The organism is Streptomyces sp. NPDC002773, from assembly GCF_040295605.1.
Taxonomy (GTDB): Bacteria; Actinomycetota; Actinomycetes; order Streptomycetales; family Streptomycetaceae; genus Streptomyces.
In genome coordinates, this window is sequence record NZ_JBEOVO010000020.1 from 1 (window position 1) to 56,867 (window position 56,867).

Consider the following 56,867-nt stretch of genomic DNA (forward strand, 5'->3'; position numbering starts at 1 on the left):
GCGTCCATCGCCTCGCCGTGCCCCGAGGACAACAGGCGCTGCACATGGTTGTTGGCGAGCTGGCCGTCGTCGGCCAGATCGTCCGCGAACTCCCGGAGCGCGTCCGCCATGTCGCGGTACGCGTCCTCGTCCACGTTGGGCCAGTTCACCCCCACCAGGTCCAGCAGAGTGTCCGCCCAATCCGGCACCGTGACAGCCATTCAAGATCCCCCGTAACCCCAGACGTTCGCAGAACGCAAGTGTGAACACCCTGCCATGTCACAGGCGTTCGATCAACGCGCCTATCCCCTCGCCCCTCCCCCGCGCCCCCTCCGCACACCCGTCCCCGCCCCGCGGCGCTCCTGAAACCGCCGGGTGCAGCCACTACCCGACGTGCACGATGTCGTACGGAACGTCCTGCGGCGCCATGAGCCGGAGGGTCCGCTCTGCCTCGGCGGCGAGCGCGGCGCGCTGGCCGTGCGTCACGTGCGCGAAGGGTTCGATGGTGAGGATCGTCCGGTCCTTCGCCTCGTCGAGGTGCCAGATCCCGGCGAGGAAGCCGTCGAGGAGGAAGACGCGGTGGGCCTGGTTGCCGGTCCAGGTACGGCCCCGGAGTTCGGCGGGCACGACGCGGGTGCGGTCGGCGTGGGAGAGGAGCAGGTTGTCGAACTCGGGGAGGAAGCGGGGCGGGGCCGGGGTGTCCTCGTCGGGGCGGGGCGCGTCGGGCAGGTCGAAGAGCTCGGTGCCGCGTTCGTCCTGGAAGACGAGGAGCCGGGGCCGCAACCGCTCGAAGGCGGGGCCGAGCTTGGTGAGGCCGCACCAGGTCTGCATGTCCTTGACGGAGGCGGGCCCGAAGGCGCCGAGGTAGCGGAGCACGGTCTCGTCGAGATCGGCGGCCCCGTCCGCGGTCCGCTCGGCGGACTCGTCGAACCACTGGTCGGTCGTGGTGAGCGCGACCTTGCCGCCGCGCCCCCAGAGGCCGCGCGGGGTGACCTGGACCAGGGGAAGGAGGCAGCGGGCCGCGACCGAGAGCGACTGCGGGTCGGCGTCGGGCCACTGGGGAAGCAGCTCTTCGCGCAGCTCCTTGGGGGTGCGGGGCCGGTCCTCGACGAGCGCGCGGGCGAGGTCGGCGAGCCGGTCGAGGTCGACGCCGTCGAGGCCCCCTCGGGAGACGAAGAGGGCGAGTTCCCGGTCGATGGCCCCGGGCTGCGCGAGCCCGCGCAGGGCGACCGCGTCGCGGGCGGTGTGGGTGTGCACGGTGGAACGCATGGTGACGATACGGGCGACGTCACGGGACTCCATGAGCGCGGACAGCTGCTCGGGCCGGAATCCGTCGAGGCGGGCGGCGAGCGCGTAGTACGGGGGCTTGGTGTTCTGCGCCTGGAGGCCGAGAAGGTGCTGGACGGCCTCCGTGACGCCCAGGGAGGCGGGGCGGAGGAGGAGCTGGCGGTCGAGGGTGGCACGGTTCAGGGCGCGGGCACCGAGCACGGGACGGGTCGTCTTGAGGGCCATGACGGGCACGCTACTCAGAGTCGCGGACAGATACGGTCCGCAAGTCGGCGGACGTGAGGCGGGGCACGGACCTCATCCGCCCCATCCATCCTCATTCACCCGGACCCAACCCCATATATCCTTCCCGAAGACTCAGGAGGTGCACGAGATGTCCGATCGTCGACCCCGCGCGGCATGGCGCCGCCCCCAGGCCGAGTCGCCCACGACCACCGCCCCGGAGGCGCCCGAGGCTCCGGAGGAGCGGCGGAGCGTGGTGCAGGCGAGCCTGTACCGGGACGGTCACCGCGTCTCGTCCCCCGCGACGCTCGCGGAGACCTTCCGGCAGCTGCGCGAGTACCCGGACGGCATGGCGTGGATCGGCCTCCAGCGGCCGACCGAGGATGAACTGCACTCCCTGGCCACCGAGTTCGACCTGCACGAGCTGGCCGTCGAGGACGCGATGGAGGCCCACCAGCGCCCCAAGCTGGAGAGGTACGGCGAGACCCTCTTCGTGGTCCTCCGGGCGGCCCGCTACCTGGACGCCCAGGAGGAGGTGGACTTCGGCGAACTGCACGTCTTCGTGGGCCCGGACTTCCTGATCACGGTCCGCCACGGCGCCGCCCCGGACCTCTCCTCGGTCCGCCGCCGCATGGAGAAGGACCCCGAACTCCTCGCCCTCGGCCCGGAGGCGGTCCTTTACGCGATCCTGGACGCGGTGGTCGACGGCTACGCGCCGGTGGTGGCAGGCGTCCAGAACGACATCGACGAGATCGAGACGGAGGTCTTCGGCGGCGACCCGGCGGTCTCCCGCCGCATCTACGAACTCTCCCGGGAAATGGTCGAGTTCCAACGCGCGACCCGCCCCCTGGTGGGCATGCTCCACGGCCTGATGGCCGGCTTCGCCAAGTACGGCACGGACGAGGAACTCCAGCGCTACCTCCGCGACGTCGCCGACCACGTCACCCACACCAGCGAACGCGTCGACGGCTTCCGCCAGGCCCTCACGGACATCCTCACGGTCAACGCGACCCTGGTCACGCAGCAACAGAACGCGGAAATGAGGGCGTTGGCGGAGGCGGGCTTCGAGCAGAACGAGGAGATCAAGCGGATCTCGTCCTGGGCCGCGATCCTCTTTGCTCCCACACTCGTGGGAACCATCTATGGCATGAACTTCGACTCCATGCCGGAATTGAGCTGGCGCTTCGGATACCCCTTCGCCATCGGCCTGATGGGGGCGGTATGCATCAGTTTGTACGTGGTTTTCAAGCGTCGGGACTGGCTCTAGAGGGCGATCGACCCCACTCGCGCCGCGCGCACGGTTCGCTCCTGCACCCTCTCCACAGATCACTCATTTCGGACTCCGGGGAGCCCTTGGGGAGAAGTGATGCGGGTGATCTCCTCACCCTGGCCCGAAAGGGCCCCTGACCTGGCCTTTCGAGTGTCCACGAGCGCTGGGGAGAACCGGAGCCGACCACCGCACCTCAGATCCGCACCGGCAAGCCCACCCGCCGTCCAGCCGACTGGCCTCGGCACAGCTCACCGACGTCAACCGCATCACAGTAAGTAACCACGACAGCGCCTGCCACACGCCCTCCACCGGGCAAGGACCTCGCCGTATGGCATTTGAAATGCCATACTCCTGTCATGGCTGACGACGACACCGACTTCCCTCCCGGCGACGGTCCCAGCAGCGGCATCTCCGTCTCCCTGACCGCCGGCACCCTGCAAGCGATCCGCGAGCGGGTCGGCAAGCGTGGCGTGTCCGCGTACCTGGAGAAGGCCGCGCAACGGCAGATCGAGCGTGACAACCTGGACGAGCTGATCGCCGCCTTCGACGACGCGAACGGCCCCGCCGATCCCGAGGCTGTGGCTGCCAAGCGCGCCAAGCTCACCGGCACCCCCTCCTCCGGAGCCGGGGCAGCCGCGTGAGTGGCGCGCTCATCCTGGACAGCGAGGGCCTGGCCAAGGCCGTGCAACGCGACCGCGAGGTCCACGAATGGCTCACCGCCGCCCGCGACGCCGACCTTCCCGTGATCACCTCGGCCGCAGTGCTGGTCGAGGTGATCCACCCCCGGATCAACGACGCCGCCCTGAGGTGGACGCTGTCCCGGCTGCGAGTCGAACCGGTCACCCAGACCCTCGCCCAGTCCGCCGCCGCCCTGCTGCGCACAGCCGGACTACACGGCCACAAGTACGCCATCGACGCGATGCTCTGCGCCACGGCCCTGGCCCAGCCGGGCCGCGTCACGATCCTGACGTCCGACGTCGAGGACATCACCCTGCTCACCGCCAACCACCCTCGCGTCACCGTCGAACGAGTCTGATCCACACCACCGTATCCGGCCGGGAATCCCACCACTTCCTGGCCAGCGCGACCTCGTGGCCGCCGCGCCTGAGAGTCGCCGCGTGCTGGCCCGCTCGGGCGCGCATCTGCCTCTCCAGCACATCCGTCATGGACTGCGGCGGGTCGACGGCCTTGATATCCGCCCGATGGACCCTCAGCCCACTTACCGGTGGCCTCGTCCAGCACGCTTCGGATAGGGAGGGCAACGGTCAGGTACGCGCTTCAGACCTGGGGCCTGGTGTCGAGCCCCAGGCGTCGTGCGTCCCGCTCCGGGCGGATGGCCGCCAGGGCGAAGGCGCCGGCCGTGAGCATGACCGCGCCGGCGACTAGGAAGGCGGTGGTGTAGCCGACGGCCGGGGTGTCGGCCGCGTCGATGAGATGGCCGGTCAGGAACGGCGCCACGAGGCCCGGCAGGGTGCCGAGACCGGCGACGATGCCGAAGACGGCGCCGCGCTGGGCAGGAGGGACGACCTCCGCGGTCGTCATGTAGTGGAGGGGAATGGCGATCGCGGTGCCGCCGAAGGCCAGCGCGATCAGCACGAGCCGCGGACCGGACGCGTCGACGAACGGGAAGGCCGCCATCGCGCACCCCGCCACGCTCACGGCGATGCTCTGCGCCGCCCCGCTGGACCAACGACTGCTCACGCCACGGGACTTCAGCGCGTCCACGAACGGGGAGACCGCCAGCAGCAGCACCAGACCGAAGCCGGACATGACGCTGATGGCGGTCGCGGAGGCCGCCGCCGACATGTCCATCTGCGTCCTGAGGTAGGCGGGCAGCCAGGCATGGCTGAGGGACAGCGCCCACGCCGCTCCGAAGGCGCTGGCGATGCTGCCGAGTACGGTGCCGGTCAGCAGGATCCTGCGGTACGGCAGCCGGAGCCCGCTGGATCCAACGGCCGTGTGCTTGTGGTCGTACGGGCCGTCGTGGCCCACGCGCCACCACAGCAGCGCCCAGCAGGCGCTGACGACCGCGAGGACGGCGTAGGCCGAGCGCCAGCCGAAGTCGTCGATCAGCCAGGTGACCAGGGGTGCCGCGATGAGCGTGCCCAGGGCCGCGCCGCCGATCTGGAGGGCCGAGGGCAGGGCGCGGCGCTCCGGCGGGAACCACTTGTACAGGGCGTGCATGGACATCGAGGCCGCCGGTCCCTCGGCAGCGCCGAGCAGGATGCGGCCGGCCATCAGGGTCGGGACCGTGGCCACCACCAGGACCGGGAGCTGGGCCACGGCCCACACCACAGTCATGGCGAACAGCAGAACCCGGCTGGAGATGCGGGTGGAGAGAAATCCGACGAGGAGTCCGGAGACGCTGAAGAGGAAGTAGAAGGAGCTGGAGATCAGACCGTAGGTGCTGTTGCTGAGGTCGAGTTCCTCCATGATCGGAACGGCGGCGAGGCCGAGGACCGACTTGTCGGCGAAGTTGATGACCATGAAGGCCACGATCATCGCCATGATCAGCCAGGCTCTGCGACGGTCGGGGGCCGGGGCAGCGATGTGCCGGGGCGGCGTGGCGGTACGGGGTGTCATGGGGCGACTCCTGCGGATGCGGGTGGAGCAGGGGGCCGTACGGGCGGGCGGTCGTCCCCCGTGGCCGCGGGCCCCTCTCGTCGAAGCGGGGCCCGCGGCACCGCCCTGGGCACCAAGGGGTCGGTCAGATCAGGCCCTTGGCGATGGCGTTCTTGTGGATCTCGGTGGTTCCGGTGACGATCCGGAACATCCGGAGGCTGCGGAAGATCTGCTCGACCTCGTGGCCGCGGGTCAGCCCGGCCTTGCCGTGGATCTGGACCGCCTGGTCCGCGACGCGGAAGGACGCCTCGGAGGTGAAGAGCTTGCACATGTTGGCCTCGACGGAGACGTTGTCTCCCCGGTCGGCCTTCGCGGCGGTGGCCATCACCATCGCGCGGGCGGCGTAGATCTCGGTGGCCATCTCGGCGATCTTGTGGTGGATGGCCTGATGGGCGAGGAGCGGCTGGCCGAAGACCACGCGGGTCATCGCGTACTCCACCGACAGGTCCCAGGCGCGGCGGGCGGCGCCGATGAGGGACGGGCAGTGCAGCAGGCGGTTGAGGGTGATGCGGCCGATGCCGATGCGCAGGCCCTGGCCAACCTCACCGAGGAGGTTCGCGGCCGGGATCCGGCAGTCCTCGAAGACGAGGTCGCCCTCCATCTGCTGTCCGGACATGGGGACTTCGCCATCGAGGACGCGGCAGCCGGTGGTGTCCAGGTCGACGAGGAACGCGCTGTACGCCTCTTCGGTGCCGGCCATGCGGGCGACGACGATCGCGAAGTCCGCGAAGGGGGCGGCGGAGCTGAACACCTTCTTGCCGTTGAGCACATAGGTGTCCCCGTCCGGGGTGGCCGTGGTCGTCATCCGGCGTACGTCGGAGCCCGCGTCCTCCTCCGTGATGGAGAAGCAGCACGCCCGCTCCCCCCGGACGACGGGCATCAGGTAGCGCTCCCGCTGTTCCTCGGTGGCGTACTTCACGATCGCGCCGACACGCAGGGGGCCGCCCATGTCGCCGAGGACGGAGTGGGAGAGAGCGGCACCGGAGGCGGTGAGCTCCTCCTTGAGGGCGCACAGTTCGTAGAAGCTCAGGCCTTGGCCGCCGAGCTCGGGGGGAAGGCTGATGCCGTAGAAGCCGAGTTCCGCGCTGCGCTTCCAGACGTGTTCGAGTGTGGTGCGGTCGAGCTTGGTCTCGGCGGTGATGCCGTGCTCGCGCTCGTACGGGATGAGCTCGCCGGCCAGGTAGGCGCGCAGACGGACGACGAGGTCCTGGAGGCGCGGATTGTCGTCGTAGGAGGGTTCGAGGGTGAAGGGCATGCCGGGGGTCCTGTTCAGTTGACGCGGCGCTCGGCGCCCGCCCAGTAGCGGTCGCGGATGGCGCGGCGGTCGATCTTGCCGTTGGGGTTGTGGGGCAGGGCCGCGACGAAGTCGATCGAGCGGGGCTTCTTCATGCGGGCCAGGTGCTCGGCGCAGAAGTCGATGAGGTCGGCCTCCGTGAGGGTGGTTCCGTCGCGTGTCACGACGACCGCCTTGACGGCCTCGCCCCACTGCTCGTCCGGGACGCCGACGACGGCGGCCTCGTAGACGTCGGGGTGCTGGTGCAGGACGGACTCGACCTCGACGGCGTAGATGTTGAACCCCCCGGAGACGATCATGTCCTTCTTGCGGTCGACGATGAAGACGTAGCCGTCCGCGCGGCGGCGGGCGAGGTCGCCGGTGAGGAACCAGCCGTCTCGGAAGGTCTCCGCCGTGAGGTTCGGCTCGTTGTGGTAGCCGGGGACGACATCGGGGCCTCGGACGGCGATCTCTCCGATCTCTCCGTCGGCGACGGGCTTTCCGCTGTCGTCGACGATGGCGACCTCCGCTTCGGCGAGCGGACGGCCGCAGGACAGCAGCAGTTCCTCGTCCTCGCCCTCGATCGCCCGCCGGTGGTCCTCCGTGGAGAGGAAGAGCACGCCGGAGGTGGTCTCGCCGCAGCCGTATCCCTGGGACAGGACAGGGCCGAAGAGGTCCCAGGCGGCCCTGATCCGGGCCGGTGACATCGGCGCGGCGCCGTAGATCAGCTGGCGGAGGGTGGAGAGGTCGTGGTCACGGGCGTTCGGCAGCGCGAGGACGGTGTTGACCATCGTCGGCACGACGAAGGCGTGGGTGGCACGTTCGCGCTGGACGGTGGCGAGGAACTCCTCGGCGTCCCAGCGGGGCAGCACGATCGCACAGCGGCCGGCGAAGAAGATCCCCATCAGCGGCATGCCCGAGGCGTGGGTGACCGGCCCGGCCAGGATCTGCCGGTCGCCGGGGCCCACCCGGGTGTCGGCGCTCATCACCGACTTGCGCATCAGGGCGAGCCGGTTGCCGTAGGTCTGGACCGCCGCCTTGAGTTTGCCGGTGGAGCCCGACGTGAAGTGCAGCACGGCGATGTCGCCCTCGTCGCACTCCGTCTCGACGGGTTCCCGCTCGGTGCCCGCGAGAGTCTCGGCGTAGCCCGGGCCCAGATCGCTCGGGCCGTCGTAGCCGAGGACGGTCTTCACCCCCGTACCGGGCACGACCGAACGGGCGATGTCGAGATGGGCGACGTCCGTCAGCAGCAGCCGCGCGTCGGACTCCGCGAGCAGGTGGGCCACCTCGGCGGTGCCGAGCCTGGCGTTGATCGGCGCCCGGGCCAAGCCGGCCTTGTAGAGAGCGACTTCCGTGACGACCAGTTCCGCGCGGTTGCCGGCGAGGGTCGCAACCCGGTCACCCCGGCTCAGGCCGAGGGCGCGCAGCGCCGTCGCGAGCCGGTCGCTGTGGTCGTCGAGCTCCGCATACGTCAGGCGGGCGGGTCCGCAGACCACGGCCTCGGCATCGGGTTGGTGACCGGCAGTCCGGCGTACGTACCGCCCGAAGTTCATCGCACCTCCAGAGTTTCCGAACAATGTGTCCAGTAGCAAGCTTGGTGTGCGGCAACGTAAAGGCAGCGTTAGGGTCAGGTCAACGGTTCGGACGAGAAGGAAACGAAGTGGACATGAAACCCGCGGGAGACCGCCGCGTCCGCAGGACGCGCGCCGCACTGCGCCAGGCCCTGGTCGAACTGGTCCTGGAGAAGGGGTTCCACGCGATCACGGTCGAGGAGATCACCGAACGCGCCGATATCGGCCGGGCCACCTTCTACGCCCACTACCGCGACAAGGAGGACCTCCTGGTCGGCATCGTCCGCGACCTCGCCGAGGACCGGGACCGCCTCCTGCCGGCGGTCCGACAGGCACACGCCGAGGGATTCACCGGACTGCCGGTGAAGTACATCTTCGAACACGCCGAGCAGGAGAAGCCCCTCTACCGAGTCGTCCTGCGAGGCGAGGGCGACGGACGGGCCCTTCGAGAATTCACGGACCTCATCTGCGCCCACGCCGAGGCCGCCTTCCACACCCGGACCGAGCAGCTCGCGGTGACACCGCGCATCCCCCTCGACGTCGTCGCCCGCGCCTGGACCGGCGAACTCATCGGCCTGCTCACCTGGTGGGTCGAGAACGACACCGGCTACAGCGCCGCCGAGATCACCGCGCATCTGCGCGACCTGTCGGTCTACGGCCGCGTCTGGGCCACCGGCCTCGCCCCGTCCGACGCCCCGGGAGCCCTCGACCTCACCCCCTGAACCCCGCCCGCACCACGCGGCCGCATCACCCCTCGCCTGACATGTCTGGTCGAGTTACCAGACACCATGTACGGTATTGAGCCCGGTAGGTGCACGACCGAAAGAGTGGAGCGTACGCATGGCAGGCATTCCCTCATTGGCCGATCTTGTGTGGGCGCGGGGGTACACCGATCCGACCTGGGCTCGACGGCATACGACCTCGGGTCGGGAACTCGTTCCGAGCCGTCGTGTCTGGCGGGGCTCCGGCGGCGAGTCCACGCTGCCCGCCGCGCCCGCCGGTGCCCTCGACGACCTCGCGTTCACGAGACCACACGGTCAGTCCCTCACCCTCACGGAGCTGCTCGCCCGGGCCGAGACCGACGCCCTGCTGGTCATGCACCGCGGAATCCTCGTGCACGAGGAGTACCTCCACGGGTACGAGCCCCATGTCCCGCACTTCAACGCCTCGGCCGCCAAGTCCTACCTCGGCCTCGTCGCCGCGGTCCTCGCCCACGAAGGGCAGCTCGACCGCGGCGCCCAAGTCGCGAAGTACGTTCCCGAGCTCGCCGGCACCGCCTTCGGAGACGCCCAGGTCGACCACCTCCTCCACATGGGCACGCAGATGAGCTACGCGGGCCGCCCGTACGACAAGGCACTCGAAGCGCAGCGCTACTTCGCCGTCCTCGCCCCCCAACTGCGCCCCTACGGCTACACCGGGCCGGCCACGATCCGCGAACACCTCGCCACCGCCCGGGCGACCGCCGAGCCGGGCAGCGAGTTCCGCTACGAGAACGGCAACGTCGAAGCCCTCGCCGAGGTCCTGCGCCGCGTCACCGGCACCACCACCTCGGCCCTGCTGTCCGAGATGATCTGGTCCCGCATCGGCGCCGAGGAGGACGCGTACTACCTCCTCGACTCAGAGGGCTCCGAGGCCGCCTGCGGCGGCTTCAGCGCCACCGCCCGCGACCTGGCCCGGCTCGGCGAGATGATCCGCTGCGGCGGCGCGATCGGCGACCGCCAGATCCTCCCCGAGGCAGTCACCTCCACCATCGTCTCCGGCGTCCCCGACGGCTACCCCCACCGCGTACGCTTCCCCGCCGCACCTCCCGAGGCGCCCGCGACGCTCTCGTACCACGACCTCTGGTGGATCCCGAACGACCCGTACGGATCCTTCATGGCCAGCGGCATCCACGGCCAGCGCCTCTTCATCTCCCCCACACTCGACCTGGTGATAGTCCACTACGCGTCCCAGATCATCTCCCCGTCCGTCCCCCAGGTCCCCCTGGTCCAGGCGTTCTTGAAGATCGGCACGCACCTCCGCGGCTAGGCGCGTGTCCGGGGCCGCTCTCCCCATGACGTCGCCTCACCAGCACAAGCATCGCCACGAACGGGCTGCGGCGGGGGCTGGGGAGAATCTGGGGAGAATCAAGCCGCTCCGGGGAGCGGCTGGGGAGAATCGACCGCGCAAAACGGCGTCACCGTGAAAGCTCCGGAAACGAGCAAAGTCGCAGGTCAGCCCCCCCTTAGACGTCTATCTACGCAGGTCAGCGCCCCGAGGGCGAGGACTTCAAGAAGATCTCATCCTGGGCGGCCATCCTGTTCGCACCCACGTTGGTGGGAACGATCTACGGCATGAACTTCGATACCCCTGATGGCGGGAATCCGCGCGAGCGTGTACCGGAACGCCTCCCTGGACGGCTGAAACGGGTACCACGCGTGCGGCGGCAGCGGATCGTCCCGCTCCACGCCTGCCGGCAGCCCGCCGACCACCGGCAGCCGGGTCCGGTGCGGCGGGAAGGCCAGCTCGGCCCAGAGCGCGGCATCCACAGGTACCGGCATCGCCCCGGTGCGCGGCTGCCACACGTCTCCGGTCTGCGGATGGACCGGCACCAGCACCAGGTCCGCAGTCGGCTCGCCGAACCCCGGTCCCGCCAGGTCCAGCCGCTTCGCGCCTTCCCCGGCGGGCAGCAGAGCGCCGAGTGCCCGCCCGAGGAGCTCAGCGACCGGCCCGGGTGCCACCTCAACCGGGGCGCCTCCAGCGGCCACCACCACTTGGGCGAGAGCCACGCCCGCCGGGATGTCCCGGTACTCGCTCAGCCGGTGCCACAACGCGCCGGTGGCCAGCAGCTCCGCCCAGCCCATGACAGGCCGCTCCGGCGGTCCGGGCAGCCGCATCACCGCCTGTGGGACGAGCCGGACGACCTGCCAGCACCCGCAGTCGTCCATCCTCGTTCCGACCGGAAGATCGCAGCCCAGGCAGGCAAGGTTCGGCCCGTCCCTCCCGTCGATCCCCATGCAGTAGCCCCCGGCCCGCTCGAGGATCAGCCGCGTGCCGCGCATGTCGCCGGGTGCAAGGAGGACGGTGTCCGACGGTCCGTCAGGCAGCGCGCCAACCCGCGCGAAGCGCCCCCGCTTTGCCGCCTCGCGTGCCCCGACCTCGTCCCACTGCTGCCACGGCGGCCCGTACGGCGCGGGGTCGACGGCATAGGACCCGGCCTCCAGCAGGGGCGGGTGCAGCTTCTCCCAGTGGGTGTCGGCCAGGTGGATCGGCAACGCCACCTCCGACACCGCCGCCGTCAGGACCGCACCGCAGCCCGCACACCCGAACACCGCCAAGCTGTCCCCTCCCACCGTCGAAGCCCTTGCATCCCACCAAGCAGGCGGACCGGGGAGCAAGGGATTTCAGACCACACTGAATGCCTCCACCGATGGGGCAGAGCGGGCCTCGACGTCCCGGTCACATCCTCAGGAAGCTGCCCGCTAAACGTGACAGCGGGTCTGACTCCTGATCAGCGGTCCTCGCTGAAGGACGCAGGGCATGTGCCGCAAGCAAAGGGGAGCCCGTTGCGCCTCCTTCTTGGCGGCCCGGGGTTTCGCACGTGAACGTAGAGGTCCCGCTGTCGGCGTGGTGTCGGCTGCTCGAACCGGAAGCCTGACGCTCCGCGCCCGCAAACTCGGCATCGACCTCGCCCAGCCCCACGCCGTGCTCACCCCGGACACCGACAACGAACCGCGCTCGCACCTGTTCGCGGAAGCCGCACGCAGCGCCCGCTCCCTGGGTGGACTCGCGGGGAGTCCACGACGGCCACATCGTCCTGCTCGTACCGTCATCGGAGCCGGGCTCACTCGCCGCCGAACTAGCGCGGGACCTCGGGAAGACGGCCGGTATGCCCGCGACCGTGGGCTCCGCAGGACCGACGACCGGCCCCGGACAGCTCCCCGGCGCGTACACGGAAGCCGGCCGCTGTTTGAATGAACTGCAGCCGGCTCTGAAACTGCACCGCCTGAGCAACCACAAACCCCAGCCCCCGGGGCCGATTCCGTGAGACACGACGGTGAGGCGGGGGCCCATTCCAGCGAACGTCCACGCATGGGGCTCGGCACCATCGAGGCGATCGGCATTGTGGCGGCCCCAGCCAAGGCGCGGACGCCACGGCCGCCCCTAGCCTCCACACAACCCGCAAGGGCCGTCCTCGCAGAGCCGCAGTTGGAGGTCCCCCCATGCCCTATCCCCACTCCCTGCCCGCAGTCCGCCGCCGACCAGAAGCAGCGTTCGCCGCGGCACTGGCCGTACTCCTGCTCGCCGTACTGTCCGTCGTGTCGTCGTCCAGCCCGGCACGCGCGGCAGGCACTCCCCATGAAGTGACAGGATTCGGATCCAACCCGGGCAACCTCCGCATGTTCCGCTACGTGCCCCCGGGCCTGCCCTCCGGCCGCCCCGTCGTGGTCGCCCTTCACGGCTGCACCCAGAACGCTTCGGGCTACGCGGCCGGCACGGGCTGGCTGCAGCTGGCCGACACGTACAAGTTCTCGGTGGTCCTGCCACAGCAGAACTCGGCGAACAACGCGAACTCCTGCTTCAACTGGTTCGAGCCCGGTGACACCCGGCGGGACGCCGGAGAGGCGCTGTCGATCAAGCAGATGGTCGACCGGGCGAAGAAGGACAACGGCTCGACAGACGCCTACGTCAGCGGCCTCTCGGCGGGCGGGGCCATGGCCGCCGTCATGCTGGCGGCCTACCCCGACGTCTTCTCGGGCGGGGGCATCATCGCCGGCCTGCCCCACGGCTGCGCCAACTCCGTGTCCACCGCCTTCTCCTGCATGAGCCCCGGCGTCAGCAAGAGCCCCAAGGAGTGGGGAGACAAAGTCAGGGCCACGTACTCCTACTCCGGGCAGCGTCCCAAGGTCTCGATCTGGCAAGGCACTACGGATACGACCGTGCGGCCCATGAACGCCACCGAACTCATGGAGCAGTTCACCAACGTGAACGGCACCGATCAGACACCGGACACCACGGACATGGTCGCCGGCTATCCCCACCGGGTCTACGGCGGCACGGTGGAGACCTACGAGATCACCGGGATGGGGCACGGACACCCCGTCGACCCGGGGACCGGGCCGACCCAGTGCGGTACCGCCGGCGCCTACGTCCTGGACGTGAACATCTGCTCCGCGTACCACCTCGTCCGCTTCTGGGACATCGACGGCAGCTCCTCGCCCACCCCGACCCCGACCGGCACGAGCACGCCGACGCCGACGCCGACCAGCACCCTCCCGCCCTACTCCGACACCGCCCACGGCACGGCGACCGACCACTACGTGGCACAGCGCGTCACGGTGGACGAGTACAACAAGCTCGGAGTCGCCCACGGCTACAACACCCCCTTCACCCTCTATCAGTGCGAAGCGGGGTGGACCGACAAGCCGGACTGCTCGCCCATCTGATCCACACCCTCACCCCGGACAGCCCTCCGCCAGGCCCTCCGGTCCGAGCCCGGCGCGAGCGGAGGCCGGTCGGTCAGCTCGTCGCCCGTACCGCGTCCCTGATCAGGTCGGCGACCCGTGTGGGCTCGGACAGGACGACGGCGTGGGAGGCGTCCGGCAGTTCGACGACGACGGCGCCGGCCCGTGCGGCGCCGAAGCGCTGGACCACGGGGCTGATCGTGCGGTCTGCCCCGGCCACCAGAGCCCAGGACGGTTTCGTCCGCCACGCCGCCGCTGACGCGGTCTCGGTGAAGGCGGCCGTGGCGAGCGGGCGTTGGGTCGCCGCCAGGACACCGGCGACGTCCTCGGGAACGTCCGCCGCGAAGACGGAGGGAAAGGCCGTCTCCTCGATGGTGACCTCGACCGCCGAGTCGCCGTCGAGGAGCGGGTACGTCCACTCCTTCAGGTGGCCCGTCAGCGGGGACTCGGGGAAGCCCCCTTGGAGCTGGCCGAGGCTCTCGCCCTCGAAGGGCACGTAGGCGGCCACGTAGACGAGCGCGACGACGTTCTCCGCCGCCCCGGCCACGGTGATCAGCGCACCGCCGTAGGAGTGGCCGACGAGTACGACCGGGCCGTCGACCTGGGCCAGGACGGAGGTGAGATAGGCGGCGTCCGACGTCAGGCCCCGCAGCGGGTTCGACGGAGCGATCAGCGGGATACCGCTGCTCCGCAGTTCCGAGATGACGCCTATCCAGCCCGTCGCGTCGGCGAAGGCACCGTGCACGAGGACAACGGTGGGGTGGGTCATGCGAGTTCTCTTCTCGGTGTCGGGCCACGTGTGGGGCGTCGTCACGACGGTCAGGTCGCGGCCCGGAACTCGGCAAGAGGTCCGTGCGGCCGTTACTCACGGTAGAGCCGTGGAAGCGGCTCCTCTTGTACGTGCGCGCAGCCGCGCTGTCATGACGGCGCACACGCGTCTCGGCGCCTTCACTCGTCCTGGGCGCCGGCGGTCGTCGTCGCGAAGGCCGAGGTCGCCAGCGCCTGCCACTCGCTGGGGCTCATACCGTAGGCCCCGCGGAACGTGCGGCTGAAGTGCGAGGGGCTGCTGAAGCCCCAGCGGTGTGCCACCGCGGCCATGGTGATCCTCCGGTGGGAGCGGCCCAGTTCGAGCCGGCAGAACTCGAGCCTGCGCTGCCGCACCCATTGGCTCACCGTGCTGCCGTCGTTCTGGAAGAGCTTCTGCAGGTACCGGACGGAGATGTGGTGGGCGCGCGCGATCGACTCCGGTGAGAGGTCCGGGTCCATCAGATGCTCTTCGATGTAGCCGTGGATACGGGACAGCATCTCGTTGGCGGCCCCGGACGCCTCGTCGGCCCCGGCCGTCGTGTCCGCTGCGAGGAGCTCCATGACCAGGACGGAGAGGAGGTGTACGGCCGTCCGGGCGCGCCGGTCCCCGATCATGGACCGGCGGAACTCCGCCCTGGCGGCGAGCGCGGTCAGGAAGTCGGACGCCAGCGCCCCGATCCCCTCCCCGCCGCGTACGGGTACGCCGAGCACCTGGTTCAGTTCCGCCTCCGTGACGCCCAGATAGCAGCGGGGCACCCGGAAGAAGATCATCTGGCAGTCCTCGCCGAACTGCAGCCCGTGCCGTCGGGCCGGGTCGCAGAAGACCAGGTCGTTCGGCTCCAACAGGGTCTTGGCACGCTCATGGACGACGGTGACGGGCCCACGGACATGGACGCCGAGGTAGACGTGGGTCCGGTCGTTCGTCTCCGGCATCTCGGAAAGCATCTGGACCAGCCACCCCGAGCGGGAGGAGGGCGAGGCCGGATCGGGCGCTTGCCGGGGGACCCGTTCGGGCGCACGAGACATCAGTGTGAGGGGCATGGGATTCCTTCCTAGCCGTAGGTGCGGGCGGCGGGGGGCAGATTCACGCCCCGTTCGCCGGCTCCTCGGCCAGGAACTTCTCCACGACGGCGTTGAAGGCCGGCGGGTTCTCCAGGAAGGGGAAGTGCGAGCTCGCCACGTCGGAGGCGAAGACGTGCAGGCGTGCGCCGGGAATCCGCTCGGCGACGAAGCGCTGCGAATCGGGATGCACATGGCTTCCCTCGCAGCCGATCACCAGGGTCGGCACATCGATCCGGGGAAGCACGTCCCGCCAGTCCTGAGCGCAGTGGTCGAACAGCAGCGGTACGCCCGCGTAGGCGGGTGTCGACCGGATCTCCTCGCCGACGAAGGCCAGCACCTCGGGGTCGGGCTCGCCGGAGAACATGCCGCGCACGAAGTCGGCGCGGACCGTGTCGCCCTCCGGCCCCGCGAGGGCCGCCCCCAGGTACAGCAGCCCCGACACATCGAAGATGGCGCCGGAGTCCCGCTGTTCCCGCTCGGTCATCCAGGGCACGGCGGCGACCGCCGCGGGCTGGTCGACGGCGACGAAGCGCCGGATCCGTCCGGTCCCGTACTGGTCGATGAAGCTCCACCACACCGAGACACCCATGGACCAGCCCAGTGCGTCGAAACGGTCGAGACCGAGATGGTCGACGAGTTCGAGGACATCGCGGGAGAGCCGGGCGATGCGGTAGCCGTGACGCGGCTTGCCGGACTTCCCATGGCCGCGGAGGTCGACGGTGACGACGCGACGGCCGGGCGCCAACCCCCCGATCTGGTGGCGGAACATCGCCTGCGTCTGCCCCCAGCCGTGCAGCATCACCAGCGGGACGCCCGCGCCGCCGGTGTCCTGGTACGCGAGCCGTACGCCGTCCGTCGTGATCAGTTCCTTCATGACCTCTCCCCTGGTCAGAGGCGGTACTTCGGTCCCGCCCGTCCCGAACATCATCGAATGCGGCCCGCCGCCCGCACCACCGCGAGCTGTAGGAATCGGGCCGTGAATCCTCCTCGCTTTGTCGAAGCGGGTCCGTGGTCAGACGGCCCCGCCGCCGCCCGGCGCGAGGAGTTCCTCGATCCTGAGGCCGAGGTGCAGAGTGAGCCGGTGGGCGCCGTCGTCGAGGTCCAGTCCGGTGATCTCCTGGATCTGGCGCAGGCGGTAGTAGAGCGAGGTGCGGTGGATTCCCAGCGTGTCCGCGGTCCGGGGAATCGATCCCGCGTGTTCGAGGAAGCAGCGCAGGGTGTCCCGCAGGCGGTCGCCGCCATGGGTGCCGCTCAGGGTACGGAGCGGCTTCGGGACCAAGGACGCGTTCAGGGCGTGCTCGGGGAGCTGGAGCAGCACCGCGAGCTCCCCGAGCAGGTCCCAGTCACCGGCGCCCTTCAGGGTGGGCACCCGGCGTGCCGCGCGTGCCGCCACGAGCGCCTGCTCGTACGACGTCCATGTGTCGTCCAGGCTGGGGTGCCGGCCCCCGACGCCGATCACGGGGTCCGCCGACGGGCCCAGGAAGGTGCGGAGTTCGTCCAGGATACGAGCGGACTGTGCGGTGACCTCGTCCTGGCCGGGTGGGCGGTCGCGCAGCTGGAGCAGTGTCGCCCGCTCCTTGCCGATCGCGATGATGCCCTGAGCCGTACGCGTCTGCCGGAACCCCTCGAGCGCTCCCCACAGGGCCGCCTCGGACTGCCGCACGAGCTCGGTCGCGCAGCTCAGCTGGACGATGGTGACCAGGACGTGCTCGGCTGCTCCGAGCAGTCCGAGTTCCTTGCCTCGCCGCCGTGCGGTGGTACGGGCGGCGACGTCGGTGCCGACGAGTTCGAGGACGAGGTCCCGCTCGTCGGTCTTCCGGGTGTCGGTGGCGATGTGCTCGCCGTGCATCTGGGCGGCCATGGCGTCCGCGGCCCGGGCGATGGCACGCGTCTCGTGCTCTGCGAGCGTCTTGTCGGGCACGACCACCAGGAGCAGTCCGAGGAGATGCCCGCGCTCACGCAGGGGCACGACGTAACGGGGCAGCAGTCCGAGATCGTCACGGCCGTCGATGAATCCGGCTCGGGACCACTGGGTCACGCCCTGGGCGAGGACGTACCGGATGGTCGCGTTGTCGGCGCGGCCCTGCAACAGGGTGCCGATGCGGACCGGGTCCTCGTCGCCGAAGTGGCGGCTCGTGCAGACCATGCGGACCAGCGGGTCGTCGACGGCGACGGACCGGCCGAGCCGCTCGGCGAGCTCGTCGACGAGCGCCTGGAGCTCGGGGCTGCCGGGGCGGGCTCGCTGGAGCCTTACGGTCATGCGCTGTTCCTCTCTCGATCAATGGTTCCCCGCGGACTTCTCCATTCCGCGGCTCTTGATCATTCTGAGGAAGCGACGACGCCGGCACATCACATGAATCGTCCATTGTCACGACGCCCACAGGGGATACGAAGCGACTACTCTCCGCTGTCACGACGCTTCACCAGCCGGGTCAGCTCCACGCGCGAGGAGATGTCCAGCTTGGTGTAGGCCCGTCGCAGGTGCGAACTCACCGTGTGCGGCGAGAGGGAGAGGTGCTCGGCCACCTGTTGGTTGGTCAGCCCACGGGCCACGAGCCGTACCACCCTTGTCTCCGCGGCCGTCAGCTCAGGCCACGCACCGGAGAGCCCGGCCGTCGAGGGCCGGCGGCGGACCCCGGCGGCCCGCAGGCGCCGGCGGACGCGAGCGACGTCCCGCTCGGCGCCCGCTCGCGCGTAGAGCGCGAGGGCCGTGTCGAAGTACGGCACCGCTTCGGACTTGCGGGTGGCCGCGACCTTGCGTCCGGCGTCCTCCAGTGCCGACGCCCGGGCCAACGGCCGAGGGCAGTCCTCGTACAGCCGGACGGCACGTACGAGAGGGGCGAGGTCGTTGTCGAGGAGCCCCCGGGCGTGCGTGGCGGTGGCGGCCAGGAACGTGAGGTCGGGGTTGAGCACGGCCAGTCGCTCGGCCAGGGCCACTGCCTGGGCGGCCCGTTCGTGCGCGCCGGCACGCAGCGCCAGGCGGACGAGTACCGGGGCGTCGGCGGGGTCGACCAAGCCGGCGTAGGCCGGCCGGTCCGCGACGGGCGATGTCATCACCTCGTCGAGTTCGGCCATGGCACGGTCGGGCCGGCCTTCGAAGTCGGCCATCAGTGCCAGCATCCAGGAGCCGAAGTGCCGGACGACGGGTGCGCCGTCGCTCCGCATGCGCCTCGCCTCCACCGCATACGCTCGTGCGGTCTGCTGGTCGTCGGTGTGGAGGGCGACGCGCATCATCACGTACCGGAGCGTGACGTCGGCGAGGTTGCCCGGGCCGAGATCGTCGGTCGTCGCGGCCGCGGCTTCGGCGTCGGCCCGGGCGTCCGTCAGCCGTCCGGCCTCCAGAAGGATGCGGGAGCGGGTCATGAGCCACATACCGGTGGCCGCCGTCCGGCCCTGCTCCCTCGTGATCCGGATGCCCTCCTCCGCGGCGGCGAGCGCCTCCGCGGAGCGCCCGGTGGTGTTCGACAGGAGAGCGTGCCACAAGGCCTCCGGAACCCACAGCGAGGTGCTGACGCCCAGGGCGTCGGCCAGCGCGGCGGACCGCTCGGCCTGCCGGAACGCCTCGGTCAAGTCCATGCGGTGGAAACTCACTGCCGAGCGGACCGTCGTCAACGTGGCCTCGGCGGAGCGGTCCCCCGCTGCCGCTGCGGTCTCCCATGCCTCCACGGCGACCTGCTCGGCCGCCGAGTGCTCGCCCGACATCGACAGACCGACAGCGAGCATGGCGAGCAGCCGCCCCCTCAAGTCCACGGGGATTCCGGGCAGTGCCGCCCCGGCGCGGGCCTGGCGGACCGCCTCGGAGAAGTCGAACGGTACGGCGAGGCGTGCCAGGGCGAGGCGTATGCGTGCCTCGTCCTCTGGTCCGAGAGCGCCGGTCACCAGGGCGGAGGCCCCCAGCTCACCCGCCTGGGCGGCTCGGCCCGTCTGCCAGAGCAGCGGGATCGTCTCGGCGATGACCCGCGGCCGCTCCGGAGCGTCCGCCGTGGTGAGTTCCAGGGCCTTGAGACTGCGTTCCGCGGCGGGGCCGGGAGCGGTGGCCGCAAGTTCCACCGCGGCGGTGCGCAGCCGGTCGGCCTCCGCCGCATCTGCCGGTGCTCTCCCGGCCGACGGCCCGGGACGCTCGACGGGGGAGGCCGCGCTCCCCGGCGGCAGCTCGGCGGCTTGAGCACGCAGGGCCTGACGCAGGGGCAGGGGGAGGCCGGCTTCCACCGCCTCGCGGATCAGGTCGTGGCGGAAGGCGAGGTGATCGCCACTTTCAACGAGCAGATCAGCGTCGAGGGATTCCCGTACCGCTGTGATGAGCGCCGCCGGGGATCGGCCGAGCAGTTCGGCCAGCAGCGCGACGGTGGCCGGGCCGCCCACGGCGGCCGCCGTCTGCACCAGCGCCCGTGCCTCGTCGGACAGCTGGTCGAGGCGGCGCACGACAGAGGGGAGTTCCCGTGGGGCGGGGGGTCCGGCCGACAGCCTGGCCGAGCCGTTCTCGATCGTCACTGCCTCCCGCAGCGAGCCGAGCAGCGCGACCAGCAGCTGCGGGACCCCTTCGGCGCGACGGACGACCCGGAGTACGTCCGGTTCGGGAGCGGCGCCGAGGACGTCCTCGGTGATCCGTGTGGTGGCCCGGTCGTCCAGCGCTCCCAGCGCCAGCTCTCGTGCGCCTGCCTGCCGGATCCTGTCCAGGGTCGTGCGCACTCCCGACGGCACGCTGCCGCCTCGCACGGCGACCAGCCACAGGATGGCGTGCGACGAAAGTCCGGCTGCGAGGGTGTTGAAGGTGAGAAGGGTCAGGTCGTCGCACCACTGGAGGTCGTCGAGGACGACGAGCAGCGGGCCGTTTCGAGCCGTCTCCCGCAGACGGTCCCCCAGTTCCTGGAGCAGCCAGAAGCGCTGGCCGGGTGTCGTGGCGAGGTCCCTGAGGCGGACGGCGCCCGAGAGGGGTTCCTCGCCGGAGAGCAGACCGTCGAGGAGCGGGCCGAGCGGCACGAACTGTTCGTCGGGGTCCGCCGCTCCCTCGAACACCCTCGTCCCGCGCCGCCTCGCGGCTGCCGCGGCCTCCGCGAGGATCCTGGACCTGCCGATGCCGACGGGGCCTTCGACGCGGATGATCCCGCCTTCGCCCCGGTCGAGCGCGTCGAGCCGCGCCTCGATGAACGCCAGTTCGGCGTCCCTGCCGCGGAGGGGCGTCCGTACACCCTCGAGTCCCTCGGGCACGGTCCTTGTCGTCACTCGGTTCACGCTCATACGGCGGAACAGTATGAACCATATGAACCACCCCGCCGTCGCCCGGCCCAGAGGCCCGTCTCAGTCGAAGCGCAGGTCGGCGAGTTGCCGTTCGAGGACGGTGACATCGTCCTCGGGCTGTTCACCGACCGGGCGCGCCGCCATGAGCGCGGCGAGCTCGACGCCCGCCCGGCGGACGCGGCCGGGCAGGCCGTCGGTGTACTCGTCTCCCACCGAGCCCCAGTCCTCGGAGGCCGCGAACACGGCGGTGGGGACGACGACGGCGCGGAGGTGGGCGAAGAGCGGGCGCACGGCGTGCTCAAGGACCAGGGAGTGGCGGGCGGTACCGCCCGTCGCCGCGGTCAGGACCGGCTTCCCGGAGAGGGCGTCCGGATCGATCACGTCGAAGAAGGACTTGAAGAGACCGCTGTAGGAAGCCGCGAACACAGGAGTCACCACGACCAGGCCGTCGGCCGCCGTCACCGCGTCGATCGCGGCGCTCAGTCGCGGCGGCGGAAATCCGGTCACGAGGTGGTTGGCGATGTCGCCGGCCAGTTCCCGCAGCTCCACGACCTCGGTCGACGGCGCCTGCCCCCGGGCGGCGAGTTCGTCGCGGGCCGCCTCGGTCAGCCGGTCCGCGAGCAGGCGGGTGGAGGAGGGGGTGCTCAGCCCCGCGGAGACGACGATCAGCTTCATGCGGCGGACACCTCCCGGCCGGCTCGAAGGGAAGCGTGCGTGGGGGCCTCCGGCACGTCCGCCGGACGCCCCTTGACACATTCCCTCCGCAGCACGGGCACGACCTCTTCGCCGAGGATGTCCAGCTGTTCAAGGACGGTCTTCAGAGGCAAGCCCGCGTGGTCCATCAGGAACAGCTGGCGCTGGTAGTCGCCGACGCTCTCCCGGAACGACAGGGTCCGCTCGATGACTTGCTGGGGAGAGCCCACCGTCAGCGGGGTCTGCTCGGTGAAGTCCTCCAGCGAAGGGCCGTGGCCGTACACGGGAGCGTTGTCGAAGTAGGGACGGAACTCCCGTACGGCGTCCTGGGAGTTCTTGCGCATGAAGACCTGTCCGCCCAGGCCGACGATGGCGTCCTCCGGCCGGCCGTGGCCGTGGTGCGCGAACCGGCGCCGGTAGAGCTGCACCATGCGCCTGGTGTGGTCGGCCGGCCAGAAGATGTTGTTGTGGAAGAAGCCGTCGCCGTAGAAGGCGGCCTGTTCCGCGATCTCGGGGGACCTGATGGATCCGTGCCAGACGAAGGGAGGGACGCCGTCCAGGGGCCGGGGTGTCGACGTGAAGGCCTGGAGCGGCGTACGGAACGTGCCCTCCCAGTCCACGACGTCCTCGCGCCACAGCCGGCGCAGCAGCGTGTAGTTCTCCTTGGCGAGGTTGATGCCCTGGCGGATGTCCTGTCCGAACCACGGGTAGACCGGACCGGTGTTGCCGCGCCCCAGCATGAGGTCGACCCGGCCGTCGGCCAGGTGCTGGAGCATCGCGTAGTCCTCGGCGATCTTCACCGGGTCGTTGGTGGTGATCAGCGTCGTGGACGTGGACAGGATCAGCTTCTCGGTACGGGCGGCGATGTAGCCGAGCATGGTCGTCGGCGACGACGGGACGAACGGCGGGTTGTGGTGCTCGCCCGTCGCGAAGACGTCGAGACCGACTTCCTCGGCCTTGAGGGCGATGGCGACCATCGCCTTGATGCGCTCGTGTTCCGACGGAGTACGGCCGTTGGTGGGGTCGGGGGTCACGTCCCCGACGGTGAAGATGCCGAACTGCATGGGGTGTCTGCTCTCCTGGGCTCGTCCGGTTCCCGCGCCGGGACCGGGGGCCGGGGTGACGCCGGGGCACCGGCGTCACCCAGCGGGTCAACGGTGCGGCGTCACTTCGCCAGGAAGGCGAGGAGGGCGGTGTTGACCTCCTCCGAGTGGGTCCACAGCAGGCCGTGCGGGGCGCCCTCGATCTCGACGTAGTCTGCCGACGGGAGCGCCTTGTGGAACGGGCGCGCGGTGCCCTCGGCCGGCAGGATGCGGTCGGCGGTGCCGTGCAGGATCAGGGTGGGCACGTCGACGGCGGGGATGTCGGCGCGGAAGTCGGTGTACCAGGTCGACGGCGCGGCGGAGGCGGCGAAGGAGCCGCCGCCGGCCGCGGTGTTCCAGCTGTTGCGGACGGCTTCCTCGCTGATGCGGGTGCCCAGGTTCTCGTCGAGGTTGTAGAAGTCGCTGAAGAAGGCCGTGTAATAGGCGTAGCGGTCGGCCTTGACGGCGGCGACGACGCCGTCGAAGAACTCCTTCGGGGCCACGCCGTCCGGGTTGTCGTCGGTCTTGAGCAGGCAGGGCTCCAGGGAGGCCAGGAAGGCGACCTTGGCGACGCGGGCGGAGCCGTACGTGGACACGTAGCGGGCGACCTCGCCCGTACCCATGGAGAACCCTACGAGGACGGCGTCCCGCAGGTCGAGGGTCTCCATCACGGTGTTCAGGTCGGCCGCGAAGGTGTCGTAGTCGTAGCCGGTCGTCGGCTGCGAGGACCGCCCGAACCCGCGGCGGTCGTACGTGATCACACGGTATCCGGCGTCCAGCAGGGCGGCGGTCTGCCGCTCCCAGGAGTGGCCGTCGAGCGGGAAGCCGTGGATGAGGACGACCGGCTGCCCGGCACCCTGGTCCTCGAAGTACAGCTCGATGGGGTTGGTGTTCTCCTGGCCCACGGTGATGTACGGCATGGGGATGTTTCTCGATTCGGGTCGGCTGGTCCGCGCGTCGAAGCGGCGCGGCATGCCCGTCACGCTAGGACCGGTCCCGCACCTCCTGTTGCCGTACCGCGCACCACACCTTGCACGGGGGCGCAGAGGTCACTCAGCCGCCGGTGACTGTTCCGGCGTCGCCCTCCGCGAGCACGATCCGGGCCAGGTGGACCCTTGAGCGCACCGAGAGCTTGCGGAAGATCGACGCCAGATGGGTGTTGACCGTGTGCGGGGAGACGACGAGGGCCTCCGCGGCCGACCGATTGGTGTGGCCCGCGGCGATCAGCCGGGCCACCTTGCGTTCCGAGGCCGTGAGCGCGTCCCAGCCCTGGCCGGGGCGCGGCCGGAGGCCTCCGGTGCGTCGGCCGGAGCGGCTCGTGGCCCGTTCCAGATCGGCCCGCACCTGGTCTGCCTCGGCGTCGGCCCCGGCCTGGGCGTAGATGTCGTGCGCCCTGGTCAGGGCAGGTGTCGCAGCGGGGTCGCCGACCGCGAGAAGAGCGCGCCCGAGGTCGGCGGACGCGGCGGCGAGGAGCAGCGGCCGGGGGCCGGTGAGGAGGACGCGGACCGATCGCTCCAGGAGTCCGTGATCGGCGTGCAGCAGGCCGGCCGCGTGGGCGGCCGTCCCCTGTGCGGTCGGCACGGAAGGGTTGCGGGCGGCGTGCTCTGCCGCCTGGGCCGCGAGGTCCTCGGCCAGGTCCCGGTCCCCGCCGCGCAGGGCGATCCGCACGGCCTGAACGACATGGGGGCGCAGGAGCCGCCATCGGAGGAAGGGATGGTCTCGCTGCACGGATCGGACCAGTTCGGCCGCTGCCGCGTGGTCTCCGTCGGCGTCGGCGACGACGGCCTCGACGTACTGGTGGGTGGCGTGGTTGCCCGTGTTCGGTCGCTCGGCCACGGTCGCCCGCACGACGTCCAGGTGTCCCCGCACGGCTTCGCGGTCGCCGCGCAGCATCGCGAGGAGGCCGCGGTTGACGCGGACGTTGACCAGGTTGCTGGGCACGTGGAGGTCCGCTTCGAGCCGCTCGGCGGTGACGAAGTCGGCGTCCGCGTCGTCGAGCCGGCCGAGCCCCATGTTCAGGGTGCCCTGGGCCCAGATCAGCATGGCGGGGCGCAGGGGAGCGTCGCCCGCCGTCCGGAGCAGTCGCCGGACGGTGTCGAAGTCGTCCATGTGGATCCGGGCGACGGCCTCCTCGGGCAGGAAGGCCGTGTCGAACACGCTGAGCGCCGTGTGGTGTTCGACGGCGGCGGCGCAGTCGCCCGCGTTGAGGGCGATCTCGCCGAGGCCCCACAGCGCGAGGACACGTGCCTCCCGGTCACCGGACCGCTCCGCCTCGGCGAGCGCCCGTTCGCCGGTCTCGCGAGCAGCCCCGAGGTCGCTCCCGCGGGACCGGGCGAGGGCCTGCCGGGCGGTGAGCCGGGCGCGGATCGTCGGGTCGGTGACAGCTGCCAGTGCTGCCGTCGAGCGGCGGGTCAGCTCGTGGACGTCGTCGAGGTGCCACAGCGTGTCGCCGAGTACGGACTGCAGACGGGCGAAGACGTCCAGGGGCGGCTGCCGGGCGAGCAGCGTGTCGCCGATATCCCGCGCCTGGGTGTACCGGCCCGCGCGGGTCAGCGCGACGATGGCCCGTTCTCCCACGTCGAACACCATGGGCGCGTGGGGCGGTACGAGTTCCAGGGCGCGTACGGCCAGGTCGGCGGCGAGGTCGGGCATCACGGCGATCACGTCCGCGGCGGCCGTTCCGAGCAGCCCGATCGCCTCCTGGTCGCCGGGTTCGGCGCTCTTCAGCAGATGCGGGACCGCGTCGGTGGAGCTCCGGCCCGCCGCGACGAGCCGGCTCGCGGCCTCACGGTGGAGCGCTCGGCGTACGGAGGGGGCGAGATCGGCGTACACCGCCTGACGGAGCAGGTCGTGGCGGAACAGGAGGCGTTCGCCGTCGTCGTGGAGCAGGGCGGCGGCGATCGCCTCGTCCACTTCGGCGCTGAGTCCGGAGGCGGGCCGGCCGCACAGGGCGGCGGCGTCCGCGAGCGAGAACGCGCGGCCGAGGACCGAGCCGATCCGGAGGAAGTGGAGAGTGTCCGGCCGGAGATCGGCCAGCCGGTCGCGTACACCGAGGACCAGCCGCTCCGGCGGCTCCGGCGCGTCCGCGCCCGACGCCGCGATGCCCGTGAGCGTCTCGGCCGCGAGGAAGGGGTTGCCTCCCGCCCCGTCGAGAAGTTCCGCGACCCGCGCCGGCACGTTCCCGCCGAGGACGTCCCGTGCCAGCTCGGCCAGGGCCGTGTCGGACAGCGGGCGGAGGGGGAGGGTCGTCGTCCGCGGCCCCTGCCCGTACAGCTCCGGGTCCTCTCTGCCCGTGAGCAGCCAGAGGACCGGGGAGCTGAGCAGCCGTGCCGGCATGACACTCAGGGCGAACCGGCTCAGCGGGTCGGCCCATTGGACGTCGTCGACCGCGATCAGCACGGGCGTGCCCGCCGAGCGTTCCTCGATCAGCTGGGCCAGCCGTTCGACGAGCCAGATGCGCTGGTCGTGGTGGCCCGCGAGGTCTGCGAAGTCCGTGCTGGACAGCAGCGGCGGGTCACCGTGGAGGAGGCCGGAGGCCAGTGAGGCGAGCGGAGCCAGCTCGTGCAGTTCCTCGGCACGTCCATGGCTGACGACGAACCCCTGGGCCCGCGCGAACGAGACGGTCTCCCGCAGCAGCACGGTCTTCCCGATCCCGGGCTCGCCCAGGAGCAGCGCGATCGCGCCTCCCTCGCCGTCGTGCACCGCATCGACCAGGGCGCGCAGCCGCTCCAGCTCGGCTTCGCGGCCCCGCAGCCCGGGCCGGCTCAGGGCCGCGCTCCCGGGCACCGCCATGCCTTCTCCCTCGGGCCGGTCGGGGCTCATCCCTTGACCGATCCGGCGAGCAGTCCCCGTGCGAAGTGCCGCCGGAGGGAGAAGAAGACGAGCAGCGGGACGAACGCCGCCACGAAGGCTCCTGCGGTGAGCCGCTGCCACTCGTTGCCGTACGTCCCGGCCAGGCTCGCCAGTCTGACCGTCATCGGCGCGGTCTCGGCCGTCCCGCCCGACAGGGTCAGTGCCACGAGGAGGTCGTTCCACACCCAGATGAACTGGATGATCGCGAAGGAGACCAGGGCCGGGCGGGCCAGCGGCAGCACGATCCGGAGCAGCAGCGCCCCGTGCGACGCGCCGTCGACGCGGGCGGCCTCGATCAGGTCCCGGGGCAGCCCCGCCAGGAAGTTGTGCAGGAGGAACACCGCGAAGGGCAGCGCGAAGACCGTGTGGGCGAGCCAGACCTGGCCGAACCGCGCGGGACCGGTGAGGTTCCACGCGGGCAGGAACAGCCAGCCCTGGGAGAACAGCTTCAGGAGCGGGACGAGCGCCATCTGGAGCGGCACGACTTGGAGCGCGAAGATGCCGACGACGAGGGCGTCCCGCCCCCTGAAGTCGATCCAGGCCAGGGCGTACGCCGCGAAGAACGCCAGCACGAGCGGGAACAGCACCGAGGGAAGGGTGATGACGACGGAGTTGACGAAGTGCTCCGCGAGCCGCCCCGACCCGTTTCCGCCGCCGGACAGCACCTCGCCGTAGTTGTCGAGCGTGAGATGCGGCGTACCGAACACGGTCCACCAGCCCGTCGTCTTGATCTCCTCCTCGGGGCGGAACGAGGAGAGCAGGAGGCCGAGGGTCGGTGTCGTCCAGAGGACCGCGATCACCACGGCTACCGACGTGAAGGCGCGGGAGGCCAGACGCTCCCGGACGCCGTTCACACCGCCCTCCGCTGTGCTCGGACCTGGTGGGCGACGAAGGGGGTCACGAGGACGAAGAGGAGCACGGCGAGCGCCGCGCCGCGGCCCGTCTCGCCGTAGCGGAAGGCCTGGTCGTACATCTCGTGGGCGAGGACGCCCGTGTCGAACTGTCCGCCGGTCATGGTCTTGACGATGTCGAAGGCCTTGAAGGTGCCGATCGTCTGGGCGAGGACGACGACGAGCAGGGTGGGCCTGATCGACGGCATGGTGATCTGCCAGAAGATCTGCAGGGGGGACGCGCCGTCGAGTCGGGCCGCCTCGGTCAGCTCTCCGGGAACGGCCCTGATCGCGCCGGCCAGCAGGACGGCCGCGAAGCCCGCCTGCGTCCACACCATCACCACGATGAGGAACAGGACGTTCCAGGGAGAGTCCACGAGCCACTGCCTCGGTTCACCGCCGAAGGCGACGACGAGCTGGTTCAGCAGCCCGATCTGCCCGGCCTCCGCGGGGCGGTAGGCGTAGACGAACCTCCAGACGACACCCGCGCCGACGAAGGAGATCGCCATCGGCATCAGGACGAGGGACAGCGCGAACGCTCTGAACCGCGACCGTACGACGGCCGCCGCGTAGAGCAGACCGACGGAGGTCGCAAGGAGCGGCACGAGCACCACCCACGCCAGGGTGTTGCGCAGCGCCACCATCGCCCGGGGGTCGGTGACCATCCACACGTAGTTGTCGAAGCCGGCCCACGCGTCTCCCCCGCTGTCGGTGAACGACAGGGCCAGGGTGCGCAGACCGGGCAGGAGGAGACCGACCGTGAGCAGCAGCAGCGCGGGGGCCAGCAGGAGCAGGGCCGCGGCCCTTCTCCGAACCGGCCCTCGGTGCAGCGCAAGCAGGATCAGGGAGACCACCGCCGCGAAGGCGGCGACGCCCTGGAGCAGGTACAGCAGCTTGGGCTGCTGGGCGACGGCGTCGAACGACATCAGTGGCTCGGCCAGGACCGTTCGACGGAGTCGGCGACCTGACGGGTGCTCGCGCCGCCGATCCAGTCGACGGCTCCCTTCCAGAACGTCCCGGCGCCGACCGACGCGGGCATCAGGTCCGAACCGTCGAACCTGAACTGCGTCCTGGGATCCTGGAGCAGCTGGATCGAGAGCCTGTCGACCGGGGTGGCGGCATTCGCCGGATCCACGCCCTTGTTCGCCGAGACGAACGGGCCCTTCTTCATACGCGCGTTCGCGAAGCCCGCAGAGGCCAGATACTCCTGGAAGGCCCGCACTTCGGGACGGTCGGCGAACGCCGCGGTGAACACTCCACCGCCCAGTACGGGGCGGTTGGCCGGTTCGGCCCCCGGCAGGAGGAAGGCGTGGACGTCCTTGTCCGGTCCGATCTCGGTGCCCTTCGGCCACATGTCGGCATAGAACGAGGCCTGGCGGTGCATCGCACAGTCGCCGGAGAGAATCGGTGTGCCGGCCTCCTGGAAGGAGATCGACGCCATCGAACGGGCCGGGCCGAAACCGCCGTTGGCGTACCGGTCGTTCTTGAGGACGGACCCCACGGTGTCCATGGCCTTGATCACCCGCGGGTCGTTGAACGGGATCGTGTGTGCGACCCACTGGTCGTAGACGCCCGTGCCCTGCTGACGCAGCAGGACGTCCTCGATCCAGTCCGTCACAGGCCAGCCGGTCGCCTCGGCGGACTCGATGCCCGCGCACCACGGCTTGACGCCCGACGCCGCGACCTTCTCCGTCACGGCCATCAGCTCGGACCACGTACGGGGAATGCTCAGTCCCCTCTCGCGGAAGAACTTCGGCGAGTACCAGACGAACGACTTCACGTTCGCGACCAGCGGCGTGCCGTAGAGGGTGCCGTTCACGGTCGCGTAGCTGTTCCAGTCCGCCGACCAGCCCTGCTTCGCGAGGGCCACGACCCCGGCGCTCGCGGGCTTGAGCTCGCCCGCCCGCGCAAAGCGTTCCAGGAGCCCGGGCTGCGGGAAGAACGCCACGTCAGGCACACTCCCGCCGTCGACCCGGAGCTGGATCCGGGCCTCGAACTCCCCGTCCCCCTCGTAGTGGACGTCGATTCCCGTGCAGTCCGCGAAGTCCGCCCAGGTCTCTTCGAACAGGTCGGCCTCCCGGTCCCGGTTCTCCGCGTAGACGGTGACCTTGGTACCAGGGTGCTTGCCGTACCTGGCGTACGGCCCGCAGTCCGCAGCGGTGTGCGACTGCGGACCACCGTCCTGCGGAACACCGCAGGCGGTGGCAAGGGCGGCGAGGGTGATGACGGCGAGCGCGAGCCTCGCGCCGAACCTCATGGGCGTATCTCCTCCGATCGCCCGCCGAAGTGTTCTCGGGGGCGGTCAGAAGCTATCAGCGCCCGAATAAAATCGACTAATCGTTCGATCTCGAACGATCGGGTCAGTAGGTGGTGGACCGGGCCGCGTCCTGGATCAGCTCCACCACGGCCTTGGGCCGGGCGAGCATGACCAGGTGGGAGGAGTCGACCTCGACGGTGGTCATGCCTGCGCGCTCGTAGCCGTAGCGCTCCACATCGGGGTTGATCGTGCGGTCGGAGGAGGCGACCAGGCCCCACGAGGGCTTGGTCTTCCAGGCCGCGACAGGCGCCGCCTCCGAGAAGGCCCGTGCGGCCAGGGGGCGCTGGGAGACGGCGAGCACCGCGGCGAGGTCGGGGTCGACGTCCGCCGCGAAGAGGGCGGGGAACTTCTCGATCTCCACCGAGACGTCGGTGCCGGTCTCGGTGGAGCCGGCCACGGGGAAGGGTGTGTAGACGAGCGCGTCGGCGAGGCCGGAGTCGGGGAAGCGGCCCTGCAGCTCGCCGAGGCTCTCGCCCTCTTCCAAGGCGTATCCGGCCAGGTAGACCAGCGCGCGGACGTTGTCCTCCGTGCCGGCGAGGGTGATGACGGCGCCGCCGTAGGAGTGTCCGACCAGGATCACGGGGCCTTCGACGGCGCGGATCACCGAGGCGATGTAGGCGGCGTCGTCGACGAGGCCGCGATTGGGCACCGCCGGGGCCACCACTTCCATGCCGGCGGCGGTCAGTTCGGGGATGACGCGGGCGAAGCTGGAGGCGTCGGCGAAGGCGCCGTGGACCAGGACGACGGTGGGGCGGGCGTGTCGGGACATGGGGGAACTCCTCGGTACGTGACGGGGATGGGACTGGGCTGGGACTGGGGCTGGGGCTGGGGCTGGGGCTGGGGCTGGGGGAGATGGATGCGCGGTGCTTCACAGGCCGAAGCGGGCACGCCTCGCCTCGGGCACCAGATCGGTGTACTCGGGGTGCTTGCCGATCCAGCCCCGGATGAAGGGGCAGTACGGCAGGACGCGCAGCGCACGGGCCCGGGCGTCGTCGAGCGCTCCCCTGGCGAGGAGACCGCCCAAGCCCTGGCCGGCGAACCGGCTGTCGATCTCGGTGTGGAGGAAGGCGATCTCGCCCTCCGAGAGGTGGTACTCGGCGAAGCCCGCGGTCTCGGTGCCGTCGTCGCCGGCGAGGATCTCGTACCGGGACCTCTGGGGCCGGTCCGTCACCTGCGGTTCCATGGGTGCTCCTGTGCGGTCGTGGTGGGACGGGGTGGGTGGGCGCGGTCAGAGCGTGCGGCGCACGCCCGCCTGGCGTTCCAGGTTGCGGAGCTGGACGGCCAGGTCGCCTTCCACGGCGAGGTGCGCGGGGCCGCTGCGGCCGATGGGCAGGACCTGCTCGCTGCGCATGTCCTCGAGCATCAGCGCGAAGGCCGTGTACATCGCGACGAGCGCCACCAGGAGGCCGAGCGCCCCGGACGTGCGGGTGAGCCATTCGGCGCCGGTGATGCCCCCGAGACCGGTGGCCGCCCAACGAGGCAGGGAGACCGCGAGGACGAGCCACAGCGCGCGCTTGGGCCGGGTCACGGCGGTCATCAGGGCCCCGAAGCAGAGGAGCGCCAGATTGAAGACGCCGAGGACCTGAAGGCCGTCGGCCGCGCCGCTGAGCATGATGAGCGAGTAGGGCAGCCAGCTGCCGGCGAAGACCGCCATCAGCGTCGCCGCGATCACGTCGCGGGCGCCGAAGGCCAGGAAACTCACCAGGAGTTGGAGGATGAAGGCCGGCAGCACGGTGTAGGCGACGGCGGCACGGGCCGCCTCGTCGAGGAGCCCGAGCTGGAGGCAGCCCGTCATCACGGAGGCGATGGCTATCGTGAAGAAGCCGAGCGGCATGGGTGAGGCGATGGGGCGCAGGTTGATCCGCGTCATCGACCGGAGGTCCGGTTCGAAACGGCGTCCCGGGAGCGCGTCCGGCGAGGTCGCCGGAGTGTCGCCGCTGCCGGCGGCGGGGGAGGCTGCGGACATCGGGTGAATCTCTCTTTCAGTGCTCGAAGCAGGGATCGACGAAGGACGGCGTCGTGTCGGGGACGGAGCCGCGGGCGACGCGCCAGCGGCGGTGCTGCTCGGACTCGGCGACGGCCTCGGCCACGGCCGATGCCTGGCGGGCGCCGCTCTGGTAGCCGCCGAAGTGGGCCACGGGGCTCCACTCCGGGGTGACCGGCGGGGCGGCCTCGTCGAGACCCTCGTACTCGACGGAGGCGTAGACGATGCGGCCGCCGACGACGGTGAGGACGGACTCGATGTCGGGAATGACGTCCTCGGGCACGGTCAGGAAGTCGTCGGAGAGGATCGCGAGGTCGCCGTAGCAGCCCGCTCGAAGGGTTCCCTTGACGTCCTGCTCGCCGGTGAGCCGTGCTCCGCCCCGGGTGTAGAGGCCGAGGGCGGTCTCCCGGTCGATCAGGTTCCCGGCCGGGTAGAGGGCCGTGCCGCCGACGGTGCGCCCGGTGACCAGCCAGTGGAGAGCGACCCAGGGGTTGTACGAGGAGACGCGGGTGGCGTCGGTTCCGGCGGCGACGGTCAGGCCCCGGTCGAGCATGGCCCGGACCGGCGGGGTGTGGGCGGCGGCCTCGGCGCCGTAGCGGTCGAGGAAGGCGGTGCCCTGGAAGGACATCCGGTTCTGCACGGACAGTGCGCCGCCGAGGGCCGCGATCCGTTCCAGGCTCCCGGCCGAGACGGTCTCGGCGTGATCGAAGAGCCAGCGGTTGCCGCCGGGGAAGAGCCCTTCCGCCGCGAGCTTCTCGAAGACGGCCAGGTCACGGCGGATCGTCTCGTCGTAGGTCGCGTGGAGCCTGAAGCCCCAGCCGTTCTCGAGGAGAAGACGGACGGCGCTCTCGAATTCGGTCTCGTAGCCGGCGGCGAGTTCGGGCCGGGGTTCGGAGAAGTTCTCGAAGTCGGCGGCGGCCCAGGTCAGGTTCTCGCCCGCGCCGTTGAGCCGGAGCCACTCGTCCCCGTCCCCGGGCTTGACCATCTCGGTCCACCGCTTCAGGTCGGCGAGCTCCTGACCGGCCGTCTGCGGGAACAGGTGATACGCGATCCGGAGGGTCAGCTCCCCCGACCTGGCGAGGTCGACGACCGTGGCGTAGTTGTCGGGGAAGTTCTGGAACCCGCCGGCGGCGTCGACCGCGGACGTCAGTCCGAAGCGGTTCAGCTCGCGCAGGAAGTGGCGCGTCGACGTCCGCTTGTCGGCCTCGTCCAAGGCCGGCGCCTTGGCCAGGGTCGAGTACAGGATGAGGGCGCTCGGGGCGGCGAGGAGGACACCATTGGGTTCTCCGTCCCGACCGCGTACGATCTGCCCGCCGCGCGGGTCGGGGGTTTCCCGGGTGAATCCGGCGGCCTTGACGGCGGCCCGGTTCATCAGCGCCGACTGGTACAGGTGAAGGACGAACACCGGGGTGTCGGGCGCGGCGGCGTTCAGCTCGGCGACGGTCGGCATCCTGCGTTCGGCGAACTGTTCGGCGGTCCAGCCGCCCACGACGCGGATCCACTGCCCCTTGGGGGTGCGACCGGCCTGCTCGCGCAGCATGGCCAGGGCGTGGCGCAGACTGCGCACCCCGTCCCAGCGCAGCTCCAGTACGTAGTTCAGGCCGCCCCGGATGACATGGAGGTGCGAGTCGTTGAGGCCGGGTATCACCCTGCGGCCGAGGGCGTCGACGACCTTGGTCCCCTGCCCGACGAGGTGGGCGAGGTCGTGGTCGTCGCCGAGGGCCGCGACCCGACCGTCGCGGATCGCGACGGCGCGGGCCTCGGGCCGGTCGGGGTCACCGGTGAAGACCTTGGCGTTACGGACGAGGAGGTCGGCGTGCTCGTGCTCCCGACGCGGGGCGGGGACGAGACCCGCCACCGGCATGCTCGTCGCCGGCCCGGTCATGCGAGAGCCTTGCGCAGGGTGTCGGTGGCGAGACCGATGGCGAGTTCCGCGGCCCGCGTCTCGCGCAGTGCGTTCAGCAGGACGAAGTCGTGGATGGCCCCCTGGACGCGAAGGGCGGTGACGGGGACGCCAGCGGCACGGAGCTTCGCCGCGTACGCCTCGCCCTCGTCGCGCAGGACGTCGGCCTCGGCAGTGATGACCAGGGCGGGCGGCAGGCCGGTGAGCTGTTCGGTGGTGGCGCGCAGCGGAGAGGCGGTGATCTGGGCCCGCTCGGCCTCGGCGGTCGTGTACTGGTCCCAGAACCACTTCATGGCGTCGCGGCGCAGGAAGTAGCCCTCGGCGAAGGCGTGGTACGAGTCGGTGTCGAAGCTCGAGTCGGTGACCGGGTAGAAGAGAACCTGCTGGAGGAACATGACGTCGCCGCGCTGCTTGGCCATGAGGGTGAGGGCGGCGCTCATGTTGCCGCCGACCGAGTCGCCCGCGACGGCGATCCGCGTGCCGTCGAGGTCCTTGTGGTGGCCCTCGCGGGCGATCCACTGGGCGACGCTGTAGTTCTGCTCGATGGCGACGGGGTAGCGGGCCTCCGGCGAGAGGTCGTACTCGGGGAAGACGACGGCCGCCCCGGTGCCGACGGCGAGTTCGCGGACGAGCCGGTCGTGGGTTCGGGCGTTGCCGAAGACCCAGCCGGCGCCGTGGATGTAGAGGATGACCGGGAGCGGGCCGGTCGCGCCGCGGGGGCGGACGATCCGGGCGCGGACGTCGCCGGTGGGACCGCCGTGGACGGTGACCCATTCCTCGTCGACGGCGGGCAGGGGGACGCCCTCACCGCTCTGGACGCCGTCCACGGCCTTACGGCCGTCCGTCACGGGGATCTGGTAGAGGTACGGCGGTTGGGCGGTGGCGTCGGCGAAAGCCTGGGCGGCGGGTTCGAGGACCGGACGGTTCTTCATGAGGGGTTCTCCTTCAGGGGGTGTACGGGACGGGGCGGGGCGTCAGCGGGTCGCCCGCGCGGCTGCGAGGATCACGTGGGTGACCACAGCGGGGCGGGAGACGGCCACGGCGTGCGACGCGTCCACTTCGGTGATGTGCGAACCGGCGCGCCGGGCCATCCACCGCTCGGCGGCCGGCGGGATGTTCCTGTCGGAGGTGGCGATCAGCGCCCAGGACGGGATCGTCTTCCAGGCCGCTTCCCCGGCCTTCTCCTCCAGCGCGGCGGTGGCGACCGGGCGCTGGGTCGCGGCCATGACCGCCGCTTCGGCGGCGGGCACGTCGGCGGCGAACTGCCCGTGGAACCTGGCCCGTTCGATGACGAGTTCGGTGCCGGTGCCACCTCCGGGCAGCGGGTACGACCGCGGGTTCACCGTCTCGCCGAGGGTGGAGCCGGGGAACTTGGCGGCGAGCTGGGCCGCGCTCTCGCCCTTGTCCGGGGTGAACGCGGCGATGTAGACGAGAGCCTTCACACGGCTGTCGCCGAGCGCGGCTCCACTGATGACGGCGCCGCCGTAGGAGTGGCCGACCAGGACGACGGGTCCCTCGACGGCGGCCAGCACGCTGCGCAGGTAGGCGGTGTCCGCGGCGAGACCGCGCAGCGGGTTGGCGGGGGCCAGGACGGGGTAGCCGGCGTGCTGCAGCCGTCTGATCGTGCCGTTCCAGCTGGAGGCGTCGGCGAACGCCCCGTGGACCAGGACGATCGTGGGCTTGGGTCCGTGCCGGTCGGCGCCGGCGGCGGCCGGGCCGCTCGCGGGTGCGGCGGGTGCGGCGGGTGCGGCGCCCATCAGGGCGGCCAGCGTGGCAGGCAGGGCGAGGGCGAGGGTGCGTCTCTTGGGGTGCATGGGGGTTTCCTTGTCAGGTGGTGAAGCATTCGGGGGCGGGCGGGGGGCGCGGCGGTCGGGCGGGGCTTCGCCTCAGAGGCGGTACGCCTCAAGGAGGCGCAGCCAGACCTCGCTCACCGTCGGGAAGGCGGGCACGGCGTGCCACAGGCGTTCGAGCGGGATCTCTCCCACGATGGCGACGGTGGCCGTGTGGATGAGTTCGGTAGCCATCGGGCCCGTGAGCGTGCAGCCGACGACGACTCCCCGCGTCTCGTCGACGACGAGCTTGGCGCGACCGCGGTAGTCGTCCGCGTACAGCGCGGCTCCCGCGACGTCGTCGATGCGGTACTCCACCGCCCGTACCGCGAAACCCGCTTCGCGTGCCGCGCGTTCCGTGAGACCGACGCTCGCGACCTCGGGACGGGTGAAGACGGCCTGCGGGACGGCGATGTGGTCGGCCTCCGCGCTCCACGGCTGCCGGCCGCCGGTGACGGCCGGGCGCCCTGCTGCCCGCTCGGCGATCGCCGCCGCGCAGGCACGGGCCTGGTACTTGGCCATGTGGGTCAGCGGCGCACGGTGATTCACGTCGCCGACGGCGTAGAGCCATGCGCCCTCGACCGCGGTGACCAGACAGGTGTCGTCGACCGGGAGCCAGTCGCCTGCCGGCAGTCCGACGGAGTCCAGGCCGAGGTCTGCGGTGCGCGGTCGACGGCCGACGGCGGCGAGGACCTCGTCGCAGACGAGGGCGGTGCCGTCGTCCGTGTTCACGGTCACCGTGCGGGTGTCGGCGTCACGGGCGACCCGGACGGCCGACACACCGAAGCGGATCGTGACGCCCAGATCGCTCAGCCCCCGGGCGACCTCTTCGCCGGCACACGGCTCCCAATCGGTCAGAAGGGCCTGGTCACGGACCAGCAGAGTGACGGAGGAGCCGAGCGAGCGCCACGCGGTGGCCATCTCACAGGCCACCACTCCCCCGCCGATGACGACGAGCCGCTCGGGCACGGCGTCGGCCGTGGTGGCCTGCCGGCTGGTCCACACTCCGATCCGGTCGAGCCCTTCGACCGGCGGAAGGGCGGGCTCCGTGCCGGTGCAGACCACGACCGCTCGCCGGGCCCGCAGGGTACGGACCGTGCCGTCGACCCCGGTCACCTCCACCCGGCGCTCACCGGCGAGCCGTCCGTGCCCCCGTACGAGCGCGATGCCCGCACCGTCGAGCCAGTCGGCCTGGCCGGTGTCGTCACCGCGCCCGGTGAAACGGTCACGCCGGGCCAGGACGCGGGCCGGGTCGAGTGCCGCCGTGACCGCCTGCCGGGCCCCGTCGACCGACCGGGCCGCCGCACGGGCGGCGCCGGGTCGCAGCAGGGCCTTGCTCGGCACGCAGGCACGGTAGGAGCACTCGCCGCCGACCGCCTCGGCCTCGACGACGACGGCGGTCAGCCCCGACCCGACGGCGCGGCCGGCGGCGACTTCGCCGGCCGGACCCCCGCCGACCACGACGACGTCGTACGAGTCCATCAGCCGCGTACCAGCGGGGTGTCCACGAGGTGCTCGGCCAGGAACCACGCCTGTGCCTCGCCGGTGCGGATGACTTCGGAGACGAGCAGGTCGGCGCTGCCCTCGTCGCCCTCGCCCGAGATCCGGGCGGCGGCGTCCCGCGCGTCGATCAGGATCCGCTCGTGCGCGTCGAGGAGCCGCGACAGCATGACGGGCACCGGCTCGACGCCGTCCGGCGGCCGGGGTATCGCCGTCAGCTCCGCGACGTGGCGCGGGTCTCCGACCGCGACGCCGCCGAGGCTCTGGATCCGCTCGGCCAACGCGTCCACGATGGCCAGTTGGGCCTCCGCGTGCTTGTCCAACATGAGGTGGAGCGAGTAGAAGGTCGCCCCGCGCATGAGCCAGTGGTGCTTCTTGTAGAGGGAGTAGAGGATCTGCGTGTCGGCGAGTACGCGGTTCAGCCGCTGGCAGGCGTACATGCGGGTGTCGTGACCGAGGCCGATCGGCAGCTGCTTGAGCGTGCCGAACGTCTGGGTCTCGGCGCCCTTCTGGTGCAGCAGCGGCTGACCGCCGCCGTGCGGGGTCGTGAGCGTGTCCATCGGGTGCTCCTGTTCGGGAGAGAGGGTGGGATGGCCCGGCCGCCCGGTCAGGGGTACGCGGGCGGCCGGACCGGTCTGCGCGGCTCGCGCTCAGCGATCGGCGATCGCCGGGGCGGCGGGCCGGTGGAGGACGAGCCGGGTGAGCAGTCCACTGCCGAGACCGGCCACGAGCGCGAGGGCCGCCCACCACAGCGGGTACGGCGTGAGGCCGAGGGCCGCGTCGAGGGACCATGCGCCGGGTCCGGTGGCGGCGAGGGCGGCGGCGGTGCCGATGAGGACGAGCGGGTACTCGTAGCCGTCGTTCTGCACCCAGAGGCCGTTGTGCCATTTCACGGTGAGGGCGACGGTCATGACCCCGATGGCCCCGGTGGCGGCGAGCGGGGTCAGAAGGCCGACGGCGAGCAGCAGACCCGATCCGATCTGGCCACCGCCCGCCGCCAGTGCGGTGAGGGCTCCGCCGCGGAATCCGTCGGCGCGGAACTCCTCCGTGCCGCCGTCGAGTCCCCTGCCGCCGAGGTGTGAGCTGATCTTCTGCACCCCGTGGCCGGCGACGAGCAGGCCCACCAGCAGACGCAGGATCAGAATGCCGGTGTCCAAGGAGGTCAGCCCGCCGCGTGCGCGCCGATGACGCTCTGCGCGTACACGACACCGAGGCCGTACGCGCCCGCGTGGGCCTTGACGATCTCCATGACCGCGCCGTACGACTCCTGGCGCGCCCAGTCGCGCTGCAGCTCCAGGAGCACCTGCACCCAGGTCACCGGCACCGCGCCGGCCGCGATCATCCGCTGGAGCGCGTGCTCGTGGGCGGCCGGGCTGACGCCGCCGGAAGCGTCGGAGACGACGTACACCTCGTATCCCTGCTCCAGCGCGGAGAGCGCGGGCAGCACGAGGCAGACCTCGGTCCACAGGCCGGACAGGATGATCTTCTTGCGCCCGGTCGCCTTGACCGCCGCCACGAGCGCCTCGTCCTCCCAGGCGTTCATCGTCGTGCGGTCGATCACCTCGTTCTTGGGGAAGACCTCGGCGAGCTGCGGCAGCAGGGGCCCGGAGAACGACTCGGCGGCGACCGTGGTCAGGACGGCGGGCACGTCGAACGCCTGAGCCGCCTTGGCAAGACCCACGGTGCTGTTGATGATCGCGGCGCGATCGCCGCTCCCGGTGCCGAAGAACATCTGCGGCTGGTGGTCCACGAACAGCATGACCGAGTTGTCGGGCGTGAGCAGATCCTTGCTCGGGGCGGCCTGCACCTTGGTGATGTCGAACATGAGGGGTCCTCTCGAAGCAGTCGTTGACGTGCCCGCCACCTCCGCGGCTCGGCACTTCTTCAAGCTACGAGCGACCCGACCGACCGCGTTGACCTCCTGCGCCCAGGGGTTGGCACGACGGCGCACAACCGGTCAAGGACCGAAGGCTCCCCGGACGCGATGGCGTCCGGGGAGCCTTCGGGAGGGGCGGCCGTCCGGTGCGGAGGCCTAGAGCGCGATCCACTCGGTGGACGTGGTGACGTCCTTCAGGACGTCCGGGAGCGGTTCGAGGCCGAGGCCCGGGCCCGTCGGGACGTCGAGGTGGCCGTCCGTGAGGACGAACGGCTCCGTGATGTCCGTGGCGAAGTAGCGGTGGGAGCCGGAGGTGTCGCCGGGGAGGGTGAAGCCGGGGAGGGCCGCCAGGGCGACGTTGGCGGCGCGGCCGATGCCGGTCTCCAGCATGCCGCCGCACCAGACGGGGATGCCGTGGGCGCGGGCGATGTCGTGGATGCGGCGGGCTTCGAGGTAACCGCCGACGCGGGCCGGCTTGATGTTGATGATCGAGCAGGCGCCGAGGGAGATGGCAGCGGCGGCGTCGGCGGCGGACTCGATGGACTCGTCCAGGCAGATCGGGGTGCGCAGCAGCTTGGCGAGCTGGGCGTGCTGGACCATGTCGTCGTTGGCGAGGGGCTGTTCGATCAGCAGGAGGCCGAAGTCGTCGAGCTTGGCGAGCTGCTGGGCGTCGACGAGGGTGTAGGCGGCGTTGGCGTCGACCTGGAGGAGGAGGTCGTCGCCGAAGCGCTCGCGGACGGCGCGGACGGGTTCGACGTCCCAACCGGGTTCGATCTTCAGCTTGATCCGGACGTACCCCTCGGACACGTAGCCGTCGACCGCGTCCAGGAGTTCGGGGATCGAGTCCATGATGCCGACGGAGACGCCGCAGGGCACGCGGTCGCGGGACGCGCCCAAGTGGGTTCCGAAGGACATGCCGGACGTGCGGAGTTGGGCGTCGAGGACGGCGGTCTCCAGGACCGATTTGGCCATGTGGTGGCCGGTGAAGGGTTCGAGTGCGCGGCCCACCGCCGCCGCGTCCACGCCGTCCTTCGGCAGGGCCGGGACGAGGAAGCGGCGCAGGACGTCCTGGGCTCCGTCGACGTACTCGGAGCAGTAGCGGGGTTCGGACATGGCCGCGCACTCGGCCCAGCCTTCCGTTCCGTCGGCGGTGACGACGCGGGCGAGAAGGACGTCGCGGCTGGTCTCGATGCCGAAGGAGGTGCGGAACGGGGCGACGAGCGGCATCGCGATGCGGCGCAGTTCGACGCCGGCGATCTTGGTCTTCATGTGCGGGTGGCTCCTGGTGGGGTGTTCAGGCGGTGGGGACGGCAGTGCGGTGGATGACGTAGCTGCGCCGGTCGTGGAAGCCGACGACGCGGGCTCCGCCGGCGAGCAGGCCGCTCAGGGTGTGCCGGACGGTCAGCCGCCAGTCGCGGGCGGCGCCCGGGTCCGTACGGCGCAGGGACTCGATGTCGTCGGGGAGGTCGATGAGGACGGTGGCGGCGTCGGTGGGACCGATGACGGGGTGGCCGTCGTGGTTGCGGACGCCGTGGACGACTTCCGCGGGCAGTTCGAAGGCGTACGGGCCTGCCGGGCTGGTCAGGTCCCAGGCGGTCAGGACGCGGTCGGACTCGTCACCGCCGTTGATGGCGTCGTCCATGGCGCCGTAGAACGACGTCAGGTACTCCTCGGGGCGGGCGCCGAGTTTGACGAGGTTGAAGTAGGCGTTGCGGCGGATCAGCGGGTCGTAGGTCCACGTGATGCGCTTGATCCCGCGCGCGAGGGCCCACTGGCGCTGATGCAGCTTGAGGGCGAGCCCGATGCCGCGGCCCATGGCCGTACCGGTGATGTGGGAGTGCAGGGTGGTGCCGATGGGCTCCCCGTAGAAGGCGACGGACGCGCCGACCAGGCGGCCTTGTTCGTATGCGCCCGCGACGTAGTTGCCCGCGTGGGACAGGGCGCGCATGACTTCGGCGGAGACGGGCGGGCTGTCGGCGTCCGTGCCCCAGATGTCGGCGTAGAGGCGGCTGACGGTGTCGAGGTCCTCCATGGTGTGGAGTTCCTTGAGGTCGAGTGCGTTCACTGCATCGCTCCGACGAGTGCGGCCAGGAGCCGGGCGCGGTCCGGCATGGTGGTGGTGAGGACGTGTTCGTGGTCGGCGTGGGCGCCGTCGCCGACGGCGCCGAGGCCGTCGAGGGTGGGGCAGCCGACTCCGGCGGTGTAGTTGCCGTCGGAGGCCCCGCCGACGGCGGCCTGCCGCAGGGGGGCGAGGCCGAGTCGTGGGGCGATGCCGTCGGCCAGGGCGAAGAGCTTGTGGGAGGCGTCCGGGTCCAGGGGCGGGCGGTTGGGGCCGCCGGCGATCCGCAGGCGCGCCTCGGGATCGTGCGGTCGCAGGGCCCTGATCAGCTGGTCGACCGCTTCCTGCGCCGCCGCGCCGGGGACCCGTACGTCCACGCTGAGGTCGGCGCGGGCGGGCACGGTGTTGTTCGCGGTGCCCGCCGACATCACGGTGGGCGTGACGGTCGTCCCTGGCCCGGTCCGGGCGGTCACGGTTTCGGCGATCCGGCTCAGTGCGAGGATCTGCTGGGCCAGTTCGGTCGCCGCGTTGACGCCCTTCTCTGGTTCGAGTCCGGAGTGGGCGGCGCGGCCGTGGACCGTGATGTCGTAGAGGGAGACGCCCTTGCGACCGGTCTTGAGCGCGCCCCCGGGTGCGGACGGCTCCAGGACGAGAGTCGCCGCGCACTGCCGTGCCAGGTCTTCGATGAGGTGGCGGGAGGTGTCCGAGCCGACCTCCTCGTCGCCCGTGACCAGGACGCACACCCCGTCGAGGGAGGGCAGGGAGGCCAGGGCGTGGAACATCTGGACCAGGCCGGCCTTCATGTCGAAGACGCCCGGGCCGCGGGCGACGCCCTGCTCCACCGACCAGGGGTGGGTCGTGAGTGAGCCCATCGGCCAGACGGTGTCGTGGTGCCCCAGGAGCAGGATGCGCGGGGCGCCGAAGGTCCATTGGACGTGGGTGACGCCGTCGACGACCAGCGTCTTCGGGCGGGCGCCGAGCAGCCGGCTTCCCTGGTCGGCGACGACCTGTGCGCTGCGGGAGACGGCGGCGTGGTCGGCGGAGTACGACTCGCAGGTCACGAGTTCTTCGAGGTCGGCGAGCATGGTGTCGAGGTCGAACGCGGGGGCGGACACGGCATCCGCTCGCGGGGGACTGGGTTCTTGGTCAACCGGCACGGTGGTCCTCCAGGGTGGGATGACGGTCACGCTAGGCAGGGCGGACGCGGCCCGGTTGGTGCCGGGGTGACAACCTCGGCCTCGGGTTCGTACGGGGGACCGAACGGCCGGTGCCCGGCGGGACGTACGACCGGCCGGGCACCGCTGCGGGGAAAGGTCGGGCCAGGTCAGCCCATGTGCTCGGCCATGAGCTGCCGCATGTTCCCGCCGAGGACCTTCAGGATGTCCGCCTCCGGCAGTCCCCTCCGGACCAGCGCCTCGGTCACCAGCGGCATACCCGCCGGGCCTTCAAGGCCGGGGAAGTCGAACATGGGGTCCTCGTCGTCGAGGTTCTCGCAGCAGGGCGGCATGACGTCCGCCATGACCTCGCGTACGAAGTCGGAGCCGAGGCCGACGTGGTCGATCCCGGCGACGGAGACGATGTGCTCGATGTGGTCGACGATCCGGTCGGTGCTCACCTTCGCCTGGTCGTCGGTGAGGAAGTCCGGTACGAAGTTCACGCACACCACTCCACCGGTGGCGGCGACGCCGCGGATCTGGTCGTCGGTGAGGTTGCGGTGGTGGTCCCGCAGCGCGCGGGCGCACGAGTGGGTGGCGATGAGCGGCCGGGTGGCCAGTTCCAGGACGTGCGCGACGCCGCTCGCCCCCAGGTGCGAGATGTCGAAGAGCATCCCGAGGCGTTCCATCTCCCGCAGCGCCTCGACGCCGGGTGCGGTCAGCCGGCTGCCGGTGGCGTCCTCGCGGCTGCCGTCGGCGAGCGGGGTGCGGCCCCAGTGGGCGAGGGAGGCCATCCGTACGCCGAGTCGGAAGAGAGTCGGGAAGAGTTCGACGGAGGCGTCGATGCCGGGGGCGCTCTCCAGGGCGAGGACGAGGGCGATCTTGCCCTCGGCGAGGGCCGCGTCGATGTCGGCGCCGTTCAGGCACAGGGTGACCCGGTCGGCGTTGGCCTCGGCGAGGACATGGGCGCACTCGATCATGCGGAGGGTCTGCCGCAGCGCGCCCTCGGGGCGGTACTGGTCGTCGATGAAGACGGGCAGGACCTGGATGTCGATGCCGCCTTCGCGCAGCTGCGGCAGCCAGCGTTCGCGGAAGAAGGAGCCCCAGCGCTTCGGGGGGCGCGCGGCGACGGCCATGAGGAGGTCGTTGTGCGCGTCGGCGACGACGGCACGGTGGTGGAGGTCGTGGGACACGACGAACCTTTCAGCGGGAAGGAGCAGGCGTCGGACCGCCGGACGGGACGGCGGGGACCGGGAGCTCAGGTGCGGGCGAGGCGCGGGACCGCGTCCAGCAGGGTGCGGGTGTACGCGTGTTGCGGCGCGCCGATCACGTCCTCGACGGGTCCGGACTCCACGAGCCGGCCGTGGTGCATGACGGCGACGGCATCGCAGACGTACCGCACGACGGCGAGGTTGTGCGAGATGAACAGCATGGTCAGGCCGAGTTCGCCGCGCAGGTCGCGCAGGAGGTTGAGGACGGCGCCCTGGACGGAGACGTCGAGGGCGGAGGTGATCTCGTCGGCGATGAGGAGCTCCGGCCCGGCCGCGAGGGCACGGGCGATGGCGACGCGCTGGCGCTGGCCGCCGGAGAGTTCGCGGGGGTACTTGCTCGCGTACGTGGCGGGGAGGGTGACCAGTTCGAGGAGCCGCCCGACCTCCGCCGGCCGCTGGGCGCGGGGGACGCGGGTGCCCTCGGCGATGGCGTCGCCGATGCTCATGCGCGGGTTGAGCGAGGAGTACGGATCCTGGAACACCATCTGGACGCGGCCGGGCGCGACCCCGGAGACGGTCCCGCTGTACGGGGTCAGGCCGGCCACGGCGCGGGCGAGGGTGGACTTCCCGGAGCCGGACTCTCCGACGAGCCCGGTGACGGAGCCGGCCGGGACCTCCAGGCCGACACGGTCGACGGCGGTGAAGTGGCCGAAGCGGACGGTGAGTTCGCTGATGTTCACAGGACCTCCCAGCAGGCCACGGAGTGGGATTCCGTACGGGCGAGCAGCTTGGGGCGGATGGCGCAGCGGGCGGTGGCGAGGGCGCACCGGTCGGCGAAGGCGCAGCCGTCTCCGACGTCGCCGGGCGCGGGCTGGCGGCCGGGGATGGTGGTGAGGGGGCCCGAGCGGTCGGTGTCCATGTCGGGCAGCGAGCCGACGAGGGCGCGGGTGTAGGGGTGGCGGGCGTAGTGGAGGCCGTCGGCGGGGAGTTCCTCGACGATGCGGCCCGCGTACATGACCGCGATCCGGTCGCACAGTTCGCTGACGACGGCGATGTCGTGGGAGATGAACAGGGCGCCCGCCCGCGTCTCGTCGACGGCTTCGCGCAGGACCCGCAGGACCTCGCGCTGGACGGTGACGTCGAGGGCGGTGGTGGGTTCGTCCGCGATGATCAGGCGGGGCGTGTTCATCAGGCCCATGGCGATGACGGCGCGCTGGCGCATGCCGCCGGACAGCTCGTGCGGGTAGCGCTTGACGACGTCGGCGGGGTGCTTGATGCGGACCCGGTCGAGCCGTTCGACGGCACGGGCCCGCGCCTCGGTGCGGGTGGCGCCGTCGTGCAGGGTGGCGACTTCGGCGAGCTGGCCGCCGACGCGGAGCGCGGGGTTGAGGGAGGAGGTGGGGTCCTGGAAGACCATCGCGAGCGACGATCCGAGCAGCTTGCGGCGCTCGGAGTCGGTCAGGTCGTCGAGGTCGACGCCGCCGAGCCGCATGCGGGCGCTGCCGGTGAGGCCGGGGTAGGGCACGATCCTGCCGATGGCGGCGGCCGTCATGCTCTTGCCGCTGCCCGATTCGCCGACGAGGCCGACGATCTCGCCCGCGCGGACGGTCAGCGACAGCTGCCGTACGGGGGTGATGCCGCCGGGGAAGGCGACGGTGAGGTCCCGTACCTCCAGGACGGCGTCCGGTGCGGGCTCGTCCCGGGCGGGGGTCACGACGGGGGCGACGGGCTTGCCCACCGTTTCGCGGGTGTGGGCGGCGGCCTTGGCGAAGGTGTCGCCGAGCAGCATGAAGCCGAGGCCGGAGAGGCTGACGGCGAGCGCGGGGGCGACGACGACGGACGGGGTGACGTAGACGTGCCCGAACGCTTCGTTGAGCAGTCGGCCCCAGTCGTACGAGGGTGCCTGGACGCCCATGCCGAGGAAGGACATCGCGGACAGGCCGAGCAGGGCGCCGCCCATGGCCTGGGCGGTGTTGAGGATGAGCGGCTCGGCGATGTTGGGGAGGATGTGGCGGGTGAGGATGCGGTGGCGGGGCACCCGCAGCATGCGGGCAGCGGCGATGTAGTCGGATCCGGCGACGGACGCGGTCATGGTGTGGGTGAGCCGGGCGAAGGCCGGTGCGAGGGCGACGCCGATGCCGAGGACGGCTCCCTGGGCGCCGAGGCCGGCGACGACGGCGGTGAACATGGCGAGCAGCAGGGCGGGGAAGGCCACGAGCAGGTCGACCGCGGCGATGACCGCTCGGCCCGCGCGCCGGGGCAGGATCTGCGGCAGGGTGCCGAGCAGGATGCCGGTGACGGTGCCGATCAGGGTGGCCAGGAAGGCGAGGCCCAGGGTCAGCCGGGTGGCGACCAGGGTCCGGGCGAGGAGGTCACGGCCGAGGGCGTCGGTGCCGAGCAGATGCGCGGCGGAGGCTCCCTGGCTGATCTCCTTCGGGTTCATCCGGGTGGCGGCGTCCTCCCAGATCGGCGGGCCGACGATCGCGAGGAGGACCATGAGGGCGACGAGCACGGCGCCCAGCAGACCGGCGGGGTTGATCGGCAGACGGCGCATCAGCCCTCCCTGCGGGTGGAGGCGGACGGGGTGGACAGGGTCGACTTGGGGTCGAGGACCCCGAGCAGGAGGTCGACGAGGAAGTTGACGACGAGGACGAGCGCGCCGTAGACGAGGATCATGGCCTGCGCCACGGGGTAGTCCTTCTGGGTGATGGCCTCGACCGTGCGCAGGCCGAGTCCGGGCCAGGCGAACACGTTCTCGACGAGGACGCTGCCGGTGATCAGCCCGCTGAGCAGCAGGCCGCCCATGGTGAGGGTCGCGGTGAGGGTGTTGGGCAGCAGATGCACCGCGTACAGGCGCCAGGCGGGCAGCCGCTTGGCGTGGGCCAGGCGCATGTAGTCGGTGTCGAGTTCACGCAGGGTCTCGACGCGCGCCAGGCGGGCGATCATCGCCGCCGGGGCGATGGCGAGCGCCGTGACCGGCAGGACGAACGAGGCGGGCCCGGTGAGGCCGGCCGGCGGGAACAGGCCGAGGCCCAGGGCGAGGACGAGCATCAGGGCGAGACCGTAGAGGTACTCGGGGATGGCGACGGCGGCGCCGGTGAGGGTGGTGAACGCGTTCTCGGTGCCCCGCCGGCGTCCGTTGTGGGTACGGACGGCGGCCCACAGCCCCAGCGGGACGGCCACGGCCAGAGCGGTGAGGGTGGCCAGGAGAGCGAGGGCCAGGGTGTTGGGGAGGCCCTGTCCGATGATGTCCGCCACCGGCTGGGAGCTGAAGAAGGAGGTCCCGAGATCGCCGGAGAGCAGCTGCCGGACATAGTGCGTGAACTGGGTGAAGAGCGGCTCGTCGAGGCCGAGTTCGCTCCGGCGCTGTGCGACGAGTTCCTTCGGCGCGGTCGGGCCGAGCATCTTGCGCAGCGGGTCGCCGGGGATCAGGTGGATCATCGCGAACGAGGCCACGACGAGCACGGCGAGGGAGGCGGCGAGGCGCAGCAGCTGCCGGACGAGGAAGCCCGGCGTGAGGCGGTGGGAACGGCGCGGTGCGGCGACGGCGGGCGTGTCGTGCGGGGCGAGCACGTCGGATGGGCTGGTCACTTCTCTCCCCCCGTCATGCGGATCGACGTCGGGTCGAAGAGCCCCGCCGTGATGCGGAACGAGGCGTTGTGGGCGGCGGTAGTGAGCGTCTTGTCGACGACGGGGACGAGATCGACGTTGTCGAGCAGCGCACTCTCCGACCGCGCCCACAGGGCGCAGCCCGACGTTCCCGGAAGCTTGCTCGCCTCGGCGGTGAGTTCCTCGTACGTCTTGTTGGTGAGGTGGGCGAAGTTGCCGCCCTCGGGGGTGAAGGGGCCGGACAGCGAACCGATCAGCTGTGTGGGCAGGGTGACGCCGAGCGACACCCAGTCCACGTCCCAGTCCTGGGTGACCGCTTCCACCTCGTCGTAGGCGGCGTCCGACAGGGCCCGCAGCCGCACGTCGACGCCGACCTTCTTCCACGCGTCGGCCAAGTACTCGGCCGCGGCGGCCATGCTCTCGCCCCCGAAGGTGCCGTAGATCATGCGGATGGTGAGCCTCTTGCCCTCCTTCACGCGGAAGCCGTCGGGGCCTCGGCGCCAGCCGGCGGCGTGGAGCGCCGAGCCGGCCGCGATGGGATCGAAGGCGGGCAGGTGGCCGGTGACCGTGTCACCGGGGCAGGGGTTCGGTTGCAGCACCAGGCCGGTGGGCCGTTGTCCGGTGCCACCGGTGGAAATCGCACCGAGAGCGTGCAGGTCGACCGCTTGGAGAAGGGCCTTGCGCACCGCCGGATCGTTTCCGGGGTGCCCCTTGCCCTGGTGGAAGAAGAACTCCTGCGTGCCGTTGGCCTGGACGGTGGTGGTCACGCCGGGAACGTTGGTCACCCGGGCACGGTCAGGGCCGGCGAACTGGGCGGCGTTCAGCTGGTGGGAAAGCAGCAGGTTCGCCGCTGTCGACTCGCTGCTGACGACCTTGAGGACGACCGAGTCCGGCATGGCGGGGTCGGATGCCGTGGCTCCACCGGGTCCCCAGGTGTAGTCGGTGCGCCGGATGAAGGTGTAACTCTGGTTGGGCCGGGCTTCCGTCAGCTGGAAAGGGCCCGACCCGGAGGTGCCGCTCTTGAGCAAGGAGCGGTCCTTCAGCCCCTTGCCGCAGACCATGAACAGGTACCGGGTGCTCTGCAGTATGAGCGCGAACGGCTTGGGCGTGGCAAGAGTCACCGTGCCGGCCGTGTCGTCGGCCTTCGCGGTCAGGCCCTCGGGAATGACGACACCGACGGCGGGCGACTTGGTGGCCGGATCGGTGATGTGGTCGACGTTCGCGGCGATCGTGCTCGGCCTCACCGGACTGCCGTCCGCACAGGTGACGTCGCGGCGCAGGGTGAAGGTGACCGACGACGGCCTGACATCCCACTTCTGGGCCAGGCCCGAGACGACGCGGCCGTCGGGGTCGATGTTCACCAGCGTGTCGTAGGCGAGCGACAGCGCGGTGTACGTGTGGGAGTTCTGGAACTGGGCCGGATCGAGCAGACCGGGATCGCTCTTGATCGCGAAACTGAAGGCGTCACCACCGGCCGACCCGGCCTGGCCACTGCCGCAGCCGGCCGCCAGCAGTGCCACCGCGGTACAGGCGGCTATCGCCTTGGCTCTGTTCATCGGGGGCTTCATAGGGGAGCTCCTTGGGGCTGGAGAGTTGCCTCACAGTCGCGGCTCGTGGCCGGAATTGATTCAGACGGGACGACGAAAGGTGCCGCTCCGGTTAGGTGCGGGGTCCCAAGCCGGGCGGCGGTTTCGAAGACACGACGGCCCCGGACCGCCGGCGAGGCGGTCCGGGGCGTGAAGTGCGCGAGCGGACGGGCGGAGGGCACGGGGGGCTCGTTCACGTCCGGGTGCGGAGATGATCCACGGCGAGCCTGGCGGCGCGGCCGATCGCACGGTCGGCGAGGGGCTGGCGCCCAGCTGCGGTCGACGTCCGCAGGAAGACGCCCACGGCGTACCGCTTGCCGTCGGGGTACTCGATCACGCCGGCCTCGTTGCGTACGGCGAAGTCCGTGCCGGTCTTCCCGGCGAGCCGCACGCCCGCTTCGGGGAACCCGGAGACCAGGCGGTGCTGCCAGACCTGTTGGCTCATGATGTCGCGGACCTCGGCGCAGGCGCTCGCCGGACCGGCTTCGTCGCGCCAGATGGCGGCGAGGAGCGCGGTCACCTCGCGGGGTGTGCTCGAAGGGCTGCTGCCGGGGGCGCAGGCACCGAGGGCGAGGAGCCGTTCGTCGGGGACGCCGGCCAGCTGGTCGTCGAGGGAGCGGTCCGGCGCGAGGCCGAGTTCCCTGCGGATGTCGTCGTCCAGGGCGGCACAGGAGGAGCAACCGAAGTCGGGGAAGCCCAGGTCGTCGAGGGTCGCGCGGACCCGGTCAGGGCCGACGATGTCGAGGAGCAGGTCGGTCGCCGCGTTGTCGCTGATCGTCATCATCATGAAGGCCAGGTCGCGGGCGCTCATCTCGACGTCGTACGCACAGCCGTCGGTACCGCTGCCGCCGGCCCGGTAGGCGGCCGTGACCGTGTGGCGCCCTGCCGGGTCGAGCTCCCCTGCCGCCGCCTGCCGGGCGTACTCAAGGGCGATGGGGATCTTGAAGACGGAGGCGAGCACGACCTGGGTGTCGGCGCCGTGGCCAAACTCCGCACCCGTGTCGAGGTCCCTGGCGTGGACGAACCCTTCGACGCCGGCCTGGGTGAAGGCGTACGAGAGCAGGGTGCGGGTCTGATCGGCCCCGGCCGACCGCGCTGCGGCTGTGGTCATGTCGTCTCCTCGGGTGGGGTGGCGGCCGGTGCCCGGCGCAGGTGGTCGACGGCGGTCCGTGCGGCACGGCCGATCGCGGCGTCGGCGGCCGGGTTGCGGCCACCGAGCGCGGGGGTGCGCAGGAAGACCGCGACGGCGTAGCGGCCGCCGTCGGCGTACTCGACGACGGCGGCTTCGTTGAGGACGCCCCACAGGGAGCCGTTCTTGGCCGCGACGCGGACGTCGTCGTCGAAGCCCGCGACGAGGCGGTGGACGGAAAGCTGCTGGCTCAGCAACTCTCGTACTTCAGCGCACGCTTCGGCGGGTCCGGCCTGGTCGCGCCAGATCGCCGTGAGCAGGGAGGTGATCTCCCGTGGCGTACTGGACGCGGACCGGGTGGGGTCGAGCATGGCCAGTCCCCTGATCCGGTCCTCGCTCACCTGGTCCAGCTGGGCGTCGATGTCGCCGTCCGGGTCGAGGCCGAGCTCCTCCCAGACCGGGTCCCACAGCTCTCGGTAGCGCCCGACCGGCAGGCGTGGGCAGCCGAGTTCGGTGGCGACGGCGCGTACAAGGTCCGTGCCGAGGATCTCCATGAGCTTGTCGGTGGCCGCGTTGTCGCTCATGGAGAGCATGAAGAAGGCGAGGTCGCGGGTGCTCAAGGTGACGTCGTGCCGGCAGCTGTCGGTGCCGATGCCGCCGCCTTCGCGGTTGGCGGCGGTGATGGTGTGGCGGGCGGCCCGGTCGAGGGCTCCGGCCGCAGCCTGACGGGCGTAGGCGACCGCGACGGCGATCTTGCGGAGGGAGGCGACGATGACGGGGGCGTCGGCACGGAGGGCGACCTCGCGAGCGTCGCCGTCACCGTCGATGTCGCGGGCGTGGACGAAGCCCTCGACTCCGGCTTCGTCGAAGATCGCTTGGAGGCGGGCGGTCACCTCGTTGGCGGTGGAGGGTGGTGCCATGGGGTTCCAATCGCGCGTGGGTCAGCTGGTCTTCGGGGTGGCACGGCCGCTGTAGTGGAGGTACGAGGGGCCCTCGGGGCGCTGCTCGAACACCACCGCGTCCCAGATCGAGTCGTCTTCGTCGCGGCCGACGAAGGTCGTCGCGTCGACGGCGACGAGGTCGAGGCTGCGGGAGCGGGCGAGGCCCACGAGGATGCCGGTCGGCTCGGTACGCAGGCGCAACCGGCCCTCGTGGGAGGTCACGTGGATCCTGCTGCCGGCGCGCTCGTACACGCCGGTGAAGGGCTCGATGTCGACGTGGACGGGCTGCTCGGGCGGGGCGATGGGGGCGGGGACGTGGACCGCGTGCAGCTCCCGGAGGAGCTCGGTGACCAGCCGGTGCTGGAACTCGACGCTCCGGCCACCGTTGACCATCACGGCGACGACGGTCCCGAGTTCGGGGAGCACCCAGAGCGCGGCGTGCTGGCCGATGGTGTCGCCGGTGTGGGAGACGACCTGGTGGCCGTCCCACTCGTCCAGGCTCCAGCCGATGCCCCACTGCCGTCCGCCGCAGTGCGGATTGGGCAGGTCGACCTGCGCCTGGCGCAGGGTGGCAGGGTCGGCGAGGAGCGCTCCGGGGGTGAGGTGGGCGCGGCCGAAGGCGACCACGTCGGCGGCCCGTGCGCAGATCAGTCCCGCGGGGCCGACGGATCGGGGCAACCCCCACTGCGGCACTACGGCACCGCGCTCGTCGTGGCCGACGGCGGCGCCGAAGCGCAGGACGTCCTCCGGCAGCGACCAGGTGTGGGTCAGTCCCAGCGGGTCACAGATCTGCTCCCGCAGGGCCTGGTCCCAGACCGTGCCGGTGAGCCGCTCGACGACCCGGCCGGCGATGACGAATCCGGAGTTGCAGTACGAGTGGGAGTCCCCGACGGGGAACGTCTGATCCAGGTCGGCGCACGCCTCGACGTAGCGCCGCAGGCAGTCGTCGCCGCGGCCGGTGTCCAGGAACAGGTCACCGTCGATGCCCGAGGTGTGGGTGAGCAGATGGCGCAGGGTGATCGCCGCGGTGGCGCGGGGGTCGCTCACCCGGAACTCCGGCAGGATCTCCGCGACAGGGGTGTCCAGCGTGACGCGGCCCTGCTCGGCCAGGAGCATCAGCTGGGTCGCGGTCCACACCTTGGTGACCGATCCGATTTGGAACAGTGAGTCGGTGCGTACGGGCGCCCCGGTGGTGGTGTTGAGGACGCCGGTGGCGCACTCGTACACCTCGCCGCTGTGCCAGAACGCCAGGCTCGCGCCCGGTACCTCGGAGTCGGCGGCCAGGGCCGCGAGGCGGCTGCCCCAGTGCTCGCTGTCGGCCTTCACGCGCGTCCTCCGGGTGGATCGATGCGGCTCGTTGAACTTGGCCGGAAGCGTATGCGCGGAGGACACCCGGCGGTTCGTGCGCGGATACGAAGATGCAGGTCGGAGCTTGTTTCCGCGGACGACTCCGGAGGTGGTCGGCGTTCCTAGGGTGGCGTGCACCGAACGTACGAGGAGACGAGACGACGATGCCGCTGATCGACCGCGACGACTGCGCCCTGGTGATCATCGATGTGCAGACCGATTTCTACCCGCCCAAGCGGCTCGACGTGGACCGGCAGCGGTTCCACGACATGGTGAGGCGCATCGCCTGGATCACGTCCGTCGCCGACCGCCTGGGGATCCCGGTCGTGGTGACCGAGGAGGACCCCGGCACCAGCGGCCACACCGTGCCGGAGATCCGCGAGGTGCTGCCGGCCAAGGCGGTCACCCTGCCGAAGAACGCCTTCGCCGTGTGGGACAACCCCGACATCGCCGCCGCGATCGAGGCCACCGGCCGTACGACCATGATCCTCGTGGGCATCGAGACGGACATCTGTGTGGCCCACTCGGCGATCCAGCTGCACCACGCCGGCAAGCGCGTGGTGGTCGTGGACGACGCCGCCTACTCCCCCGGCCAGGCCCACGACCGCGGCCTGCGGCGCCTGGCCGGCCGGGGCATCGAGACGCTCTCCACCAAGGAGCTGTTCTACGACTGGGTGCGCACCATCCAGGACGCGGACGCCTTCCACGACACCCACGCGGACCTGACGGTCCCGCCGGGCGTCCGCCTCTGACCGGCCCACTCGCGTTTGATTTCGGGGCGTGCTGGAGGCGGGCGCGGCGCTTGACATGTGACGGTGGGCTGCTTTCAGGCCGCGTGCCGAGAGCGGTGCCGCAGGTTTCACAGGCGACCAGCGTGTTCGCCGGACCGGCGCCATCGGCAGCGCCCGGCGTCGGCGTGTTCAACGCCGATCCATCACGAGGACTGTCGTTGTTGTGCTCGCGCCAGCCGCATGACTCGGCCGAGACAATGCCCGGCTCTCTCCGTGTCACCCCCCGCCGCGACCGAACTCAGCGGTGGGCCCAGCCCGATAACATCGCCACATGTCCGACCATGGCCTGGCTCATTCCTGTTCCTGCGCGCCCATGCCGTCCGGCATGCTGATCCGCGAGCTGGATCTGAGCGATGCCGCGGTCGCGTCCGCTGTGCACGCGGTGGGCCTGCGCGCCTATGCCGTCGAGGCCGAACTCATCAACTTCGACGGCATCCCTGCCCTGTCCGAATCCCTACAGGAGATGACGGCCCGGCCCCTGCGCTGGCTGGGCGCGGTGACCGGCGAAGGAACGGTGGCCGCCTTCGTAGCCTGGCAGACCGATACCGGGCAGCTCGTCATTGACATCGACCGTGTCTGCGTGGACCCTGCCTGGTTCCGCCGGGGCCTTGCCTCCCGCCTGCTGAATGACCTGCTGGTCAAGGTGGCTGGCGGAGGTGAAGTGAGAGTGAGCACCGGAGCGGACAACCAGCCCGCCGTGACCCTGTACGAAAGGCTCGGCTTCCAGCGGGGCGACGACTTCGAACCCGTACCGGGCCTGCGCATGGCCCGGTTCGTACTGCACAGCTGATACCGACCCACCCGGCACCACACGTTCCAGAGGACTCGAAGAGCTCCCAGCCCCACTTGTAGGTGGTGGGGTACGCCCTGAGCCTGGCAGCGCACGTCAGTCGGTTGATGAGGGGGGAGCTGTGCCTTGGGCGCGGGCTCCACCGTTGTCGTCCATGGTCATCAGGCGCAGCTGGAGCATTGCGGCAAAGCGGGCGGAGGAGTCCTGCAGGTCGATCTGCCCTACCTCGGCGACCCGGCGGATGCGGTAGCGGAAAGTGTTGGGGTGGACGAACACGCTGGCCGAGGCGGTGATCACGTCTCCGAAGGCGTCCAGCCACGCCCGCAGGGTCTCGACCAGGTGGGCGTTGTGCTTGGCGTCGTACGCCACGAGGCGGGCGAGGGGCCCCGAGAGCTCGTCGCGGTTGGCGACGGCCAGGTCCCGCATCTCGATGAGCAGGGCGTCGACGTACACATCGGCGATGGAGGCGGCTCGTTTTCCTGTCCGGCCGGTGAACAGCACGCGGAGGGCCCGGTCGGCGTTGGCGCGGGAGCGCGGGAGCGCGGCGGGTTCCTCGGCGACCGAGCCGATCCCGATGACGGCGCCGGCCCGTTCGCCGGTGCGGGCAAGGAAGTTCGAGGCCACCTGCAGGGCACGCTCACGGGCGTGGGCGGTGTCGCCCGGCACGGGGAAGAGCGCGTACGCCACGTCGCCGAGCAGCGCCACGGCCGAACGGGGCTGTACAGCCGTGAGGTGGACGGCCAGGGCGGACGCCAGGCGCTGGCGTTCGGCCGTGACGTGGGCGTGGTCCTCGCCCCGCTCGGGAGCGAGACCCATGGCCATGACCAGGGTCGGTTCGTCGACGAGCCCGAGCCGGCCCAGCGCCTCGACCGCCCCGGCCCCGCCTTCCAGGGCGGTCGTGACGAGGTCAGCGCGCAGCCGGTTCTCGGCGTCCGTGCCGGCCCGGAAGCGGAGCATGTGGAGGGCCACGAGCTTCGCCGCCTCCAGGAACGCCTGCTCCCGCTCCGGCGTGAGTGGCTTGCGCAGCGCCGCCCACACGGATCCGAGGAACTCGTCCCCGGCCCGGACGGCCACCGCCACCCGCGGCAGCGCCACCTCGTCGCCGAGGGTCGGCGGGGGAACGTGCACCAGGCCCTCGCTGCGGTACAGCTCCTTGAAGACGCCGTGCTCCTCGTGGTGGCGCAGATAGCGCTCGGGCACCTGGCGGGCCAGGATGCTCTCCACGCGGGGGGCGTCCGCCTCGTCCTGCCGGCCGGAGAAGGCGAGGATGCGGGAGCGGCGGTCCTCGATGGTGACGGGGGCGTCGAGCAGGGTGGCGATGGCGTTGGCCAGGGCGAAGAGGTCCCCGGACGGCACGCCGCCGAGAGTCTGCTCCTCGCCCTCGCGGGCGTCGCCCACGTCGCCCTCGGCGAGCTGGGTGCGCAGCATCGCCGCCAGCTGCGACCAGGAGGCACCACGGGTCAGGGCGAGCAGCGCGACACCGGTCTCGCTCACGACCGGTTCCAGCTCGTCGGCGTCGTCGACGGGGCCGCGGACGACCAGGGCGGTGGCGCCGAGCGCGGCGAGGTACCGGAGCAGCCGGCCGATCTCGTCCGCGCCCTGCACACCGACGCCGAGCACGATGGCGTGTTCCGGATAGTGCTGTTCGTCGTACGGATCGTGGATGCCGACGCCGCCGATCTCCCCGGCGGCGTCGGGGTCGCCGTACAGCAGATCCAGGAGGGTGTGGCCGAAGTCCTCCAGCACCCGGCTGAGGCTCCGGGCGGGGTGCGTCGACATGTGCCTGATCATCTCCGCAGGTTAGGACGTGCACGGCCCTGCGATGTGGTGCGTACGGACGAGGGTACGTCAGCCGGTTCGTACCGTGGGACGAACGACATCGGCGGGCTGCCACAGGCGGGCGACGGCGGCTTCGGCGAGGGCGTCGGTCGAATCGACCAGCGGGAGCACGCGAGCAGCCGCCTCGCTGATCAGCGGGATCTCCGTACAGGCGGCGATCACCGCCTGGGCACCCTGTTCCTTGAGGCTCTCGGCAGCGGCGGCGATCCAGCGCTCGGGCCCGGCGAGCTCCGCACCGCCCTTGACCGCCTGGATGGCGGCGTCCACGTACCGCTCCTGCACTGAAACGGGCACCTGCACCACGTCGAGCCCGAGCCGGGCGCCGGCCCGCTCGTACAGCCCGGTCAGCCGCGTCCCCCGGGTCGCGAGGACCCCCACCCGCTCAAGCCCGGGCCTCCGGCGCGCCGCCGCCTCGAGCGCGGCCTTGATCATGTCGAGGACCTCGACGCCGGTCGCCTTGGACAGCTGCTCGACGTAGGCGTGCGCGGTGTTGCAGGGAACGGCGATGCAGCTCACTCCCGCGCGCTGGAGCCAGCGGGCACCCTCCACGAGGGCGGGGACGGGGGACGGCCCGCTTCCGAGCAGCGCCGCGGTCCGGTCGGGGACGCCGGGGTCGGCCCACATGACGACGGGCACATGCGCCTGGTCGGAGCCGGCCGGGGTGCGCTCGACGACCCGGCGGTAGAAGTCGGCCGTGGCAAGCGGTCCCATCCCGCCGAGGATGCCGAGGGTCGGGCGGGTGGCGTGACGCATGCGGGGCAGCCTTTCGATCGTTCCCGCCGTCGTCCGCGGGGCCTCCCGTGATCGTGGTCCCGCAAGCGGCGCGGAATGTTGGTCGCCCGCTCCAAGAGCTCTCGCCCCGATTGGTACGGGTGCACCGCGACGGACCTCTCCCGCAGCGCGATTCGGCCACCCGGACGAAACGAACGGCCCAGAGCTGTGACACAGACCGAACTCCTCGGCACAGGCTCCGGATTCACTGACGACCGGCCCCGTCACGGCCTGATGATCGTCAACGCGAAGGTCCACCATGCACTCGTACGACCCTGCCCTCACCGACCTCGTCGTCGCCGCGCTGCGCGACCGCCTCCTGAACCGGCCCACGCTCAACCACCCGGGCGGAGGCGACAAACTCGACAGGGTTCTGGCAGGGCTGATCGGGCCGGAGGGCAACGATCCGGCGGAGGTCCTGCGGCTGTGGACCGAGCAGCTGGCGCCCACCGCGATCGCGGTCGACAGCCCCCGCTTCCTGTCCTTCGTCCCCGCCGCCCCCACCCAGGCTGCCGCCCTCTTCGACATGCTCGTCTCCTGCTCGTCGATCCAGGGCGTCTCGTGGCTCCTCGCCTCCGGTCCCATCGCCGCCGAGAACCAGGTCCTGCGCCTGCTCGCGGACCTCGCCGGAATGCCTGCCGACGCGGGCGGCTGCTTCGTCTCGGGCGGTTCGGCCGGGAACCTTTCCGCCTTGGTCACCGCGCGCGACACGGCCCGGCGCCGGCGGGGCCTCGGCCCGTACGACCGCGTCCGGTTCGCCGTGTCCGACCAGGCCCACTCGTCCATCGGCAACACCCTGCGCATCATCGGCGTCGAGCCCTTCACGGTGCCGACCGAGGACCACCGCCTGACCGGCTCCGCCCTGCGCGCCGCCCTCCGTGCCGACGCGGATCCGTCCGACATCATCGGGGTGGCGGCCACCGCCGGCACGACCAACGC

At 71.2% G+C, this 56,867-nt stretch carries 51 protein-coding genes (1 of these 51 running past the window's edge); 10 read left to right on the plus strand and 41 right to left on the minus strand.

The annotated features are described in order from the left end of the window. Together ABT034_RS22950 and ABT034_RS22955 are read right to left on the minus strand one after the other, a co-directional pair. On the minus strand, positions 1-200 hold a 200-nt coding region (locus ABT034_RS22950; protein WP_351218055.1), incomplete at its 3' end, for a hypothetical protein. Between the two features lie 163 nt (positions 201-363). Continuing rightward, on the minus strand, positions 364-1,491 hold the full coding sequence (locus ABT034_RS22955; RefSeq protein ID WP_351218057.1) for a winged helix DNA-binding domain-containing protein: 1,128 nt from the start codon (positions 1,489-1,491) through the stop codon (positions 364-366). Between the two features lie 148 nt (positions 1,492-1,639). Here ABT034_RS22955 and ABT034_RS22960 point away from each other — a divergent pair, with 148 nt between their 5' ends. The 3 genes from ABT034_RS22960 to ABT034_RS22970 all read left to right on the plus strand — a co-directional run bounded on the left by ABT034_RS22960 (position 1,640) and on the right by ABT034_RS22970 (position 3,794). Next, on the plus strand, positions 1,640-2,755 hold the full coding sequence (locus ABT034_RS22960; protein ID WP_351218059.1) for a magnesium and cobalt transport protein CorA: 1,116 nt from the start codon (positions 1,640-1,642) through the stop codon (positions 2,753-2,755). A 359-nt stretch (positions 2,756-3,114) separates the two neighbouring features. Continuing rightward, the gene (locus ABT034_RS22965; RefSeq protein ID WP_351218061.1) at positions 3,115-3,399 is read left to right on the plus strand and encodes a hypothetical protein; all 285 of its coding nucleotides are present in this window, start codon (positions 3,115-3,117) and stop codon (positions 3,397-3,399) included. After that, on the plus strand, positions 3,396-3,794 hold the full coding sequence (locus ABT034_RS22970) for a PIN domain-containing protein (protein WP_351218063.1): 399 nt from the start codon (positions 3,396-3,398) through the stop codon (positions 3,792-3,794). The genes ABT034_RS22965 and ABT034_RS22970 overlap by 4 nt, the downstream gene beginning before the upstream one ends. A 242-nt stretch (positions 3,795-4,036) precedes the next feature. Here ABT034_RS22970 and ABT034_RS22980 read toward each other — a convergent pair whose 3' ends face one another. From ABT034_RS22980 to ABT034_RS22990, 3 genes are all read right to left on the minus strand, one after another. Then, on the minus strand, positions 4,037-5,341 hold the full coding sequence (locus ABT034_RS22980) for an MFS transporter (RefSeq protein ID WP_351218064.1): 1,305 nt from the start codon (positions 5,339-5,341) through the stop codon (positions 4,037-4,039). Between the two features lie 124 nt (positions 5,342-5,465). After that, positions 5,466-6,635: an acyl-CoA dehydrogenase family protein gene (locus ABT034_RS22985; RefSeq protein WP_351218066.1), complete on the minus strand. Its 1,170-nt coding sequence runs from the start codon at positions 6,633-6,635 to the stop codon at positions 5,466-5,468. A gap of 14 nt (positions 6,636-6,649) precedes the next feature. Further along, positions 6,650-8,206, minus strand: a complete 1,557-nt coding sequence (locus tag ABT034_RS22990) for an acyl-CoA synthetase (RefSeq protein ID WP_351218068.1) — start codon at positions 8,204-8,206, stop codon at positions 6,650-6,652. Positions 8,207-8,319: 113 nt separating this feature from the next. On the opposite strand from ABT034_RS22990, the gene ABT034_RS22995 reads away from it, so the two are divergent. Next, positions 8,320-8,946, plus strand: a complete 627-nt coding sequence (locus ABT034_RS22995; protein WP_351218070.1) for a TetR/AcrR family transcriptional regulator — start codon at positions 8,320-8,322, stop codon at positions 8,944-8,946. A gap of 118 nt (positions 8,947-9,064) precedes the next feature. Then, the gene (locus ABT034_RS23000) at positions 9,065-10,252 is read left to right on the plus strand and encodes a serine hydrolase domain-containing protein (protein ID WP_351218072.1); all 1,188 of its coding nucleotides are present in this window, start codon (positions 9,065-9,067) and stop codon (positions 10,250-10,252) included. A 251-nt stretch (positions 10,253-10,503) separates the two neighbouring features. Here ABT034_RS23000 and ABT034_RS35340 read toward each other — a convergent pair whose 3' ends face one another. Next, on the minus strand, positions 10,504-11,541 hold the full coding sequence (locus ABT034_RS35340; RefSeq protein ID WP_502973024.1) for a hypothetical protein: 1,038 nt from the start codon (positions 11,539-11,541) through the stop codon (positions 10,504-10,506). 443 nt (positions 11,542-11,984) lie between these two features. On the opposite strand from ABT034_RS35340, the gene ABT034_RS23010 reads away from it, so the two are divergent. Further along, positions 11,985-12,251, plus strand: a complete 267-nt coding sequence (locus ABT034_RS23010; RefSeq protein WP_351218074.1) for a hypothetical protein — start codon at positions 11,985-11,987, stop codon at positions 12,249-12,251. Positions 12,252-12,426: 175 nt separating this feature from the next. After that, complete coding sequence (locus ABT034_RS23015) at positions 12,427-13,650, plus strand: extracellular catalytic domain type 1 short-chain-length polyhydroxyalkanoate depolymerase (protein ID WP_351218076.1); 1,224 nt, start codon at positions 12,427-12,429, stop codon at positions 13,648-13,650. A gap of 73 nt (positions 13,651-13,723) precedes the next feature. On the opposite strand, the gene ABT034_RS23020 is transcribed toward ABT034_RS23015, so the two are convergent. The 33 genes from ABT034_RS23020 to ABT034_RS23180 all read right to left on the minus strand — a co-directional run bounded on the left by ABT034_RS23020 (position 13,724) and on the right by ABT034_RS23180 (position 51,716). After that, entirely contained in the window at positions 13,724-14,437 is a 714-nt protein-coding gene (locus ABT034_RS23020) for an alpha/beta fold hydrolase (protein WP_351218078.1), read from the minus strand. A gap of 179 nt (positions 14,438-14,616) precedes the next feature. Then, complete coding sequence (locus ABT034_RS23025; RefSeq protein ID WP_351218080.1) at positions 14,617-15,408, minus strand: helix-turn-helix domain-containing protein; 792 nt, start codon at positions 15,406-15,408, stop codon at positions 14,617-14,619. Between the two features lie 151 nt (positions 15,409-15,559). After that, positions 15,560-16,411 carry an alpha/beta fold hydrolase gene (locus ABT034_RS23030; RefSeq protein ID WP_351218081.1) on the minus strand — a complete coding sequence of 284 codons (852 nt, stop codon included), beginning with the start codon at positions 16,409-16,411 and terminating at the stop codon, positions 15,560-15,562. 138 nt (positions 16,412-16,549) lie between these two features. Beyond that, on the minus strand, positions 16,550-17,797 hold the full coding sequence (locus ABT034_RS23035; protein ID WP_351218083.1) for a PucR family transcriptional regulator: 1,248 nt from the start codon (positions 17,795-17,797) through the stop codon (positions 16,550-16,552). A 137-nt stretch (positions 17,798-17,934) separates the two neighbouring features. Then, positions 17,935-20,775, minus strand: coding sequence for a helix-turn-helix transcriptional regulator (locus tag ABT034_RS23040; RefSeq protein ID WP_351218085.1), 2,841 nt, complete (start codon positions 20,773-20,775; stop codon positions 17,935-17,937). Between the two features lie 60 nt (positions 20,776-20,835). Then, on the minus strand, positions 20,836-21,450 hold the full coding sequence (locus ABT034_RS23045; protein ID WP_351218087.1) for an FMN reductase: 615 nt from the start codon (positions 21,448-21,450) through the stop codon (positions 20,836-20,838). Next, positions 21,447-22,532 (minus strand): LLM class flavin-dependent oxidoreductase, encoded by a 1,086-nt coding sequence (locus ABT034_RS23050; protein WP_351218089.1) that lies wholly within the window; start codon positions 22,530-22,532, stop codon positions 21,447-21,449. Before ABT034_RS23050 ends, ABT034_RS23045 begins: the two co-directional genes overlap by 4 nt. 101 nt (positions 22,533-22,633) lie before the next feature. Further along, entirely contained in the window at positions 22,634-23,470 is an 837-nt protein-coding gene (locus ABT034_RS23055) for an alpha/beta fold hydrolase (RefSeq protein ID WP_351218091.1), read from the minus strand. Positions 23,471-23,603: 133 nt separating this feature from the next. Beyond that, positions 23,604-26,372: a helix-turn-helix transcriptional regulator gene (locus tag ABT034_RS23060; RefSeq protein ID WP_351218093.1), complete on the minus strand. Its 2,769-nt coding sequence runs from the start codon at positions 26,370-26,372 to the stop codon at positions 23,604-23,606. Beyond that, positions 26,369-27,256, minus strand: coding sequence for a carbohydrate ABC transporter permease (locus ABT034_RS23065; protein ID WP_351218095.1), 888 nt, complete (start codon positions 27,254-27,256; stop codon positions 26,369-26,371). Before ABT034_RS23065 ends, ABT034_RS23060 begins: the two co-directional genes overlap by 4 nt. Beyond that, the gene (locus tag ABT034_RS23070) at positions 27,253-28,218 is read right to left on the minus strand and encodes a carbohydrate ABC transporter permease (RefSeq protein WP_351218097.1); all 966 of its coding nucleotides are present in this window, start codon (positions 28,216-28,218) and stop codon (positions 27,253-27,255) included. The genes ABT034_RS23065 and ABT034_RS23070 overlap by 4 nt, the downstream gene beginning before the upstream one ends. Beyond that, the gene (locus tag ABT034_RS23075; RefSeq protein ID WP_351218099.1) at positions 28,218-29,549 is read right to left on the minus strand and encodes an ABC transporter substrate-binding protein; all 1,332 of its coding nucleotides are present in this window, start codon (positions 29,547-29,549) and stop codon (positions 28,218-28,220) included. Before ABT034_RS23075 ends, ABT034_RS23070 begins: the two co-directional genes overlap by 1 nt. A gap of 103 nt (positions 29,550-29,652) precedes the next feature. Continuing rightward, positions 29,653-30,378, minus strand: a complete 726-nt coding sequence (locus ABT034_RS23080; protein ID WP_351218101.1) for an alpha/beta fold hydrolase — start codon at positions 30,376-30,378, stop codon at positions 29,653-29,655. A gap of 99 nt (positions 30,379-30,477) precedes the next feature. After that, on the minus strand, positions 30,478-30,792 hold the full coding sequence (locus ABT034_RS23085) for a GNAT family N-acetyltransferase (RefSeq protein WP_351218103.1): 315 nt from the start codon (positions 30,790-30,792) through the stop codon (positions 30,478-30,480). A 45-nt stretch (positions 30,793-30,837) separates the two neighbouring features. Next, complete coding sequence (locus tag ABT034_RS23090) at positions 30,838-31,575, minus strand: GPR1/FUN34/YaaH family transporter (protein ID WP_351218105.1); 738 nt, start codon at positions 31,573-31,575, stop codon at positions 30,838-30,840. A gap of 16 nt (positions 31,576-31,591) precedes the next feature. Then, positions 31,592-33,478, minus strand: coding sequence for an amidohydrolase (locus tag ABT034_RS23095; RefSeq protein WP_351218107.1), 1,887 nt, complete (start codon positions 33,476-33,478; stop codon positions 31,592-31,594). After that, positions 33,475-34,428, minus strand: a complete 954-nt coding sequence (locus tag ABT034_RS23100) for an alpha/beta hydrolase (protein WP_351218109.1) — start codon at positions 34,426-34,428, stop codon at positions 33,475-33,477. Before ABT034_RS23100 ends, ABT034_RS23095 begins: the two co-directional genes overlap by 4 nt. A gap of 42 nt (positions 34,429-34,470) precedes the next feature. Continuing rightward, entirely contained in the window at positions 34,471-35,310 is an 840-nt protein-coding gene (locus ABT034_RS23105) for an alpha/beta fold hydrolase (RefSeq protein ID WP_351218111.1), read from the minus strand. Positions 35,311-35,382: 72 nt separating this feature from the next. Next, complete coding sequence (locus tag ABT034_RS23110) at positions 35,383-36,807, minus strand: dihydrolipoyl dehydrogenase family protein (RefSeq protein WP_351218113.1); 1,425 nt, start codon at positions 36,805-36,807, stop codon at positions 35,383-35,385. Next, on the minus strand, positions 36,807-37,385 hold the full coding sequence (locus tag ABT034_RS23115) for a Dps family protein (RefSeq protein ID WP_351218115.1): 579 nt from the start codon (positions 37,383-37,385) through the stop codon (positions 36,807-36,809). The genes ABT034_RS23110 and ABT034_RS23115 overlap by 1 nt, the downstream gene beginning before the upstream one ends. Positions 37,386-37,475: 90 nt before the next feature. Next, a complete protein-coding gene (locus ABT034_RS23120; protein WP_351218117.1) occupies positions 37,476-37,982 on the minus strand; it encodes a DoxX family protein in 507 nt (168 codons plus the stop codon). A 5-nt stretch (positions 37,983-37,987) separates the two neighbouring features. Continuing rightward, positions 37,988-38,650: a hydrolase gene (locus ABT034_RS23125; RefSeq protein WP_351218119.1), complete on the minus strand. Its 663-nt coding sequence runs from the start codon at positions 38,648-38,650 to the stop codon at positions 37,988-37,990. 207 nt (positions 38,651-38,857) lie between these two features. Next, positions 38,858-39,970 (minus strand): o-succinylbenzoate synthase, encoded by a 1,113-nt coding sequence (gene menC, locus ABT034_RS23130; RefSeq protein ID WP_351218121.1) that lies wholly within the window; start codon positions 39,968-39,970, stop codon positions 38,858-38,860. Between the two features lie 25 nt (positions 39,971-39,995). Continuing rightward, a complete protein-coding gene (locus tag ABT034_RS23135) occupies positions 39,996-40,766 on the minus strand; it encodes a GNAT family N-acetyltransferase (RefSeq protein ID WP_351218123.1) in 771 nt (256 codons plus the stop codon). Beyond that, positions 40,763-41,845, minus strand: a complete 1,083-nt coding sequence (locus tag ABT034_RS23140) for a M20 family metallopeptidase (protein WP_351218294.1) — start codon at positions 41,843-41,845, stop codon at positions 40,763-40,765. Before ABT034_RS23140 ends, ABT034_RS23135 begins: the two co-directional genes overlap by 4 nt. A gap of 239 nt (positions 41,846-42,084) precedes the next feature. Continuing rightward, positions 42,085-43,107: a dipeptidase gene (locus tag ABT034_RS23145; RefSeq protein WP_351218125.1), complete on the minus strand. Its 1,023-nt coding sequence runs from the start codon at positions 43,105-43,107 to the stop codon at positions 42,085-42,087. Between the two features lie 65 nt (positions 43,108-43,172). Next, positions 43,173-43,865 (minus strand): ABC transporter ATP-binding protein, encoded by a 693-nt coding sequence (locus tag ABT034_RS23150; RefSeq protein WP_351218127.1) that lies wholly within the window; start codon positions 43,863-43,865, stop codon positions 43,173-43,175. Then, positions 43,862-45,679 (minus strand): dipeptide/oligopeptide/nickel ABC transporter permease/ATP-binding protein, encoded by a 1,818-nt coding sequence (locus tag ABT034_RS23155; RefSeq protein WP_351218129.1) that lies wholly within the window; start codon positions 45,677-45,679, stop codon positions 43,862-43,864. Before ABT034_RS23155 ends, ABT034_RS23150 begins: the two co-directional genes overlap by 4 nt. After that, positions 45,679-46,716 (minus strand): ABC transporter permease, encoded by a 1,038-nt coding sequence (locus tag ABT034_RS23160; protein WP_351218131.1) that lies wholly within the window; start codon positions 46,714-46,716, stop codon positions 45,679-45,681. Before ABT034_RS23160 ends, ABT034_RS23155 begins: the two co-directional genes overlap by 1 nt. Continuing rightward, positions 46,713-48,290, minus strand: coding sequence for an ABC transporter substrate-binding protein (locus tag ABT034_RS23165; RefSeq protein WP_351218133.1), 1,578 nt, complete (start codon positions 48,288-48,290; stop codon positions 46,713-46,715). The genes ABT034_RS23160 and ABT034_RS23165 overlap by 4 nt, the downstream gene beginning before the upstream one ends. A 223-nt stretch (positions 48,291-48,513) precedes the next feature. After that, complete coding sequence (locus ABT034_RS23170; protein ID WP_351218135.1) at positions 48,514-49,431, minus strand: serine hydrolase; 918 nt, start codon at positions 49,429-49,431, stop codon at positions 48,514-48,516. Beyond that, positions 49,428-50,369, minus strand: coding sequence for a serine hydrolase (locus tag ABT034_RS23175; RefSeq protein ID WP_351218137.1), 942 nt, complete (start codon positions 50,367-50,369; stop codon positions 49,428-49,430). Before ABT034_RS23175 ends, ABT034_RS23170 begins: the two co-directional genes overlap by 4 nt. Before the next feature lie 21 nt (positions 50,370-50,390). Then, positions 50,391-51,716, minus strand: coding sequence for a serine hydrolase domain-containing protein (locus ABT034_RS23180; RefSeq protein WP_351218139.1), 1,326 nt, complete (start codon positions 51,714-51,716; stop codon positions 50,391-50,393). Positions 51,717-51,901: 185 nt separating this feature from the next. On the opposite strand from ABT034_RS23180, the gene ABT034_RS23185 reads away from it, so the two are divergent. Both ABT034_RS23185 and ABT034_RS23190 read left to right on the plus strand, forming a co-directional pair. Beyond that, the gene (locus ABT034_RS23185; protein ID WP_351218141.1) at positions 51,902-52,489 is read left to right on the plus strand and encodes an isochorismatase family protein; all 588 of its coding nucleotides are present in this window, start codon (positions 51,902-51,904) and stop codon (positions 52,487-52,489) included. A 310-nt stretch (positions 52,490-52,799) separates the two neighbouring features. Continuing rightward, the gene (locus ABT034_RS23190; protein ID WP_351218142.1) at positions 52,800-53,318 is read left to right on the plus strand and encodes a GNAT family N-acetyltransferase; all 519 of its coding nucleotides are present in this window, start codon (positions 52,800-52,802) and stop codon (positions 53,316-53,318) included. A gap of 96 nt (positions 53,319-53,414) precedes the next feature. Here the strand turns inward: ABT034_RS23190 and ABT034_RS23195 are convergent, their stop codons facing one another. Together ABT034_RS23195 and cuyB are read right to left on the minus strand one after the other, a co-directional pair. Continuing rightward, a complete protein-coding gene (locus tag ABT034_RS23195; protein ID WP_351218144.1) occupies positions 53,415-55,097 on the minus strand; it encodes a PucR family transcriptional regulator in 1,683 nt (560 codons plus the stop codon). 69 nt (positions 55,098-55,166) lie between these two features. Continuing rightward, positions 55,167-55,910 (minus strand): cysteate racemase, encoded by a 744-nt coding sequence (gene cuyB, locus ABT034_RS23200; RefSeq protein ID WP_351218146.1) that lies wholly within the window; start codon positions 55,908-55,910, stop codon positions 55,167-55,169. Between the two features lie 277 nt (positions 55,911-56,187). On the opposite strand from cuyB, the gene ABT034_RS23205 reads away from it, so the two are divergent. Next, positions 56,188-56,867, plus strand: partial view of a pyridoxal phosphate-dependent decarboxylase family protein gene (locus ABT034_RS23205; protein ID WP_351218148.1) — the 5' portion only. 667 nt of this gene lie beyond the right edge of the window; only the first 680 of its 1,347 coding nucleotides appear in the window; its start codon is at positions 56,188-56,190; its stop codon lies off the right edge, out of view.

Bases quoted from the DNA above. Each gene is read 5' to 3' on its own strand.
- ABT034_RS23015 (WP_351218076.1), top strand. From the start codon at position 12,427: ATGCCCTATCCCCACTCCCTGCCCGCAGTCCGCCGCCGACCAGAAGCA.
- ABT034_RS23045 (WP_351218087.1), bottom strand. From the start codon at position 21,450: ATGAAGCTGATCGTCGTCTCCGCGGGGCTGAGCACCCCCTCCTCCACC.
- ABT034_RS23040 (WP_351218085.1), bottom strand. From the start codon at position 20,775: ATGAGCGTGAACCGAGTGACGACAAGGACCGTGCCCGAGGGACTCGAG.
- menC (WP_351218121.1), bottom strand. From the start codon at position 39,970: ATGAAGACCAAGATCGCCGGCGTCGAACTGCGCCGCATCGCGATGCCG.
- ABT034_RS23140 (WP_351218294.1), bottom strand. From the start codon at position 41,845: ATGCTCGCCGACCTCGAAGAACTCGTGACCTGCGAGTCGTACTCCGCC.
- ABT034_RS23095 (WP_351218107.1), bottom strand. From the start codon at position 33,478: ATGACCGGGCCGGCGACGAGCATGCCGGTGGCGGGTCTCGTCCCCGCC.
- ABT034_RS23090 (WP_351218105.1), bottom strand. From the start codon at position 31,575: ATGTCCGCAGCCTCCCCCGCCGCCGGCAGCGGCGACACTCCGGCGACC.
- ABT034_RS23080 (WP_351218101.1), bottom strand. From the start codon at position 30,378: ATGTCCCGACACGCCCGCCCCACCGTCGTCCTGGTCCACGGCGCCTTC.
- ABT034_RS23110 (WP_351218113.1), bottom strand. From the start codon at position 36,807: ATGGACTCGTACGACGTCGTCGTGGTCGGCGGGGGTCCGGCCGGCGAA.
- ABT034_RS22955 (WP_351218057.1), bottom strand. From the start codon at position 1,491: ATGGCCCTCAAGACGACCCGTCCCGTGCTCGGTGCCCGCGCCCTGAAC.
- ABT034_RS23075 (WP_351218099.1), bottom strand. From the start codon at position 29,549: ATGAGGTTCGGCGCGAGGCTCGCGCTCGCCGTCATCACCCTCGCCGCC.
- ABT034_RS23165 (WP_351218133.1), bottom strand. From the start codon at position 48,290: ATGAACAGAGCCAAGGCGATAGCCGCCTGTACCGCGGTGGCACTGCTG.
- ABT034_RS23025 (WP_351218080.1), bottom strand. From the start codon at position 15,408: ATGCCGGAGACGAACGACCGGACCCACGTCTACCTCGGCGTCCATGTC.
- ABT034_RS23155 (WP_351218129.1), bottom strand. From the start codon at position 45,679: ATGCGCCGTCTGCCGATCAACCCCGCCGGTCTGCTGGGCGCCGTGCTC.
- ABT034_RS22980 (WP_351218064.1), bottom strand. From the start codon at position 5,341: ATGACACCCCGTACCGCCACGCCGCCCCGGCACATCGCTGCCCCGGCC.
- ABT034_RS23100 (WP_351218109.1), bottom strand. From the start codon at position 34,428: ATGAAGAACCGTCCGGTCCTCGAACCCGCCGCCCAGGCTTTCGCCGAC.
- ABT034_RS23060 (WP_351218093.1), bottom strand. From the start codon at position 26,372: ATGAGCCCCGACCGGCCCGAGGGAGAAGGCATGGCGGTGCCCGGGAGC.
- ABT034_RS22990 (WP_351218068.1), bottom strand. From the start codon at position 8,206: ATGAACTTCGGGCGGTACGTACGCCGGACTGCCGGTCACCAACCCGAT.
- ABT034_RS23185 (WP_351218141.1), top strand. From the start codon at position 51,902: ATGCCGCTGATCGACCGCGACGACTGCGCCCTGGTGATCATCGATGTG.
- ABT034_RS23000 (WP_351218072.1), top strand. From the start codon at position 9,065: ATGGCAGGCATTCCCTCATTGGCCGATCTTGTGTGGGCGCGGGGGTAC.
- ABT034_RS23085 (WP_351218103.1), bottom strand. From the start codon at position 30,792: ATGGAACCGCAGGTGACGGACCGGCCCCAGAGGTCCCGGTACGAGATC.
- ABT034_RS22985 (WP_351218066.1), bottom strand. From the start codon at position 6,635: ATGCCCTTCACCCTCGAACCCTCCTACGACGACAATCCGCGCCTCCAG.
- ABT034_RS23105 (WP_351218111.1), bottom strand. From the start codon at position 35,310: ATGCACCCCAAGAGACGCACCCTCGCCCTCGCCCTGCCTGCCACGCTG.
- ABT034_RS23050 (WP_351218089.1), bottom strand. From the start codon at position 22,532: ATGCAGTTCGGCATCTTCACCGTCGGGGACGTGACCCCCGACCCCACC.
- ABT034_RS23195 (WP_351218144.1), bottom strand. From the start codon at position 55,097: ATGTCGACGCACCCCGCCCGGAGCCTCAGCCGGGTGCTGGAGGACTTC.
- ABT034_RS23190 (WP_351218142.1), top strand. From the start codon at position 52,800: ATGTCCGACCATGGCCTGGCTCATTCCTGTTCCTGCGCGCCCATGCCG.
- ABT034_RS23115 (WP_351218115.1), bottom strand. From the start codon at position 37,385: ATGGACACGCTCACGACCCCGCACGGCGGCGGTCAGCCGCTGCTGCAC.
- ABT034_RS23030 (WP_351218081.1), bottom strand. From the start codon at position 16,411: ATGAAGGAACTGATCACGACGGACGGCGTACGGCTCGCGTACCAGGAC.
- ABT034_RS23070 (WP_351218097.1), bottom strand. From the start codon at position 28,218: ATGTCGTTCGACGCCGTCGCCCAGCAGCCCAAGCTGCTGTACCTGCTC.
- ABT034_RS23125 (WP_351218119.1), bottom strand. From the start codon at position 38,650: ATGTTCGACATCACCAAGGTGCAGGCCGCCCCGAGCAAGGATCTGCTC.
- ABT034_RS23035 (WP_351218083.1), bottom strand. From the start codon at position 17,797: ATGACCGTAAGGCTCCAGCGAGCCCGCCCCGGCAGCCCCGAGCTCCAG.
- ABT034_RS23020 (WP_351218078.1), bottom strand. From the start codon at position 14,437: ATGACCCACCCCACCGTTGTCCTCGTGCACGGTGCCTTCGCCGACGCG.
- cuyB (WP_351218146.1), bottom strand. From the start codon at position 55,910: ATGCGTCACGCCACCCGCCCGACCCTCGGCATCCTCGGCGGGATGGGA.
- ABT034_RS23175 (WP_351218137.1), bottom strand. From the start codon at position 50,369: ATGGCACCACCCTCCACCGCCAACGAGGTGACCGCCCGCCTCCAAGCG.
- ABT034_RS22960 (WP_351218059.1), top strand. From the start codon at position 1,640: ATGTCCGATCGTCGACCCCGCGCGGCATGGCGCCGCCCCCAGGCCGAG.
- ABT034_RS22965 (WP_351218061.1), top strand. From the start codon at position 3,115: ATGGCTGACGACGACACCGACTTCCCTCCCGGCGACGGTCCCAGCAGC.
- ABT034_RS23170 (WP_351218135.1), bottom strand. From the start codon at position 49,431: ATGACCACAGCCGCAGCGCGGTCGGCCGGGGCCGATCAGACCCGCACC.
- ABT034_RS23055 (WP_351218091.1), bottom strand. From the start codon at position 23,470: ATGCCGTACATCACCGTGGGCCAGGAGAACACCAACCCCATCGAGCTG.
- ABT034_RS22995 (WP_351218070.1), top strand. From the start codon at position 8,320: ATGAAACCCGCGGGAGACCGCCGCGTCCGCAGGACGCGCGCCGCACTG.